Annotated in this window: 60 protein-coding genes (2 of these 60 only partly in view); 15 read left to right on the top strand and 45 right to left on the bottom strand. The window is 70.1% G+C overall.

Annotation, left to right across the window (positions count from 1 at the left end; translation table 11 throughout):
• The 4 genes from HD594_RS03480 to HD594_RS03465 all read right to left on the bottom strand — a co-directional run.
• A protein-coding gene (locus HD594_RS03480; protein WP_184749631.1) for an iron chaperone crosses the window boundary here: on the bottom strand, positions 1-316 show its 5' portion. The gene continues 119 nt to the left of window position 1, outside the view; the window shows 316 of its 435 coding nt (coding positions 1-316); its start codon is at positions 314-316; the stop codon falls past the left edge of the window.
• 5 nt (positions 317-321) lie between these two features.
• Positions 322-1,404: a HEAT repeat domain-containing protein gene (locus HD594_RS03475; RefSeq protein WP_184749630.1), complete on the bottom strand. Its 1,083-nt coding sequence runs from the start codon at positions 1,402-1,404 to the stop codon at positions 322-324.
• Between the two features lies 1 nt (position 1,405).
• Positions 1,406-2,089, bottom strand: a complete 684-nt coding sequence (locus tag HD594_RS03470; RefSeq protein WP_246413843.1) for a HEAT repeat domain-containing protein — start codon at positions 2,087-2,089, stop codon at positions 1,406-1,408.
• Between the two features lie 65 nt (positions 2,090-2,154).
• On the bottom strand, positions 2,155-3,225 hold the full coding sequence (locus tag HD594_RS03465) for a PQQ-dependent sugar dehydrogenase (RefSeq protein WP_184749629.1): 1,071 nt from the start codon (positions 3,223-3,225) through the stop codon (positions 2,155-2,157).
• A gap of 131 nt (positions 3,226-3,356) precedes the next feature.
• Between HD594_RS03465 and HD594_RS03460 the strand changes: the two genes are divergently transcribed.
• Positions 3,357-3,785, top strand: coding sequence for an SRPBCC family protein (locus tag HD594_RS03460; protein WP_184749628.1), 429 nt, complete (start codon positions 3,357-3,359; stop codon positions 3,783-3,785).
• Positions 3,778-4,125, top strand: a complete 348-nt coding sequence (locus tag HD594_RS03455; RefSeq protein WP_184749627.1) for an ArsR/SmtB family transcription factor — start codon at positions 3,778-3,780, stop codon at positions 4,123-4,125. The genes HD594_RS03460 and HD594_RS03455 overlap by 8 nt, the downstream gene beginning before the upstream one ends.
• On the opposite strand, the gene HD594_RS03450 is transcribed toward HD594_RS03455, so the two are convergent.
• The 14 genes from HD594_RS03450 to HD594_RS03385 form a co-directional block, all read right to left on the bottom strand.
• Positions 4,122-4,463, bottom strand: coding sequence for a YciI family protein (locus HD594_RS03450; protein ID WP_184749626.1), 342 nt, complete (start codon positions 4,461-4,463; stop codon positions 4,122-4,124). The genes HD594_RS03455 and HD594_RS03450 overlap by 4 nt on opposite strands.
• An 88-nt stretch (positions 4,464-4,551) precedes the next feature.
• Positions 4,552-5,007, bottom strand: a complete 456-nt coding sequence (locus HD594_RS03445) for a DUF2871 domain-containing protein (protein ID WP_184749625.1) — start codon at positions 5,005-5,007, stop codon at positions 4,552-4,554.
• 80 nt (positions 5,008-5,087) lie between these two features.
• The gene (locus HD594_RS03440) at positions 5,088-5,711 is read right to left on the bottom strand and encodes a response regulator (RefSeq protein ID WP_184749624.1); all 624 of its coding nucleotides are present in this window, start codon (positions 5,709-5,711) and stop codon (positions 5,088-5,090) included.
• Positions 5,708-6,904: a sensor histidine kinase gene (locus tag HD594_RS03435; protein WP_271171288.1), complete on the bottom strand. Its 1,197-nt coding sequence runs from the start codon at positions 6,902-6,904 to the stop codon at positions 5,708-5,710. The genes HD594_RS03440 and HD594_RS03435 overlap by 4 nt, the downstream gene beginning before the upstream one ends.
• Positions 6,905-6,955: 51 nt before the next feature.
• Positions 6,956-7,651, bottom strand: coding sequence for an aspartate/glutamate racemase family protein (locus tag HD594_RS03430; RefSeq protein ID WP_184749623.1), 696 nt, complete (start codon positions 7,649-7,651; stop codon positions 6,956-6,958).
• Between the two features lie 35 nt (positions 7,652-7,686).
• Positions 7,687-7,917, bottom strand: coding sequence for a YkvA family protein (locus tag HD594_RS03425; RefSeq protein ID WP_184749622.1), 231 nt, complete (start codon positions 7,915-7,917; stop codon positions 7,687-7,689).
• 138 nt (positions 7,918-8,055) lie between these two features.
• A complete protein-coding gene (locus HD594_RS03420; RefSeq protein ID WP_184749621.1) occupies positions 8,056-8,229 on the bottom strand; it encodes a hypothetical protein in 174 nt (57 codons plus the stop codon).
• Positions 8,230-8,321: 92 nt separating this feature from the next.
• A complete protein-coding gene (locus tag HD594_RS03415) occupies positions 8,322-9,026 on the bottom strand; it encodes a substrate-binding domain-containing protein (protein WP_271171287.1) in 705 nt (234 codons plus the stop codon).
• Entirely contained in the window at positions 9,023-9,997 is a 975-nt protein-coding gene (locus tag HD594_RS03410; protein ID WP_184749620.1) for an aldo/keto reductase, read from the bottom strand. The genes HD594_RS03415 and HD594_RS03410 overlap by 4 nt, the downstream gene beginning before the upstream one ends.
• Positions 9,994-10,950: a Gfo/Idh/MocA family oxidoreductase gene (locus HD594_RS03405; RefSeq protein ID WP_184749619.1), complete on the bottom strand. Its 957-nt coding sequence runs from the start codon at positions 10,948-10,950 to the stop codon at positions 9,994-9,996. The genes HD594_RS03410 and HD594_RS03405 overlap by 4 nt, the downstream gene beginning before the upstream one ends.
• Before the next feature lie 71 nt (positions 10,951-11,021).
• Positions 11,022-12,437 carry a protocatechuate 4,5-dioxygenase subunit alpha/beta gene (locus HD594_RS03400; RefSeq protein WP_246413840.1) on the bottom strand — a complete coding sequence of 472 codons (1,416 nt, stop codon included), beginning with the start codon at positions 12,435-12,437 and terminating at the stop codon, positions 11,022-11,024.
• A 1-nt stretch (position 12,438) separates the two neighbouring features.
• Positions 12,439-13,392 (bottom strand): amidohydrolase family protein, encoded by a 954-nt coding sequence (locus HD594_RS03395; RefSeq protein ID WP_184749618.1) that lies wholly within the window; start codon positions 13,390-13,392, stop codon positions 12,439-12,441.
• A 2-nt stretch (positions 13,393-13,394) separates the two neighbouring features.
• Positions 13,395-14,087: a 4-carboxy-4-hydroxy-2-oxoadipate aldolase/oxaloacetate decarboxylase gene (ligK, locus tag HD594_RS03390; protein WP_221446543.1), complete on the bottom strand. Its 693-nt coding sequence runs from the start codon at positions 14,085-14,087 to the stop codon at positions 13,395-13,397.
• Between the two features lie 10 nt (positions 14,088-14,097).
• Positions 14,098-15,126 carry an amidohydrolase family protein gene (locus HD594_RS03385; protein ID WP_184749617.1) on the bottom strand — a complete coding sequence of 343 codons (1,029 nt, stop codon included), beginning with the start codon at positions 15,124-15,126 and terminating at the stop codon, positions 14,098-14,100.
• Between the two features lie 112 nt (positions 15,127-15,238).
• Between HD594_RS03385 and HD594_RS03380 the strand changes: the two genes are divergently transcribed.
• Positions 15,239-16,144 carry a LysR family transcriptional regulator gene (locus HD594_RS03380; protein WP_184749616.1) on the top strand — a complete coding sequence of 302 codons (906 nt, stop codon included), beginning with the start codon at positions 15,239-15,241 and terminating at the stop codon, positions 16,142-16,144.
• 18 nt (positions 16,145-16,162) lie between these two features.
• Here the strand turns inward: HD594_RS03380 and HD594_RS03375 are convergent, their stop codons facing one another.
• The 5 genes from HD594_RS03375 to HD594_RS03355 form a co-directional block, all read right to left on the bottom strand.
• Positions 16,163-16,816 (bottom strand): hypothetical protein, encoded by a 654-nt coding sequence (locus tag HD594_RS03375; RefSeq protein ID WP_184749615.1) that lies wholly within the window; start codon positions 16,814-16,816, stop codon positions 16,163-16,165.
• 32 nt (positions 16,817-16,848) lie between these two features.
• Positions 16,849-17,592: an alpha/beta fold hydrolase gene (locus HD594_RS03370; protein WP_184749614.1), complete on the bottom strand. Its 744-nt coding sequence runs from the start codon at positions 17,590-17,592 to the stop codon at positions 16,849-16,851.
• Between the two features lie 112 nt (positions 17,593-17,704).
• On the bottom strand, positions 17,705-18,862 hold the full coding sequence (locus HD594_RS03365) for an NAD(P)-binding domain-containing protein (protein ID WP_184749613.1): 1,158 nt from the start codon (positions 18,860-18,862) through the stop codon (positions 17,705-17,707).
• Between the two features lie 89 nt (positions 18,863-18,951).
• Positions 18,952-19,923, bottom strand: a complete 972-nt coding sequence (locus HD594_RS03360; RefSeq protein WP_221446542.1) for an NAD(P)-dependent alcohol dehydrogenase — start codon at positions 19,921-19,923, stop codon at positions 18,952-18,954.
• 128 nt (positions 19,924-20,051) lie between these two features.
• The gene (locus HD594_RS03355) at positions 20,052-20,192 is read right to left on the bottom strand and encodes a hypothetical protein (protein ID WP_184749612.1); all 141 of its coding nucleotides are present in this window, start codon (positions 20,190-20,192) and stop codon (positions 20,052-20,054) included.
• Between the two features lie 63 nt (positions 20,193-20,255).
• Here HD594_RS03355 and HD594_RS03350 point away from each other — a divergent pair, with 63 nt between their 5' ends.
• The 4 genes from HD594_RS03350 to HD594_RS03335 all read left to right on the top strand — a co-directional run bounded on the left by HD594_RS03350 (position 20,256) and on the right by HD594_RS03335 (position 21,758).
• Complete coding sequence (locus HD594_RS03350; RefSeq protein WP_184749611.1) at positions 20,256-20,504, top strand: DUF4287 domain-containing protein; 249 nt, start codon at positions 20,256-20,258, stop codon at positions 20,502-20,504.
• A 42-nt stretch (positions 20,505-20,546) separates the two neighbouring features.
• Positions 20,547-21,011: a lipocalin-like domain-containing protein gene (locus HD594_RS03345; RefSeq protein WP_184749610.1), complete on the top strand. Its 465-nt coding sequence runs from the start codon at positions 20,547-20,549 to the stop codon at positions 21,009-21,011.
• A gap of 72 nt (positions 21,012-21,083) precedes the next feature.
• The gene (locus HD594_RS03340; protein ID WP_184749609.1) at positions 21,084-21,362 is read left to right on the top strand and encodes an ArsR/SmtB family transcription factor; all 279 of its coding nucleotides are present in this window, start codon (positions 21,084-21,086) and stop codon (positions 21,360-21,362) included.
• A 3-nt stretch (positions 21,363-21,365) separates the two neighbouring features.
• The gene (locus HD594_RS03335) at positions 21,366-21,758 is read left to right on the top strand and encodes a VOC family protein (protein WP_221446541.1); all 393 of its coding nucleotides are present in this window, start codon (positions 21,366-21,368) and stop codon (positions 21,756-21,758) included.
• Between the two features lie 37 nt (positions 21,759-21,795).
• On the opposite strand, the gene HD594_RS03330 is transcribed toward HD594_RS03335, so the two are convergent.
• Complete coding sequence (locus tag HD594_RS03330) at positions 21,796-23,340, bottom strand: MFS transporter (RefSeq protein ID WP_373877206.1); 1,545 nt, start codon at positions 23,338-23,340, stop codon at positions 21,796-21,798.
• Positions 23,341-23,416: 76 nt separating this feature from the next.
• On the opposite strand from HD594_RS03330, the gene HD594_RS03325 reads away from it, so the two are divergent.
• A complete protein-coding gene (locus HD594_RS03325) occupies positions 23,417-23,962 on the top strand; it encodes a TetR/AcrR family transcriptional regulator (protein WP_184749607.1) in 546 nt (181 codons plus the stop codon).
• Between the two features lie 38 nt (positions 23,963-24,000).
• The gene (locus HD594_RS03320) at positions 24,001-24,609 is read left to right on the top strand and encodes a GNAT family N-acetyltransferase (RefSeq protein WP_271171286.1); all 609 of its coding nucleotides are present in this window, start codon (positions 24,001-24,003) and stop codon (positions 24,607-24,609) included.
• Between the two features lie 62 nt (positions 24,610-24,671).
• Here HD594_RS03320 and HD594_RS03315 read toward each other — a convergent pair whose 3' ends face one another.
• The 8 genes from HD594_RS03315 to HD594_RS03280 all read right to left on the bottom strand — a co-directional run bounded on the left by HD594_RS03315 (position 24,672) and on the right by HD594_RS03280 (position 34,397).
• Complete coding sequence (locus tag HD594_RS03315; protein WP_184749606.1) at positions 24,672-26,324, bottom strand: amidohydrolase; 1,653 nt, start codon at positions 26,322-26,324, stop codon at positions 24,672-24,674.
• Between the two features lie 45 nt (positions 26,325-26,369).
• Positions 26,370-26,852 carry a DUF3237 domain-containing protein gene (locus tag HD594_RS03310; RefSeq protein WP_184749605.1) on the bottom strand — a complete coding sequence of 161 codons (483 nt, stop codon included), beginning with the start codon at positions 26,850-26,852 and terminating at the stop codon, positions 26,370-26,372.
• Positions 26,849-28,546 carry a nickel ABC transporter ATP-binding protein NikE gene (nikE, locus tag HD594_RS03305; protein WP_184749604.1) on the bottom strand — a complete coding sequence of 566 codons (1,698 nt, stop codon included), beginning with the start codon at positions 28,544-28,546 and terminating at the stop codon, positions 26,849-26,851. Before nikE ends, HD594_RS03310 begins: the two co-directional genes overlap by 4 nt.
• Positions 28,543-29,406, bottom strand: a complete 864-nt coding sequence (locus HD594_RS03300) for an ABC transporter permease (protein ID WP_184749603.1) — start codon at positions 29,404-29,406, stop codon at positions 28,543-28,545. The genes nikE and HD594_RS03300 overlap by 4 nt, the downstream gene beginning before the upstream one ends.
• A complete protein-coding gene (locus HD594_RS03295) occupies positions 29,403-30,347 on the bottom strand; it encodes an ABC transporter permease (RefSeq protein WP_184749602.1) in 945 nt (314 codons plus the stop codon). Before HD594_RS03295 ends, HD594_RS03300 begins: the two co-directional genes overlap by 4 nt.
• A 153-nt stretch (positions 30,348-30,500) precedes the next feature.
• Positions 30,501-32,153 carry an ABC transporter substrate-binding protein gene (locus HD594_RS03290; RefSeq protein WP_184749601.1) on the bottom strand — a complete coding sequence of 551 codons (1,653 nt, stop codon included), beginning with the start codon at positions 32,151-32,153 and terminating at the stop codon, positions 30,501-30,503.
• Positions 32,154-32,271: 118 nt separating this feature from the next.
• A complete protein-coding gene (locus tag HD594_RS03285; protein WP_184749600.1) occupies positions 32,272-32,733 on the bottom strand; it encodes a DUF3237 domain-containing protein in 462 nt (153 codons plus the stop codon).
• Entirely contained in the window at positions 32,730-34,397 is a 1,668-nt protein-coding gene (locus HD594_RS03280) for a CocE/NonD family hydrolase (RefSeq protein ID WP_184749599.1), read from the bottom strand. The genes HD594_RS03285 and HD594_RS03280 overlap by 4 nt, the downstream gene beginning before the upstream one ends.
• Before the next feature lie 173 nt (positions 34,398-34,570).
• Here HD594_RS03280 and HD594_RS03275 point away from each other — a divergent pair, with 173 nt between their 5' ends.
• Positions 34,571-35,143 carry a TetR/AcrR family transcriptional regulator gene (locus tag HD594_RS03275; RefSeq protein ID WP_184749598.1) on the top strand — a complete coding sequence of 191 codons (573 nt, stop codon included), beginning with the start codon at positions 34,571-34,573 and terminating at the stop codon, positions 35,141-35,143.
• An 88-nt stretch (positions 35,144-35,231) separates the two neighbouring features.
• Here HD594_RS03275 and HD594_RS03270 read toward each other — a convergent pair whose 3' ends face one another.
• Complete coding sequence (locus tag HD594_RS03270; RefSeq protein WP_271171285.1) at positions 35,232-35,942, bottom strand: lysophospholipid acyltransferase family protein; 711 nt, start codon at positions 35,940-35,942, stop codon at positions 35,232-35,234.
• Between the two features lie 192 nt (positions 35,943-36,134).
• Here HD594_RS03270 and HD594_RS03265 point away from each other — a divergent pair, with 192 nt between their 5' ends.
• The gene (locus HD594_RS03265; RefSeq protein WP_184749597.1) at positions 36,135-36,899 is read left to right on the top strand and encodes a nucleoside phosphorylase; all 765 of its coding nucleotides are present in this window, start codon (positions 36,135-36,137) and stop codon (positions 36,897-36,899) included.
• Positions 36,900-36,983: 84 nt separating this feature from the next.
• Here HD594_RS03265 and dnaB read toward each other — a convergent pair whose 3' ends face one another.
• From dnaB to rpsF, 5 genes are all read right to left on the bottom strand, one after another.
• The gene (gene dnaB / locus HD594_RS03260) at positions 36,984-38,354 is read right to left on the bottom strand and encodes a replicative DNA helicase (protein WP_184749596.1); all 1,371 of its coding nucleotides are present in this window, start codon (positions 38,352-38,354) and stop codon (positions 36,984-36,986) included.
• 408 nt (positions 38,355-38,762) lie between these two features.
• Positions 38,763-39,215, bottom strand: a complete 453-nt coding sequence (gene rplI / locus HD594_RS03255; protein WP_184749595.1) for a 50S ribosomal protein L9 — start codon at positions 39,213-39,215, stop codon at positions 38,763-38,765.
• A gap of 11 nt (positions 39,216-39,226) precedes the next feature.
• A complete protein-coding gene (gene rpsR / locus HD594_RS03250) occupies positions 39,227-39,481 on the bottom strand; it encodes a 30S ribosomal protein S18 (RefSeq protein WP_040168021.1) in 255 nt (84 codons plus the stop codon).
• Positions 39,482-39,549: 68 nt separating this feature from the next.
• Positions 39,550-40,050: a single-stranded DNA-binding protein gene (locus HD594_RS03245; RefSeq protein WP_184749594.1), complete on the bottom strand. Its 501-nt coding sequence runs from the start codon at positions 40,048-40,050 to the stop codon at positions 39,550-39,552.
• A 4-nt stretch (positions 40,051-40,054) separates the two neighbouring features.
• The gene (rpsF, locus tag HD594_RS03240) at positions 40,055-40,402 is read right to left on the bottom strand and encodes a 30S ribosomal protein S6 (protein ID WP_221446713.1); all 348 of its coding nucleotides are present in this window, start codon (positions 40,400-40,402) and stop codon (positions 40,055-40,057) included.
• 251 nt (positions 40,403-40,653) lie between these two features.
• Here rpsF and HD594_RS03235 point away from each other — a divergent pair, with 251 nt between their 5' ends.
• From HD594_RS03235 to HD594_RS03225, 3 genes are all read left to right on the top strand, one after another.
• Positions 40,654-42,795, top strand: coding sequence for a hypothetical protein (locus HD594_RS03235; protein ID WP_184749592.1), 2,142 nt, complete (start codon positions 40,654-40,656; stop codon positions 42,793-42,795).
• 120 nt (positions 42,796-42,915) lie between these two features.
• On the top strand, positions 42,916-44,574 hold the full coding sequence (locus HD594_RS03230) for an FAD-binding protein (protein WP_271171284.1): 1,659 nt from the start codon (positions 42,916-42,918) through the stop codon (positions 44,572-44,574).
• A gap of 62 nt (positions 44,575-44,636) precedes the next feature.
• Positions 44,637-45,851 (top strand): hypothetical protein, encoded by a 1,215-nt coding sequence (locus HD594_RS03225; protein WP_184749591.1) that lies wholly within the window; start codon positions 44,637-44,639, stop codon positions 45,849-45,851.
• 42 nt (positions 45,852-45,893) lie between these two features.
• Here HD594_RS03225 and HD594_RS03220 read toward each other — a convergent pair whose 3' ends face one another.
• Positions 45,894-46,982, bottom strand: coding sequence for a mechanosensitive ion channel family protein (locus tag HD594_RS03220; RefSeq protein WP_184749590.1), 1,089 nt, complete (start codon positions 46,980-46,982; stop codon positions 45,894-45,896).
• A gap of 116 nt (positions 46,983-47,098) precedes the next feature.
• Here HD594_RS03220 and HD594_RS03215 point away from each other — a divergent pair, with 116 nt between their 5' ends.
• Positions 47,099-47,497 carry a nuclear transport factor 2 family protein gene (locus HD594_RS03215; protein WP_184749589.1) on the top strand — a complete coding sequence of 133 codons (399 nt, stop codon included), beginning with the start codon at positions 47,099-47,101 and terminating at the stop codon, positions 47,495-47,497.
• A 12-nt stretch (positions 47,498-47,509) separates the two neighbouring features.
• On the opposite strand, the gene HD594_RS03210 is transcribed toward HD594_RS03215, so the two are convergent.
• From HD594_RS03210 to HD594_RS03185, 6 genes are all read right to left on the bottom strand, one after another.
• On the bottom strand, positions 47,510-47,899 hold the full coding sequence (locus tag HD594_RS03210) for a DUF779 domain-containing protein (protein ID WP_184749588.1): 390 nt from the start codon (positions 47,897-47,899) through the stop codon (positions 47,510-47,512).
• A gap of 148 nt (positions 47,900-48,047) precedes the next feature.
• The gene (exaC, locus tag HD594_RS03205) at positions 48,048-49,595 is read right to left on the bottom strand and encodes an acetaldehyde dehydrogenase ExaC (protein WP_184749587.1); all 1,548 of its coding nucleotides are present in this window, start codon (positions 49,593-49,595) and stop codon (positions 48,048-48,050) included.
• Between the two features lie 177 nt (positions 49,596-49,772).
• Positions 49,773-51,938, bottom strand: coding sequence for a 4-alpha-glucanotransferase (malQ, locus tag HD594_RS03200; RefSeq protein WP_184749586.1), 2,166 nt, complete (start codon positions 51,936-51,938; stop codon positions 49,773-49,775).
• Between the two features lie 115 nt (positions 51,939-52,053).
• Positions 52,054-52,290, bottom strand: a complete 237-nt coding sequence (locus HD594_RS03195; RefSeq protein ID WP_184749585.1) for a hypothetical protein — start codon at positions 52,288-52,290, stop codon at positions 52,054-52,056.
• A gap of 102 nt (positions 52,291-52,392) precedes the next feature.
• The gene (locus HD594_RS03190; protein ID WP_246413838.1) at positions 52,393-53,679 is read right to left on the bottom strand and encodes a GAF domain-containing protein; all 1,287 of its coding nucleotides are present in this window, start codon (positions 53,677-53,679) and stop codon (positions 52,393-52,395) included.
• Between the two features lie 144 nt (positions 53,680-53,823).
• A protein-coding gene (locus HD594_RS03185) for a lipoxygenase family protein (RefSeq protein WP_184749583.1) crosses the window boundary here: on the bottom strand, positions 53,824-54,723 show its 3' portion. 606 nt of this gene lie beyond the right edge of the window; the window shows 900 of its 1,506 coding nt (coding positions 607-1,506); its start codon lies off the right edge, out of view — the gene reads right to left on this strand; it ends in the stop codon at positions 53,824-53,826.

Below are 54,723 nucleotides of genomic sequence, written 5' to 3'. Positions count from 1 at the left end.
AGCCCACCGACGCGTAGCGGCTCTTGAACTTCGACGCGGGTTTGAAGAAGACGACGACCTTGCCCGTGCGGGCGTAGGCGGGGAAGCCGTACCAGGTCTTGGGGTCGAGGTCGGGAGCGACCTCGGTGACGAGGGCGTGCAGTCGCTCGGCGAGGTCCTTGTCGTCGGCCGGCAGCGCCGCGATCGCCTCCTCGACGGCGGCGAGCCCTGCGGCGCGATCCTTGCCGCGCTTCTCTTCCGCGCGCAGCTCGGCGGCGCGCTGCTTCATCGCGGCCTTCTCGTCGGCCGAGAAGCCTCCGCTGGATTCCTTCGCCATGGGTGTCACCTTCCTGGGTCCGGGCTCTCGCGCCCATCGGGGTCCACGCTACGGGGCGTGCCCGGCGACGGCTTCTCGAATCCTGACCGATCCGCGCGGTCGTCCCGCGAGAGGTACGAGGCGATGAGGGCGACGCGGGGGTCCTCGTCTGTCGTGAGCTCGGCGAGGATGCCGCTCACGGCGTCGGGCGGGAGCTCGGCGAGAGCCTGCGTCACGCGCACGCGCGCATCGGCGCTGGCGCCAGGGCGCTCCAGTTCCGTGCGGAGTTCGGCGGCGACGCCGTGCGCCATGTCGTGCGCTGTCGCGAGCCTCCCGAGCACGTCGGCCGCGTCCACGTCGTCGATGCCGGTCGCGATCATCCGCACGAGGACGCCTGCGGCGCTCTCGCCTCCGCGGGCGCCCACGACGAGCGCCGCCCGTGCCCGCACGATCTCGTCTGGATGCTCGAGCGCGCGAGCGAGAGCCGCTTCCGCCTCGCCGCCCTCGAGCTTCGCCAGTGCGTGGACGGCTCGGCGACGCACCTCCGCGTCGCTTGCGGCGAGGGCGTTCGCGAGCACCGGCACCGCGTCACCGGGCGAGCGTGCGAGCGCCCACTGCAGCGCCCCGGCGACGTTCGGGTCGGGCTCGGCGAGGACAGCCTCGGCGAGCGTCGAAGCCGGCACCCGCGAACGGTCGTCCGCCAGAGCCGCGCGCTGACGGACCTCGGGGGTCGCCGCCTCCAGACCTCTCAGCAGCGCGACGAGGTCGAGAACGTCGTCCCACCCCGCAGGCTCGCCGGTTCGCACGTCGGTGAGGCGCGCGAGCAGCTCGCGCTCGCGCTCGATCCGCTCCCGTGTCTTCGCGATCAGCTCGTCGACGAGCGCGGCGGGGGCGAAGGCCGGGTCGTCGAGCGCGCGGGCGACGTCCGCGAGCGGCAGCCCGAGCGACCGGAGGGACTCCACGTGGAACAGCCGGCGCAGGTCTGCGCCGGAGTACTCGCGGTACCCTCCGGTCGTCCGGCCGCTCGGCTCGACCAGGCCGATGGCGTTGTAGTGGCGAAGCATGCGGGCGCTGATGCCCGTGCGCTTGGACACCTCGCCGATCAGCACGTCAGTCCCTCGGGGTCGGCGCGTTCGCCAGGGCCACGAAGCGCTTCGCGTCCGCGATGGCGGCGTCGAAGGCGGTGTCGGGGTCCTCGCGCAGGCGCCGCGTGGCGATCGCGTGTGCGCGTATGCGCGGGTCGGCATGCACCGCCCCGGCGTCGATGGCGGCATCCGCCGGCTCGCCGAGGTCGACGAGGGCCCGGCTGAGGCTCAGCTGCAGGTCGCGGTCGCCGCGCCCGAAGTGCTCGGCGAGGTCTGCGGCGAGCGCCGACTCACCGCCCGACGGCACGAGGCGCACCGCGGCGCGCCATGCGGTCGCGGCGACGACGTCGTCGGGGTCGGCGAGGGCGCCGGCGCTGATCGCCGCCCACCCGCGCGGATCGCCGATCTTCGACAGGGTGTGCAGCGCCTGGCTGCGGGCTTGAGCGGTCTGCGAACGCGCCTCGTCGAGAAGACGGGTCACGGTCGCCTCAGCCGGATGCCGGAGCAGCGCCCACGTCAGCATGTCGCGCACGAAGAAGTCGGGCTCGACGGCGCAGCGCGCGATGAGCGCCTCGACGTAGGCCGCATCGGGTGCGGTGCCCGCTGCGAGCGCCGCCTGCAGGCGCGCCGAGGATGCGTCGTGGGCGAGTGCCGCACGGAGTCGGTCGCTCGGCGACGCGGCGTTCGGGGTCATGGTGGTCGTGGTCATCGTGGACACCTCCTGCAATCAACTCAAGACCTTGACACCGTGTCAAGGTCAAGTCCGCGGCGTCGTCACGGCTCGATGCGCAGGATCCTGTCGTCGCCGGGCGTCGGCGATCCGCGGCCGTCGGTGTTGTTGGTGAGCACCCACAGGGATCCGTCGGGGGCCACCTCGGCCGCCCGCAGCCGTCCGTACTCGCCCGAGAACCAGTCGGTGTGCGTCGTCGGATCGGCGATGGGCACCGCGCGCAGCACCCGCCCGCGCAGGTTCGCGATGTAGAGGGTGTCGCCGAGCCGCGCCATGCCGCTGGGGCTGGCGTCGTCGGGGTTCCACTGCTGAACCGGGTCGACGAATTCGTCTCGGCCGGCGGCGCCCTCGACCTCGGGCCAGCCGTAGTTGGCGCCGGGTTCGATGATGTTCAGCTCGTCCCATGTGTCCTGGCCGAACTCGGCCGCGAACAGCGTGCCGTCCTCGGTCCACGCGAGCCCCTGCGGGTTGCGGTGCCCGTAGCTGTAGACGAGCGAGCCGGTGAACGGGTTGTCGTCCGGCACGGCGCCGTCGGGGGTCATGCGCAGGATCTTGCCCGCGAGGACGTCGAGGTCCTGGGCGCTCGCGCGGTCTCCGGCGTCGCCGACGGTGACGTACAGCATGCCGTCGGGACCGAAGGCGATGCGCCCGCCGTCGTGGTTGCGTGCCGCCGGCATCCGCTCGATGATCGTCTCGGGCTCGCCCAGCGCCAGCGACCCCGGCTGTCCCGAGAGCGTGAATCGCTGGATGCGGTTGCCGTCCGACGCCGTCGAGTACGCGTACAGCCGGTCGGCGTCATCGACGGCGAGACCGAGCAGCCCCGCCTCGCCGGCGTTCTGCACGCCCGCGACGACTCCGACCTCACGCGCCGAGCCGTCGGCGGCGAGTTCGAGGATGCGCGCGGTGTCGCGCTCGCTCACGAGAGGCGTTCCGTCCGAGAGGAACGCGACCGACCACGGTGCGGCGAGGTCGGTCGTCACCGTCTCCACGACGACGTCGGACGCGCGGACCTGCGGCGCTGCCGGCTCGGCCGTGCAGCCGGCCACGGTCAGCGCGATGGCGACGGCTGTGAGGGCGGCGAACGATCGTGAGGTCGCGCGGGCGGTCCGGGTCATCACCCCATTGTCGAAGCCGAGGCGGCTCGGCGGGAGGGGCCTTCCCGATCGGAGTGCGTTCCGGGGGTTCCACCCCAAATATCTTACCATACAGTAATACTTACCAATCGGTAATGCATGTGGAGGTCACGATGCCTGAAGTCATCCGCTCCCTCGAGATCCAGGCGCCGCCGAGCGTCGTGTGGCGCTGGTTCGAGTCGCAGGACGCGCTGCGCCGGTGGTTCCGCCCCGATCTGACCATCGAGCTCACGGTCGGCGGAGCGTTCCGCACCCTCAGTGAGGACGGCGAGACGTGGATCAGCGGCACCGTGCTCGAACTCGTGCCCGAGGGCAGGATGGTGCTCTCATGGCTCGAGGAGGACGCCGGCTGGGTGCATCCGGGCCGGCTCATGATCGAACTCGCCGCGAGCGCGACCGGAACGCGCGTGACGCTCACGCACGACGGCTTCGCCGGCATCGGCAAGCCGGGCTGGGAGGGCACGTATGCCGCGTACGAGCGGGGCGCCGACCGTCACCGGCTGCTCGAGAAGCTGGCGACCGTGGTGATGTCGGGTGAATGACGCCGACGACGCATTCCGGGTCCTCGCCGACCCGACGCGACGCCGCATCCTCGATCTGCTCGCCGCGCACGGCGTTCGGACGGTGGGCCAGCTCGCCGCGGAGTTCCCCGATCTCGTGGCCTCCGGCATCTCGAAGCACCTGATGGCGCTGCGCGCGGCCGGACTCGTCACCGCGACGCGCGAGGGCCGCAACCAGCTGTACCGGATCGACCCCGCCGGGTTCGCGCACGCCTTCGCACCCTGGGTGGCGAGGTACGAGGCGTACTGGTCGCACTCGCTCGAGACGCTGCGGACCCTGGCCGAGTCGGCCGCGCGGGACGCGGACGAGCGCCAGTCCTAGCTCTCGGGGTCGTACTGGAACGCGCGCACTTCCTGCGCGCACCGGCACGCCTTCGCGAACTTCGCCGCCCACTCCAGGGCAGCCTCCCGCGACGGGACGTCGAGGACGGTGTACCCGCCCTCGATGCGCGCCGTCTGCGGGTAGGTGCCGTCGGTCACCGCGCCCTCGGCGTCGACCATGACCGGAGGCACGTCTTCGTCGATGCCGCCGCCGAAGACCCAGACACCGGCCTCCTTGGCTTCGCGGACGACGGCGTGCGCGGCATTCGCCACGTCCGGCAGGTCTTCCTCGGGGAAGACCATCGCCGCGCTGGGGAACGAGATCAGGTACTTGGTCATGGACTCGACTCCTTGGGACTCACAGCGAGGGGTGCGTCCCATCCTGGTGGGCGCCGGGGACATCCGTCGATGCCCCCGGTGCCCACGGTCAGGCGGAGAGGGCGCTGACGGTGTCGGCGGAGGTGGCCGCTGCCCGGTCGCGGGCGATCGCGCGCCCGAGCGCGAGGAACAGCAGCACCATCGCGGCGGCGAGCAGCATGTGGCCGGTGCCGGCGATGCCCGCGATCATCTTGCTCGATTCGAGCCCCAGCACGGTGAGGCTGCCGTGCCACATCAGCATCCCCGCGGTCAGAGTCACTCCGGCGTTGTAGAGCCAGAAGAACCAGCCGAACAGGCGGCTGCGCGACAGCGCGAACAGCTTGTCGAGCGCGAGCACGACGAGCAGCACGATGAACCCCAGCGTCAGCAGGTGGGTGTGCACGAGGCCGAGCTGCGTGCTCGCTCCCTCGGGGAATCCGTTGAGCTTGGTGAACTCGCGGTAGAAGAGGCCCGAGAGCACTCCGGCGATCATGTAGGCGAACGAGGCGATGAACAGGCGACGCATGCAGATCCTTTCGACGTCGACCTCCAGATTCGCCCGGACGCCGCCGCGGGGGATCAACCGAAAGGTTGAGATCCGTGGGGTCAGAGGATGCCGCGTTCCCGGGCGACCGCAATGGCCCGCGAACGGCTGTCGACGCCCAGCTTGTCGAAGACGTGCACGAGGTGGGTCTTCACGGTCGCCTCGGTGACGAACAGCTCCTTCGCGAGTTCGCGGTTCGAGGCCCCGGTCTCGAGCAGTCGCAGCACGTCGAGTTCGCGCTCGGTGAGCTTCACGCGCGGCGCGCGCATCGCCTGTCCGACGCGTTCGCTCAGCTCGGGCGACAGCACCAGCCGCCCCTCCGCCGCCTGCCGGATGGCCGCGGCGATCTGCTCGGTGGGCGCGTCCTTGAGGAGATACCCCGAGGCACCCGCCTCCACGGCCCCCAGGATCTCGGCGTCACGGTCGAACGTCGTGAGGATCACGACGGCGGGCGGCGTCTCGAGCGCGCGCAGCGCCGCGGTCGTCCGGACGCCGTCCATGCCCTCGCCCAGGCGCAGGTCGCACAGCACGACGTCCGGGTGCAGGCGCTGGGCGAGATCGACCGCCTCCTCCCCGGATGCGGCATCGGCGACGATCTCGACGCTCTGATCCCCGGTGAAGAGCGCGCGCAGCCCGGCACGGACGATCGGGTGATCGTCGACGAGCACGACCCGCACGGCGCTCATTCGGCGCTCTTCGGGGCTATGGGGACCGATGCCGACAGCGCGGCCCCGTCGCCGGGCGTGCTCTCGACGTCGAGGTCGCCGCCGAGTTCCCGGAGCCGTGCGCGCATGGCACGCAGCCCGTAGCCGCTGTCGTCGGGGCGCGGCCGTGCGGCCTGCCACCGGGTCGCATCGAACCCGATACCGTCGTCCGCGATGTCGAGTCGCACGGCGTCGCCGGCATCCGCCAGGCTCACCACGACGCGGCGAGCGCGCGCGTGGGCGCGGACGTTCGCGAGCGCCGACTGGGCGGTGCGCAGGAGCGCGACCTCCGCCGCCATCGGCAGGGCGGGCGCCGTCTCGTCGATGCGCAGCTCGGCGCGGATCCCGGTCTCGGCCTCCATGCGCGCCAGCATCCGTCGCAAGGCGTCGCCGAGTGCCGAGCCCTCCAGCTCCGCGGGCGCCAGTGCCCCCACGATCCTCCGCGTGTCGACGAGTCCTTCGTGGGACAGCTGCTCGATCTGCGACAGTGCGCGGTCCGTCTCAGCGCTGTCGCCGGCGCGTGCCGCTCGCGCAATCATGCCGATCGACGACAGGCTCTGCGCGACGGTGTCGTGGATGTCGCGTGACAGGCGCGTGCGCTCGAGGCCCGCGCCGGTGTCGCGCTGCGTGCGGGCGAGTTCGTCCTGCAGCGCGGCCGTCTCCTCCTGCGCGGCGACGAGCGAGGCGATGAGGCGTCGCCGCTCGCGGCCGTCCCGGACGAGCGCGACGTAGCCGCGCGCCATTCCCAGCGCGAATACTCCCCCGACGAGCGGCCCGATCACGCTCGCGTAGTCGGTCCTCCCGGTGTGCAGGATCGGTGCCGCGACGGCGATCGCGAGGATCACCGCGCTGAGCGCGATCGCCCACGGCAGTCGCAGGATGAACCCCGCGAGCAGCCACAGCGGAAAGGCGAGCCACACGAACTCCGCCGAGACGATGACGGACGCGGCCCAGATCAGCACGAGCCCCGTGAGCCACCATGTCGCGACGACAGGGTTGCGCGTGCGATCTCCCCAGAGCAGGCCCGCGGCGTACCATCCGCCGAACGCGAGAGCCATGGCGAGCACCGCCACGGTCGGCGTCTCGGCCGCGATCGCGCGGATGCCGGCGATCACGAGCAGCACGAGGGTGATCCCCGCTTGCCCGATCCGGATCGCCCCGCTCACTCGCTCCACGCTTCGACCCTAGGTCGTGGCAGATGGGGAACCGCGGGGAGTCGGTGCGGCTCAGTCCGCGCGCAGGGCGAAGCCGACCGCCGCCTCGACGTGCAGGGCTGTCGTCGGGAAGACCGGCACCTCGCTGTCGGCCTGCGACACCAGCAGCTCGATCTCGGTGCAGCCGAGGATGATGCCTTCAGCGCCGGCGGCCACCAGTCGCTCCATCACCTCGCGATAGCGCTCGCGCGAGGAGTCGTTCACGACACCGTGGACGAGTTCGCCGTAGATGATGTCGTGCACCGCACGGCGGTCGTCGGGGTCGGGCACGAGGGTGCGGATGCCGTGACGCGCGAGGCGGTCGCGGTAGAAGTCCTGCTCCATCGTGAACGCGGTTCCGAGCAGACCCACGGTGCCGATGCCGGCCGCCGTGATCGCGGAGGCGGTGGCGTCGGCGATGTGCAGGAACGGCACGTCGATGGCTGCCTCGATGTCGTCGGCGACGATGTGCATCGTGTTCGTGCAGAGCACGACGACGTCCGCCCCCGCGGTCTCGAGCTCGCGGGCGTGGGCCGCGAGGATGCGCCCGGTCTCCGCCCAGTCGCCGGCAGCCTGCAGCGCTTCGATCTCGGCGAAGTCGAGCGAATCGAGCAGGATGCGTGCCGAGTGGTACCCGCCGAGCCGATCGCGCACGCCCTCGTTCGCACGCCGATACCACTCGAGCGACGACTCCCAGCTCATGCCGCCGAGCACGCCGATCGTCTTCATCCCGGTGAGTCTATGCCGGGCGGATTCCGGTTGCTTCAGTTCGACTGGAGGCCGTCCTGCCAGCGCCGCTGCTCGCGCGCGAAGAGGACGGCGAAGATCGCCCACACGCCGATGTCGTCGACGAAGCCGAGCGGGCCGAGGACCAGTTCGGGGATCAGGTCGATGGGCGCGACGGTGTAGACGACCGCGGCGATCGCGACGACCCACGTCGTCGGCGCGACCCGGTGTTCGCGGTTCTTCACCGCTTTGAGGAAGCTCCACCACATGCTTCGAGTGTGCGGCACGCCCGCCCGAGGAGCTTCGATCGTGCCCGGTTGCACAGGTTACTTCCAGCCCGGCGGGCGCTCCGGCGCCCCACGAGCCACGCGCGTCACACCGCGCACCGGCCGCGGATCACGGACGCCTCAGTCGTGATGCCCGCTGTGATCGGCGACGTCCGGCTTCGCGCGCAGGCGATCCGCGATCTCCTCCTCCGGTCGCGGCGCGATGTCCTCGTCCACCTCGATCTCGGGCACGGAGGGCTCGCCCGGCTCGGGAACATGATCCGGGTGGGCGGGCCACGGATGACTGATCGGCACGATCGCTCCTTCGGGGAGTCTCACCCACACGCTACGCCTCAATTCGCCCCTGAGGTTGGTGCGTGGTGCGAGCCGCAGGCTGCCCTGCTCGGTCAGCGCGCGGGCACCTCGAAGCTGTGCCGCTCGATGATGGATGCCGCGTCGCGCGATGCCAGATGGTCGAGCACCGACTGAGCCGCTGCCGGATCCGTCGCCGCCGCGGCGACCGCGCCGCTGAACACCGTGACGATCGCGCAGTCGGGCGGAAGCGTGCCGAGGATCTCGACGCCGTCCTGCCCGACGAGCTCGCTGAGCTGCTGGAACCCGAGGTCGACCTCGCCGTCGGCGAGCAGCTTCGCGACGGGAATGCCGGGACGCGCCTGCACGAGGCGGTCGTCGACCTCGTCGGCGAGTCCCCAGTCCTCGATCATCCGGACCAGGGCGGTGCCGCTCGGGCCGGTGGAGTAGCCGATCCGCGTCGCCGCCCGAATCGCATCGCGCATGGCCCCGGCATCGGCGAAAGCCGGCGCTGCGGTGTTGGTCGCGGGCTTGCCGCCGGGTGCGGGAACGGCGGCGGCGACGCTCGAGACCACCAGCGGCGTCACGGTCGAGGCATGAACGTGCCCCTCACCCGCCAGCGCGTCCAGCGCACCGTCGGCGAGGAAGACGAGGTCGAGCTGCTCGCCGTCACGCACCCGACGGGCGGCGTCCACGCCGCCGACCGACTCGACGTCGACGGCGGGGAGTCCGGCATCCGCCGCAGCCGCGGTCAGCTCGCCGAGCACCTGCCGGGTCGCCATGGACGAGATCGCCCTCACGCGACCTCCTCGAACGTCTCGGCGAAAACCTCGAGCGACTGGGCCTCGTTGTACCGCGGGCCCGACACCGTCGCGGTGCTGATCAGCTCCCCCGCCCGCGCGAGGATCGTCGGGTCCACGACGATCTCGGCGGCGGCGAGGTCCTCGCGCAGGTGCTCGATGCGTGTGGTGCCGGGGATCGCGACGACGTGCTCGCCGCGCGACAGCACCCACGCCAGCGCGAGCTGCGCCGGGGTGCATCCCGCCTCGGCCACGAGGGCACGCCACGCGGGCAGCAGCGCCGCGTTCGCCGGCCAGTTGTCGGCCATGAACCGCGGGTGAGACCGCCGGATGTCCTTCGGCGCGAACGCATCCGGATCGGCGACGGCGTCGGCGAGGAATCCCCGGGCGACGGGCGAGAAGGCGACGAACGCGGCTCCCGCCTCGCGCGTGGCCTCCAGCATCCCGATCTCCGCGTTGCGGGTCCAGAGCGAGTACTCGTTCTGGACGGCCGCGATCGGCGCGACGGCGAGCGCCTCGTGCAGCAGCGCCACCGAGATCTCGGACAACCCGATGCCGCCGATCTTGCCGGCCGCCACGGCGTCCGCGAGCGCGCCCACGCTGTCTCCGATCGGAACGTTCGGATCCCAGCGGTGCAGGTAGTACAGGTCGATGTGGTCGACGCCGAGCCGCTGCAGCGACGCGTCGACCTGGGCGCTGAGGGTCTCGGGGCGACCGTCGATGGTCTTGACCCCGTCGACGGGGGCCATGCCGCCCTTGCTCGCGAGCACGATCTCGTCACGACGCCCCGCGATCGCCGCCCCGACCAGTTCCTCGTTGCGCCCGGCCCCGTAGAGCGTGGCGGTGTCGAGGAACGTCACGCCGGCGTCGAGCGACGCGCGCAGCATCCGCAGTCCGTCCTCGAACGAGGGCGGGACGCCGTACGCGTGGCTGAGCTCCATGCATCCGAGTCCGATGCGGGGCAGGTTCACGCGAGCTGCTCCTCCAGCTGACCGAGCACGCGGTAGCAGTCGATCACCTGACGCAGCGACGAGTTGGGCTCGCGGCCCTCGCGGATCGCGGCGACGAACTCGCGGTCCTGCAGCTCGATGCCGTTCATGCTGACGGCGACCTGCGACACGTCGATCGGCTCCTCCTTGCCGTTGACGAGGTCGTCGTAGCGGGCGATGTAGGTGCCGGTGTCGCCGATGTAGCGGAAGAACGTGCCGAACGGGCCGTCGTTGTTGAACGACAGCGACAGCGTGCAGATCGCGCCCGACTCGGCCTTCAGCTGGATCGACATGTCCATGGCGATGCCGAGCGTCGGGTGGATGGGGCCCTGGATCGCGTTCGCCTGCACGATCTTGCCCGCCTGGTACGCGAACAGGTCGACGGTGTGGGCGGCGTGGTGCCACAGCAGGTGGTCGGTCCACGACCGCGGTTCGCCCTTGGCGTTGGTGTTCGTGCGGCGGAAGAAGTACGTCTGCACATCCATCTGCTGGATGTTGAAGTCGCCGGCCGTGATCTTGTCGTGCACCCACTGGTGCGACGGGTTGAAACGCCGGGTGTGGCCGACCATCGAGACCAGATCGGATGCCTCGGCGGCGGCGAGCGTGGCCTCGGCATCCGCCAGCGAGTCGGCCAGCGGGATCTCGACCTGCACGTGCTTGCCCGCGGCGAGCGCGGCCTGCGTCTGCGCGGCGTGGAGGCCGGTCGGCGTCGCGAGGATCACCGCATCGACGTCGTCGCGCTCGAGCACGGCGTCGTAGCCGACGACCGCGTTCGGCACGCCGTACTTCTCGGCGACGGCCTGCGTGGCCTCGGGCTTCGTGCCGCTGACGACCGTCACCTCGGCGTCGTCGATGTTCGCCAGACCGTCGAGGTGCTTCATGCCGAATGCACCGGCGGCGCCGACCACCGCGATCCGGACCTTGTCACTGCTCATTCGTGTCTCCTTCGCGGGGAACTGAGCGGCTGCTGAGGCGCCCAGTTCCCGTCACTCAGCGGGGATCCTGCTCAGGCCAGGGAGCCGACCGGGTCCCAGTCGGGCTTCACCGTCTCACCTTCGGCGGGGGTGGGGCCGTCGTCGGAGGTCTGCGTCTCGTCGGCCTGCTCCGCGACACCGCCGGTGGCGGCGACGGGGTTGGAGATCACGAGGTGACCAACCGCGGTGTTGGACGCCGGCACGTGGTAGAAGCGGTGGTTCACCTCGGGGGCGCCGCCGCCGAACTGGTCGTCCATCGCGCCGCGCGCGATGAGCCAGTCGACGAGCTCGATGCCCTCGGAGCCCGCCTCGTCGACGTACTCCATGTGGGGCCACTCGGTCAGGCCCAGCGGGTCGGCGATGAGGTGGTCGAGGAACGCGTTGTCCCATTCCTTGTTGATGAGACCGGCGCGCGGGCCCTGCAGCTGGTGGCTCATGCCGCCGGTGCCCCAGATCTGGATGTTCAGCTCGGGTCCGTCCCACTTGTCGAGGGCGCGGCGCAGCGCCTTGCCGAGCTCGTAGCAGCGACGACCCGAGGGAACGGGGTACTGCACGACGTTGACGGCGAGCGGGATCACCCGGACCGGCCACTCCTCGGGCTTGCCGTAGACGAGCGACAGCGGCACGGTGAGTCCGTGGTCCACGACCATCTCGTTGACGAGGGTGAGGTCGAAGTCGTCCTGGATGACCGACTGCGCGATGTGCGCGGCGAGCTCGGGGTAGCCCTTCACGTCGGGCACCGGGCGGGGGCCGTAGCCCTCGTCGGCGACGGGGTACTCCGCGCCCGTGCCGAGCACGAACGTGGGGATGATCGACGAGTCGAACGCGGTGGCATGGTCGTTGTAGACGATGATCACGACGTCGGGGGTGTTCTCCTTGGCCCACTTGCGGGTCCACTCGTACCCGGCGAAGACCTTCTGCCAGTAGGGCTCGTGGTCCTTGCCGAGGTCCATCGCGGCGCCGATCGCCGGGACGTGGGGCGTGAACAGCGCCGAGGTGTACTTCGCCGGCGCGTTCGGGCGCAGGGTCTCGGCCTTCTCGCCCTTGGCCGGAGGCGTCCACCCGTCGAGGTCCTTCAGCCGCACGCCCTCGGGGTTCCGCCCGCCCGCGATCATCATGTCGCGGTAGGCGGCCTCGGACATGCCGGTCATCGATCCGGCCATCTGCTGGAAGCTCAGGCCGTGGGTCGCGCCCAGCTTGGCGAGGAAGTAGATGTTCCCGCCCTCGGCCATCGCGAGGTTGAGGTCGATCTCCAGCACGGCCCTGCGCTGGTTGTCGTTCAGATCCCACTCGTCGAGGTAGGCCTCCTGATCCGCGAGGAAGCGCTCGCGGTTCTCGGCCTTCATCAGCGACATGCAGAACTGATTCAGGTGGTAGCCCTTTCGGGCCTGTTCGGCATCGAAGATGATCGTGCCGGGGATGTCCTTGTAGGGCTTGTCGAGTGCCATGTCAGTCTCCTTCTGACCAGTACAGCCGCCGCGGGTTGTCGACGAGCAGCTTGTGCTGCAGCGCCGGTGTCACGGCGATCTGAGGGATGTAGTCGACCAGCAGCCCGTCGTCGGGCATGTGGTCCTTGAGGTTGGGGTGGGGCCAATCCGTTCCCCACAGCACGCGGTCGGGGAATTCCTCGACCACGCGACGGGCGAACGGCACGACGTCGGTGTACGCGTGCTGCTCGCCATCGAGGGCGCGGGGACCGGTGACGCTGAGCCGCTCGGGGCACGACACCTTGGTCCACACGTTGGGGTTCTCGCGCATGAAGCGAAGGAACAGCCCGAACTCGGGGCCGTCGGGGTCCTTCGTGACGTCGGGTCGGCCCATGTGGTCGACGACGACGTCGGTCGGAATGCTCGAGAAGAAGTCGTAGAGGTCGGGCAGATCCTCGGCCTCGAAGTAGATGACGACGTGCCATCCGAGGGGAGCGATCTTCTCGACGATCTCGCCGAGCGACTCGGTGGGCACGCGGTCGACGAGGCGCTTGACGAAGTTGAAGCGGACGCCGCGGACGCCGGCCTCGTGCAGCTCGGCGAGCTGCTCGGCGGTGACGTCGCGGCGGACGGTGGCGACGCCGCGGGCGCGGCCCTCGCTGCGGCGCAGCACATCGACGAGTGCCCGGTTGTCGGCGCCATGGCACGTTGCCTGGACGACGACGTTGCGTTCGAACCCCAGCCGGTCGCGCAGGGCGAAGAGCTGATCGGCGGAGGCGTCGCACGGCGTGTACTTGCGCTCGGGTGCGTAGGGGAACTGCTCCCCGGGGCCGAACACGTGGCAGTGCGCGTCGACCGCGCCGGCCGGCACCTGGAACGCGGGCTTCGACGGTCCGTCGTACCAGTCGAGCCAGCCGGGGGTCTTCTCGAACCCGCCGCTGGTCTCGCCGTGGGCGATCGTCAGCTCTTCGGCCATGCTCAGTCCTCCACGTACTCGAGGCCCGCTGCCGCGAGCGGCTCGCGCATGCCGTAGATGTCGAGGCCGAGAACGCCCTCGCGGAACTTCTGGCGCTTGGCCTCTTCGTTGTCCTCGCGCTTCTGGCTGGCGTCCGCCACCGCGCCGACGAGCTCGCGCGGGACGACCACGACGCCGTCCACGTCGGCGACGACGACATCGCCCGGGTTGACCAGCGCGTTGGCGACGACGACCGGGATGTTCACCGATCCGAGGGTCGCCTTGACGGTGCCCTTGGAGTTGATGGCACGTGAGAAGACCGGGAAGTCCATCTTCTCGAGGTCGGCGACGTCGCGGACGCCGCCGTCGATGACGAGGCCCTTGCAGCCGCGCGACGTGAGCGAGGTGGCGAGCAGCTCGCCGAAGAACCCGTCTTCGCTCTCGGTGGTGCAGCCGGCGACGATGACGTCGCCTTCCTGCACCTGCTCGGCGGCGACGTGGAACATCCAGTTGTCGCCGGGCTGCAGCAGCACGGTCACGACCGGACCGCACAGCTTCGCACCCGTGTAGGCGGGGCGGATGTAGGGGCGCAGCAGGCCGACGCGGCCCATGGCCTCGTGGATGGTGGCGACGCCGAACTGCGACAGCCGCTCGACGTCGGCGGGGTCGGGACGCTCGATCTTGGTGTGGACGATGCCGAGGTTGTTCAGTCGCATTTTCTCTCTCTCACAGTCCCCGGGCGGTCAGCGCGCGGTCGACGCGCGGGTAGACGCGGCGGGCGTTGCCCTCGAAGACCTGGGCGCGCTCGGCATCCGTCAGGTTGGGCGTTCCGTCGACGTAGCGCTTGGTGTCGTCGAAGTAGTGGCCGGTGCGCGGGTCGATGTCGCGGACGGCGCCGATCATCTCGCTCGCGAACAGGATGTTGTCGGTCGGGATCACCTCGGTGAGCAGGTTGATCCCGGGCTGGTGGTAGACGCACGTGTCGAAGAACACGTTGTTCAGCAGGTGCTCCTCGAGCTCGGGCTTCTTCAGCGCCATCGCGAGGCCGCGGAACCGGCCCCAGTGGTACGGCACGGCGCCGCCGCCGTGCGGGATGACGAACTTCAGGTCGGGGAAGTCGCGGAACAGGTCGCCCTTGAGCAGCTGCATGAAGGCGGTCGTGTCGGCGCCGAGGTAGTGGTCGCCCGTGGTGTGGAACTGCGGCTTGCACGAGGTCGACACGTGGATCATCGCGGGGATCTCGTACTCGACGAGCTTCTCGTAGATCGGGTACCACGAACGGTCGGTGAGCGCCGGCGCGGTCCACAGGCCGCCGGACGGGTCGGGGTTGAGGTTGATCTCGACGGCGCCGAGCTCTTCGACGGCTCGGACCAGCTCGTCCACGGCGGTCGCGGGGTCTTCGCCCGGCGACTGCGGGAGCATCGCGCCCATCATGAAGCGGTCGGGGAACAGCTCGCTGACGCGGGCGACCAGGTCGTTGCAGATGCGGGCCCACGTCTTGCTGACCGCGAGGTCGCCGATGTGGTGCGCCATGAAGGAGGCGCGCGGGCTGAAGACGGTGATGTCGCTGCCGCGGTCGTTCATGAGCCGCAGCTGGTTGGCCTCGATGGTCTCGCGGATGTCGTCATCGCTGATCGTCAGCGTCGCGGGGTCGGGCGCCTCGCCCTGACCCTCGGTGAAGGCGATCTGCAGGTCACGCCACGCGCCCAGCTGAGCGGGTGCGGTCGTGTAGTGGCCGTGGATGTCGATGATCACCGAGTGTCGTCCTTGTCACTGGATGGGTGGGGTCCGTTACGACGACTGTACGGCGGCGGTTTCTCATGGTCCAATAGATTCTGGTGGGCACTTCCATAGATGGGATCAATGGATGTCAATACCCGACCTCAACCAGCTGCGGACCTTCGTCGTGCTCTACGAGCTGCGCAGCCTCACCGCCACGGCGGACTTCCTCCACGTCACCCAGCCGACCGTGAGCTACACGCTCGCGCGCCTGCGCGAGAGGTTCGCGGACGACCTCTTCCGCCGCGAGGGCCACGTCATGGTGCCGACGACACGAGCCACGCAGCTGTTCGGCCCCCTGCACGAAGCACTCGCCCAGATCGAATCGACCGTGAGCAATGTCGCCGACTTCGACCCGAGGGGCTTCACCGGCGAGCTCTCGCTCGGATTGACGTCGATCGGCGAGCAGACGTTCCTCCCCCCGATCATGGCCGCGCTCGCCCGCGAGAACTCGAGCGCGCGGCTCGCGGTGAACCGCCTCGATGCCGACCAGGTCGAGGAGGAGCTCGTGCGCGGGACTCTCGACCTGGCCATCACGGTGTCGCTGATGGATGCCTCGCGACTGTGGCGCACACCCGTGCGCGATGTCGAGTACGTCGCGCTGTCGTCGGGCCGGCATCCGCTTCCGCCGACGTCGCCGGAGATGTTCGCCGGCCGCGGCTTCGTGCGCGTGTCGTCGCGCGGCGGCCACGTCTACCCGCTTCAGCTCCTGCTCGAGCACGGCCTCATGCCGCAGGTCGCCCTCACCGTGGAGGAGTACGGCACGCTCCCCGCCGTGCTGCAGGACACCGACCTCGTCACCTTCCTCCCCCGGCACGTCGCCGAGGTGTTCTGCGGATGGTTCCCGGTGCTGCGGATCGCGGAGCTCCCATGGCCTGGTCAGTCGACGCCCGTCGCGGTCTTCACCAGGCGCGAGTCGAGCCTGTCCCCGGCGCAGCGGTGGTTCCGCCGTCTCGTCCACGGCGCGGTCGTGGAACCCGGCAGCGAGGTCTGACCGCTGCTCGAGGACGGGTCAGGAGCGCCGCGAGCGATTCCAGCTGGCCTTCGCCGGCGCGAAGGGGCTGCGCACGTGGATCGACCAGGTCGAGTGCGGGTGGATCGAGAGGATGGCCTTCTCCCAGAACGTCCGCGCCTCGTCCGACAGCAGCGGCAGCACGATGTCCTTGTCAGCCTCGTCCTCGGGCTTGGGATGGAACGCCTTCCGGATGAGCTGCACCTCGGGAGCGCCCGTGGGGATTCCGTCGACATCGAGCACGGCTCGCTCCCACGGCAGCTGCAGGCGGGGGTCGCGGCGGTACACCCAGCGGTCGGCGGTGCCGTCCTCCATGTTGACCTGGAGCACCCAGGTCTCCTTGTCGGCGTCGTACAGGCGCACCGAGAGATACGTGGCGTCCTCGGGCAGGTCCGTCCACGCGGTCAGCTCGTCGTCCTCGGCGACCCAGGCGGTGATTCCGGACGGCAGGGCCTCGACGAGCTGACCGACCTGCGCGTACGGCATGCTCACGGTCGTCTTGTCACGCTCGCGCAGCGGTTCGCCCATCCACTGGTCGTAGGCGGATCCGCCCGACAGCCACCAGCGGACGTCTGCCTGAGAGAGCAGCTCCGCCACCGACGCAGCGTCGAGCAGCTCCCAGCGCGTCGCCGCGTTCGGCGTGGATTCACCCATGCAACGAGCCTAACGCCGGGCCGGTCGAGCGATCACTCGGGGATGCCGGCCGCGAACGCCAGCAGCTGCTCGACGAGGGCGTCGGGCTCGGTGACCATCACGAAGTGGCCGGTCGCGATCTCTGCCACCTGCCAGCCCGGCTCCGAGCGCACGCGCTGGCGGCTCGGGGCGATGGTCGGGTAGGCGGGCTGGTTGCAGTCGACGAACAGCCGCGGCAGTGACTCGAGCAGAGCGCCGTCGTAGTTCAGCGGCTGGCGGTACATGCCGAACGGATGCGGCGTGTGCCGGCGACGCAGCCACGCGGCATCCGCTTCGCTCAGCCCGAAACCCTCCTCGGGGTCGGGCGGCGGCAGGCAGTTGTCGTTCTCGGCGGCCGCCGCGAGGCGCGACGCCACGATCTCGGGCGGATGCGCGACGCCCCAGCCTTCGCCGGGCGCAGGCACCATGGCGTCGACGTAGACCATGCCGGCCAGGCGCCCCGGCTGCGACTCCTGAAGGACTGCCCCGGCGCCGGTGATGACCATGCCGCCGTAGCTGTGGCCGACCAGCACGGCGTTCTCGAGCTCCTCGGCTTCGATGAGTCCGAGCACGTCGGCGATGTGGGTGTCGAGGTCGATGTCGGGTCGCAGCAGGTGCGCCCGCTCGCCGTCGCCGGTGAGCGTGACGGCATGCACCTCGTGGCCCGCGTCGCGGAGCGGCCCGATCACGCGTCGCCAGATCCAGCCGCCGCCCCAGGCGCCGTGCACGAGGACGATCGGTGGCTTGGTGGTCGGCATGTCGGGCTCTCCTTCGAGTGGGTCGCCCGCGGCATCCGGGCAACCCGCACATTATGGCGGGTCGACGGCTTGTTCCTCCACGCGGCATCCGCTGTGTGGGATCGCTGCGCGATCAGGCGATGGCGGGGACCGCCGCTCGGCGCAGTGCCGCGACGATCTCGCCGACCGCCGCGCGACCGGCCCGGTTGGCGCCGACGGTGGACTGGGACGGCCCGTAGCCGATGAGGTGGAGCCGCGGTTCGTCGCGCACCCGCGTGCCGCTCACCGTGATGCCGCCGGCGGGGTTCCGCAGCCCGAGCGGGTCGAGGTGGGCGAGCGCCGGTCGGAAGCCGGTGGCCCAGACGATCGTGTCGACGGGGGTGAACGAGCCGTCCGCCTCGCGCACACCGTCGGGCTCGATCGCGGTGAACATCGGACGGCGCACCAGCACGCCGCGATCCTCGGCGGCGCGGGTGTAGGACGTGTGCGGCAGTCCGGTGTACGAGACGACGCTCTTCGGAGCCCGCCCCGCCTCGGCATCCGCCGTGACCCGCGCGATGACCTCGCGCCCGACCGTCTCGGGCTCGAACTCGACGTCGAGCCACCACGGCTCGCTGCGCGTGTACCAGAACGTCGTGGCGACCCGGGAGATCTCCTCGAGGTGCTGCACCGCCGAGATGCCGCCGCCGACGATCGCAACACGGTGGCCCGCGAACTGCTCCAGACCGACGTATTCGCGCGTGTGGAATTGTCGACCTCGGAAGCCCCTCGCGCCGGGGTGCTCGGGACGAACCGGGTTGTCCCAGGTGCCGGTCGCGTTGATGACGGAGCGGGCCCGCCACGCGCCGCGATCGGTCTCGATGACGAGCTCGCCATCGGGGTCGGCGTCCGCCCGCGTGACGCTCGTGACGTGCGCCGGCCGGATGATCGGGAAGTCGAATGCGCGCTCGTAGTCGGTGAAGTAGTCGGGCACCGCGGTGCGACTGGCCTCGGCGGGGTGCACCGTCGGGAGCGCCATGCCCGGCAGGTCGAAGATGCCGTTGACGGTCTCCATCGTCAGAGATTCCCACCGGTGCTGCCACGCACCTCCGGGTCGTGGGTTCGCGTCGAAGACGACGTAGGTCCGCTCACCGCCCGGATTCGCGATCGCGCTCGTGAATCCGCGGCGCTGCAGGTGGTAGGCGGCCGACAGGCCCGCTTGGCCGGCCCCGATGACGGCGACGGTGGCGCCCGCCGTGTCATCGGTGCGCTGACCGGCTGCACCAGCATCCGCGACCGCGTGACCAGGCATCCTGTCGTCGTCCATGATGCTGAGAACACCTCACCGGCGAAGTCCATTCCATTGCATGGAATGGACGCGACTCGTGCCGCCGGCGTCGGTCAGGGGACGTCGACGACCACGTTGCCGATCTTCTGCCCGCTGTCCACGTACCGGTGCGCGTCGGCGATGTCTTCCAGGGTGAACCCGCGCTCGTCGATCACCGGGAGGAACCGGCCGGCGGCGAGTTCCTCGCGCAGGCGCGCGACGGCGGCGCGGGTGTCGCCGGGCGGGGGCATCTTCACGGTGTGGCCGCGGGAGAAGAGGGTGATCAGCGCCCAGCCGAGGTTGGTGGGGAACGGGCCGAAGTCGGTGGCCAGGAACATCCCGGTCGGGCTCAGCAGATGCCGGCACGCCGGGTACGACGTCTTGCCCACCGCATCGAAGACGACGTCGAACTCGCCCTCGACGGTGGCGACGTCGGTGGTCTGGTAGTCGATGACGCGCGCCGCGCCGAGGCCGGCGACGAGGTCGACGTGCGCGGTGCCGCACACCGCGGTCACCGTCGCCCCCGCGGCCGTCATCAGCTGCACGGCCGCGGAGCCGATCGCGCCGGTCGCGCCGTAGACCAGCACCCGCGTCCCTTCTCCCACGTGCCCGGCCCTCATGCCGGCGAGCGCGTAGTGCGACCCTTCGGTGGCTGCCGCGGCGTGCGGGACGTCGATGCCCTCCGGCGTCTTCTCGACCGGAGCGTCCTCGCGCACGACGAGATGCTGCGCGTGCGCGCCGAACGGTCCCTCGACGTATCCGAACACCCGGTCACCGACGGCGAACCGCGTCACGTCCGGCGCGACGTCCTCGACCTCGCCGGCGAACTCCGTGCCGAGGATCGTCCGCTTCGGCCGCGTGAGGCCCGTGAACAGACGAACGACGAACGGGAACGCACGGCGGTACGCGACGTCCGTGCGGTTGACGGTCGTGGCGCGCACGCGCACGCGGATCTCGTGCTCACCGACCCGCGGCACAGGCACGTCGGTCACCTGCACGACCTCTGGTCCGCCGTAGCGGGTGTTCACGGCGGCGCGCATGCTCATGATCGCGGTCCCTCTCGGTGGGATCGTGCGGGATATGCGGGTTGTCTCGGCGGATCGACCTGCCGCGCGCTCCCGCACGGCCGTGCCCGTCGATCCCTCAGAGTACCGACCCGCTGCGGACCGGCCCTCTACACCGGCTCGGTGGTGCGGATCAGGCCGCAGTTCACGCACGACCAGGCCACGAGGAACCGCTCATCGTCGAGGATCTCGAACGTCAGCGGGTCGCCGCACGTCGGGCACCGTCGCGGGTCTGCGCCGGGCACCTTCATGCGTGTCAGCATATGCGCGCAGTCTCCGCCTGCGCGTCGTCGGCCCGCTCTAGCATGGGCGTCATGCCAGAACACCGGGTGACCGCCCCGACTCCGCCCGCGGACGGGAAGCTGAAGGGACCGGCGTCGTACTTCCCGAGCATCGAGAAGACCTACGCACGACCGATGCAGGAGTGGCTCGACCTCGTCGCCGACCGTCTGGACTCGCACCGGCACATGGACGTCGTCGCGTGGCTCAAGACCGAGCACCACATGGGGCACGGTCACGCCAACGCGATCGTCGCGTACGTGAAGAGCGAACTCGCCCGCTGAGGCCCCATTGCCGCCCCCGGGCCCTCGGCGTACCGTGACCGCATGACGCTCGCGGAGGACCTCATAGGCACGTGGCGCCTGCGTTCGCGGGTCGACCACCTCCCGGACGGGTCGGTGAATCCGGAGCCGAGCCTCGGGCCCGATCCGCTCGGTCTGCTCATCTACGATCGCGCAGGCAACTTCGCGGCCCAGTTCATGCGACGGGACAGGAGCTCGATCGAGCCCGCGGATGCGGCATCCGCCACCGAACGACAGCGTGGTCGGATCTCGTCCAACAACAGCACGGCGGTCGGAGGGTACGACGCGTACTTCGGGACCTACGCGGTCGACGAGTCGACGAGCGAGGTCACGCAGACCCTCGATGCCGCCCTGACGCCGAGCGATGTCGGCGGCGTGGTCACCCGCGAGATGCACATCGTCGACCAGGAGCTGGTGATCCGCATAGCGTTGACCACCGGCGAGGGCGTCGCCGTCGTCCGGACCCTTCGGTGGTCGCGCGAGGCGTGACCGACGGGCACCTCGGACCGCCCTGGCACCCGAGGCTTGACGTGCAAGTGATGACTTGCCTATTATCCCTGCGTGGGAGATGTCTATCAGGCACTCGCCGACCCGACGCGGCGGCTCATCCTCGATGAACTGACCGAGCAGGATGGGCAGAGCCTGTTCGAGCTGTGCGGCCGGCTGGCCATGCGGCACGGCATCACGTCGAGTCGCCAGGCGATCTCCCAGCACCTCGCCGTCCTCGAACAGGCCGGGCTCGTGAGCTCGCGTCGGTCAGGACGCACGAAGATCCACCATCTGCACACCGAGCCGCTCCGCGAGATCGCGGAGCGCTGGGCTCCCCCCGCGAAGGACTGACACATGGGCATCCGCATCAACGTCACGAGCGTGTTCGTCGACGACCAGGCCAAGGCGCTGGAGTTCTACACCGACAAGCTCGGCTTCGTCGCCAAGACCGACATCCCGCTCGGAGAGTTCCGCTGGCTCACCGTCGTCGGACCCGGTGAGCCCGACGGCACCGAGCTGCTGCTCGAACCCGATCAGCACCCCGCCGCGAAGGCCTACACGGCAGCCCTCGCCGCCGACGGCATCCCGACGGCATCCTTCGCGGTCGACGACGTCGCCGCCGCCTACGCGGACCTCTCCGGCAAGGGCGTGCAGTTCACGCAGAAGCCCACCGCGATGGGCCCGGTGGTGACGGCCGTCCTCGATGACACGTGCGGGAACCTCATCCAGCTCACCAGCGTCGCCTGAGCCTCGATCGTGGATCGGCCGATCGGCGGGACTGGCCTTACCGCCGCCGAGGCTTCGTGTTCGAGCTGAGCAGGAGTGCGGCGATGACGGCCGCCGTCGCGACGAGCGCGGCGCCGATCAGAGAGGTGACGGCGACGCCCTGGTCGAACGCCGTCGCAGCCGCCTCCTGAAGCTGCGCTCCGAGCTCGCCGCCGAGGGTGTCGGCCGCGTGGACGGCGCCGGCGAGCGTCTCGCGCGCGGTGTGCGCGATCTCTGCCGGGATCCCGGCCGGCAGCACCAGGTTCGCCCGGTAGAGCGCGGTCAGGATGCCGCCCAGCACGGCCGTGCCCAGCACCGCTCCGAGCTCGTATGCGGTCTCCGATACGGCGCTCGCGGCCCCGGCCTTCGACGGCGGGGCGCTGGCGAGGACGAGCTCGTTCGACACCGTCTCGGCCGCGCCGATGCCGATGCCGAGCGATACGAATGCCGCGACGAGCAGTCCGTACGAGTCGGGTCCGGTCGTGAGCACCACGGCGATGTAGCCGAGAACCGAGAACACGAGCGCCGCCGGCACGACGAACCGCGGCGGGTATCGCGTCGCGATCGGCACGACCGCGAGTCCGGCGAGGATCATCGCCGCAAGGCCCGGCACGAGCGCGAAGCCCGCCTGCATCGGGCTGAGGCCGACGACCAGCTGCAGGTGCTGGGCGACGAAGAAGAGGAACCCGACGAGCGCGACGACGCTCAGCAGGTTGACCAGCAGCGCTCCGCTGAAGGTCGGGTTGCGGAAGAGCCGCATGTCGAGCATGGGGATCTCTGCCCGCAGCTGCCGGCGGACGAACAGCCAGCCGAAGAGCAGCCCGCTCGCGATGAGAGCCGCGGCTGTGCCACCGGGGCCGTGCACCGCGATCTCCTTGATGGCGTAGACGATCGGGACCATCGTCGCCATCGACAGCGCAATGCTGACCGGGTCGATGCGGCCTGGCTTCGGGTCACGACTCTCGGGCACGAGCAGCGGCGCGAGGACGAGCAGCGGCACGAGGACCGGCACGGCGAGGAGGAACACCGAGCCCCATGCGAAGTGCTCGAGCAGGAGCCCTCCGACGATGGGGCCGAATGCCGCGCCGGCGGAGAACATCGACGCCCACACCGCGATCGCGAGGCGCCGCTGGTCACGGTCGGTGAAGATGCTGCGCAGCAGCGACAGCGTCGACGGCATCAGCATGGCGCCGAACACACCCAGCGCCGCGCGCGCGGCGATGAGGGCCGCGGCGGTCGGAGCGAACGCGGCGAGCACCGAGACGATGCCGAAGCCGGATGCGCCGATCAGCAGCATCCGCCGTCTGCCGAAGCGGTCGCCGAGGGTGCCCATGGTCACCAGCAGTCCCGCCAGCACGAGCGGGTAGGCGTCGATGATCCACAGCTGCTGGGCGCTGGTGGGCTCGAGTGCGAGGGCGATCTCGGGGATCGCGAAGCTCAGCACGGTGTTGTCGACCGACACCAGCAGCACGGGCAGCATGAGGACCACCAGCGCAGCCCAGCCGCGCCAGCCGACTCGCGTCCCGGCGCGGTCGGCGAGCTCGATCTCCTGTGTCAGTGTCATCATTTTCTATACCGTCCAGCCGGTATAGTATCAGGATCCGCCGGCCTCTGGCTAAGCGGTCGCTACGCTCGATGGCATGAGTCGACCTCCCTTGGCGCGAGAGAAGGTGCTCGACGCGTTCGAGGCACTGCTCATCGCCGAGGGCCCTCGCGCGGCGACGATGGATGCGACCGCTCGCGGCGCCGGCGTCTCGAAGGGCGGACTGCTCTACCACTTCGCATCGAAGGAAGCGCTCGAAGACGGTCTGCTCGACCGCCTCGGCATCCTCGTCGATGACGACGTCGCAGCGATGGAGTCCGCCCCCGAGGGCGCGGTGGCGTACTTCCTGCGCTCGTCGGTCATGGCCAACGACCCGCTCGACCGGGCGATCCTCGCGGCATCCCGACTCGCGCAGGGCGGGAGCGCGTCTGCCGGAGAGGTGCTCCGCAGCATCCGGGATCGCTGGGCGCACGCCCTCTCCCCGCACACGAAGAACGCGGCCGCTCTCGACCTGGTGATGCTCGTCGGCGACGGTCTCTACTTCAACAACGCCCTCGACGGCGGGTCGATCCCCGGTCCCGTCCCGCAGGGTGCGGCACTGGACGCGCTCATCGCACTGGTCGAAGCCGTCGCGCGCACCTGATCGGTCGGGTGAGTCGCGACGCACGCTACGGTTGCCGTGTGGATTCCCTCACCGCCGTCACGTGGCCGGTGCGCACCGAACGACTGCAGATCCGCCGGGCAACCCCAGCGGATGCGGCCGCCACCTGGGTCTGGCGGCGACTCCCCGAGGTCGGCGAATGGATCACGAGTGCGCCTGACGACTACGAGACGTATCGCGCACTGTTCACCGATCCCGCACGTCTGGCGATTCAGCTCGTCATCGAGCTCGACGACGAGGCCGACCCCGACCACCGCGGCCGCCTCATCGGGGACGTGATGCTGCGTGTCGAGGACGGCTGGGCGCAGACCGAAGTGCGGGAGCAAGGGGTCGCCACCCAGGCCGAGCTCGGCTGGACTCTCGATCCTGCGCACCACGGGCGGGGCTATGCTACCGAGGCGGTGCGCGCGGTGATCGACATCTGCTTCGGGCCTCTCGGACTGCGCCGCGTGCACGCCGGCTGCTTCGCCGCCAACGAGCCCTCGTGGCGGATGATGGAGCGGCTGGGCATGCGCCGCGAGGAGTACAGCCGAGCCACCGGCCTGCACCGCTCGGGCGTGTGGCTGGACGGCATGGACTACGGCCTGCTCGCCGACGAGTGGCGAGCAGGGCGCGACGCGCGACGTTGATCGCTCGAACGCGGTGAATTCCGGAGAAGGCAGTTCACGCGAAGGCAGCGTCGCGGCCGGGCTCAGGCCTCGAAGACCACCTCGCCGCCGACGATCGTTGTCGCGGTCCGCACCGAGTGGATCCGCTCGGGGGGCAGCGCGAACGGGTCGACGCTCGCGATCGCGAGATCGGCGCGCTCGCCGACCCTCACCCGTCCGGGTCTGTCGAGCACGAGTTCCGCGGACCCGCTCGTGTAGGCGGCGAGCGACTGCTCCAGCGTGAGCGACTGGTGCTCGGCGTCGAGCGTCGGCGGCTGGGCTCCGGCGGCAGCCGGCGACGCGGGTACTCCCGGAGGGAGTGGTGCCCAGCGGTTCACGGTGACGTGGATCGCCAACCACGGGTCCGCCGGGGACACCGGCCAATCGGACCCCATCGCGAGGTCTGCGCCGCTGTCGGCCATCGTGCGGAAGGGGTAGCCGTGCTGCATCCGCTCCTCTCCGATGAGGTCGACGACGAACGGATCCGGCGCGGCCCACAGGCCCTGGATGTTCGCGGTGATCCCGAGGGGTCCGAAGCGGCGGGCGTCGTCGGGCTGGACCATCGAGAGGTGCGCGATGTGGTGGCGTGAGCCCGAACCGTTCGCCGCGCGTGCGGCCTCGATCGCGCCCAGCGCGACGCGGATGCCACGATCGCCCATGATGTGCAGGTGCAGGGCGAATCCCGCCGCGTCGAGCTGGGTGACGAACGCGCGGATGGTCTCTTCGTCGAAGTGCAGCTCGCCGGCGAAGCCGTCGTCGCTGTGGTTGCAGTACGGCTCGAGCAGGGCGGCCGTCTCGCCGTGCGGAACGCCGTCGATCATCGCCTTCGCGGTCGACGTGTCGAAGCCGAGCATCCTGTTGTCCTCACGCAGCTCGATGAACCGCGTCACCAGCGCCGGCACGGCCTCGAGCGTCAGCCCGCGCGGGACCCACAGCGCGCCCGAGGTGAGGCTCTTCAGCGACCGATCGGCGATCGCGCGCAGGTAGGCAGGCGTGCAGTCGGCCTTGCCGTTGAACTCGCCGAGGATGGCCTCGTGCCATCCGGTGACCCCCAGAGACCACAGGTACTGCTGCGCGTTCAGCAGCCCGGCGTGCATCTCGTCGTCGGTGGCGGGCGGGATGACGCGGCCGACGAGCTCGGATGCGGTCTCGTTGAGGTAGCCGGTCGGGTCGCCATCGGCATCCCGGTGGATGTGCCCGTTGTGAGGCTGCGGAGTGTCTCGATCGACCCCGGCCAGTTCGAGCGCCTTCGAGTTCACCCACAGCGTGTGGTGCCCGGCATCGCTCAGCGCGACGGGCCGGTCGGGCACGATCGCGTCGAGCGTCTGGCGGGTCGGCGACGGGAACAGCTCGTGACTCCAGCCGCCGCCGGTCAGCCACTCGCTGCCGGCGCGCTGCGCGCCCGCCCGGATCAGGTCGAGGGTCTCCTCGACGGTCTGCGCCGGGGTGAGGTCGAGGCTCAGCCGCTCCACGCCGGCGAACACCGCGTGCACGTGCGCGTCGACGAAGCCGGGATGGATGAGGCCTCCGGCGGCGTCGATGACGCTCGTGCCGTCGGCGACCAGATCGCGCACGTGCTCGTCGGAGCCGATGCGGACGATGCGGTCACCGGCGACGGCGACGGCGGTGTCCTGCGTGCGCACCCGTCCGTCGAAGATGCGCCCGTTCAGGATGACGAGATCTGCCGGTTCGGTCATGAGGTGTATCGATTCTCTCGGGGTGAGGACGCAGTGCGCCCTGATTCAGATCAGGCGGAACACCCGGATGACGACGAGCCCCGGCTCGGGGCGCGCGTAGCCGACGAACACCGATTCGGTGAGCCACTGCAGGTCGGGGTGATCAGTGCGGAACTCGAACGCGGTGCGGTAGTAGAGGTCCTCTTCGGATACCTGCCCACCGGCGCTCATGCGGGCGAAGGTGGCGTCGTCGGTGCGCCAGACGCCGCGGTTGACGACCTCGATGCCGGCCGCACCGCCGGGCAGGTCGGCTTGGATGACGTAGCGGGCGTCGAGGGCGACGGTGAGCCCGCGCGCGTTCCACCAGTCGCCTCCGCTGGCGAGCACCGTTCCGCGCAGGCGGGGTCCGTCGAAGCTGCCGCCGGCCACGCGGGCGAAATGACGTCCGTCGCCGGGGGTCGTACCGCCCAGCTGAATGGGTCCGTCGACGCGGCATCTCAGCTCGAAGCAGTACTCGAACCCGGGCTGCATCAGGGTGTCGTCGGTCATGGTCGAGGCTCCGGGTGTTCGGGGATCATCGTGGTGCGGGTCACGGTCGGAAGCGCCTGCGTGCGGCCCAGTCGCCGGCGGCGGGGCTTCCACCCTTCCCGCGGGATCGAGTCCAGCAGCAGCCGGGTGTAGTCGGCCTTCGGCTCATCGAGGATCTCCGCGGCGGTGCCGCGCTCTTCGATCATGCCGTGCCGCATCACCACGACCTCGTCGCACAGGCGGCGGATGACGGTGAGGTCGTGCGTGATCATGAGCAGAGTGACCCCGGTCTCGCGCCGGATGCCGTCGAGGAGGGTGAGGATCTCGACCTGCGTCGTCACGTCGAGCGCCGAGACGGCCTCGTCGAGCACGAGCAGGGCGGGTTCGGCGGCGAGGGCCCGGGCGATCGCCACCCGCTGCCGCTGGCCGCCCGACAGGGCGCGCGGTCGTGCGTCGAGCAGCTTCTCGTCGAGGCGGACCTGCGCGATGAGCTCTGCGACGCGGGCCTCGACGGCGGGGCGGCGGTCACGGGGCCGGTGGACGCGGATCGCTTCGACGAGGCACTGCCTCACGGTCTGCCGGCGGTCGAGCGACTGGTAGGGGTCCTGGAAGACCATCTGAGCGGTCTTCGCCCGTCGCCGCCTGGCCTTTCCGGTGCGGGCCGGGACGCTCCAGTCCTGGCCCTGGACCGTGATCGTGCCCGCGTCGGGGTGCTCGAGACCGAGCAGCATCCGGGCGGTCGTCGACTTGCCCGAACCGGATTCTCCGACGATTCCGACCGATCCGCCGGCGGGCACCCGCAGCGAGACGTCGTCGACGGCGACGAGCGACTCCCGTCCCCCGTTCGCGCCCCGCACGCGGTACGTCTTGCGGAGCTTCTCGATCGTCAGGAGCGGCGTCGCATCAGCATCCGTGGTCTCGAGCGGCGGCGCCTCGTCCATCGCGGCCGACATGAGGGTGCGGGTGTACTCCTGCGTCGCGTCCTGGCGCATCGTGGCAGCACGCAGGGTCTCGACGATGCGCCCGTGCTGCATGACGCTGACCCGGTCGCAGACGGCCGCGGCGAGCGCGAGATCGTGGGTGATGAACAGCAGCGACAGGTCGCGATGCTCGCGCAGGTCGGCGATCACCGCCATAACCTCCTCCTGGGTGGTCACATCCAGCGCGGTCGTGATCTCGTCGGCGAGGAGGATCTCGGGGTCCATCGCAAGTGTCGCGGCGATCATGACCCGCTGCAGCAGACCGCCCGAGAGCTCTGCCGGATGCTGGTGCATGCGGCGTCCGGGATCGGAGATGCCGACCTCGTCGAGCAGCTCCAGCGCGCGTCCGCGTGCGGCATCCGGCTTCACGTGCGAGACGTGGATGAGCGCTTCGGTCATGAAGTCGCCGATGGTGCGCAGCGGGTTGAGGTGGGCGCGGGGGGTCTGGAAGATCATGCCGACGCGATGCGCTCGCAGGTCGGTGACCGCGCGCGCAGGCAGGGCCGAGAGATCCTGGCCGTCGATGCGGATCGCGCCGTCGGTGGTGAATCCGTCGGGGAGGAGACCGGCGATCGCCCGCACGGTCAGGGTCTTGCCGGAGCCGGATTCGCCGACCAGGCCGACGGCCTCGCCGCGCCGCACGGCGAGGCTGCTGCCGAAGACCAGCTGGCGGGGTTCGGGCTCGCCGGGCGCGAAGATGTCGAGCCTGTCGACTTCGAGGATCGGGTTCGTCATCGGTCCTTCCCTTCGGCCCACACGGTGACCCGGGCGCCGATGATGCCCACGGCGAGCACGGTGACGACGACGAGGATCGCCGGGAACAGCGACTGCTCGGGCGCCCCGGCGAGGATGCCCGCCTGCCCGTTCGCGATCATGGACCCCCAGTCGGGTGCGGGGGGCTGCTGGCCGAGGCCGAGGAACGAGATCGCCGCGAGGTCGAGCATCGCGTAGCCGAAGCCGATCGCCAGCTGAGCCGCGACCAGCGGCATCATCGCCGGCAGCAGATGCCGGAAGCAGATGGCCGTACTCGACACCCCCTGAACGCGAAGCGCCGCCACATAGGGCTTCCCCAGTTCTCGCGATGCCGCGGTCTGGGTCAGGCGCGCGACGACGGGGATGTACGCGATCGAGAGCGCGACGACCGGGGCGATGAGGCCCTTGCCGAACATCGCCACCGCGAGGACGGCGATCACCAGGCCCGGGATCGCGAAGATCACGTCGATGATGCGGGCGATGCCGCCGCTGACCCATCCCCCGAACCAGGCGGCGGTCACGGCCACGGTGAGCCCCATCGCGGTGGACAGCACGACCACGACGATCGGCGCGAAGACGCTGGCTCCGGCGCCGACGAGGGTGCGCGAGAGGATGTCGCGGCCGAGGTCGTCGGTCCCGAACGGGTGCGCGAGGGTGGGCGAACCGTTGATGGGGCCGACGTAGAGCTGGTTGGCGTCGTAGGGCGCGAGCCACGGTCCGAGGAGGGCGGCGACGATCACGATCCCGAAGACGACGAGGGCGCCCAAGAACATCCAGTCCTTCGCCGCGGCGCGGCGGGCGGCGCTGGGGACCTGCCCGCGGGCGATCTGCGCGACGCTCATGCGGTGCTCCCTCCGGCGACGCTGGACGGATCGATGAGCAGGCTGATCAGGTCGGCGATGGCGTTGAGCACGACGAAGATCGTCACGAGGATGAGCGACACGATCTGCACGACCGGCAGGTCGGCGCGCGCGGCGGCCTGCACGAGCAGCGATCCGATGCCGCCGATTCCGAAGGCCACCTCGGCGATCGCCGACGCGGCGAAGAGGCCCGCGATCGTGGTGCCGGCGATCGCGAGGATCTGGGGCGAGGCGTTGCGGAAGACGTGCGCTCCGAAGATCCGTGCGCGGGGGATGCCCCGCACCCGGGCGGTGTCGACGTGCTCGGAATGCAGCTGCGCGACGAGCGAGCTGCGCGTGACACGGCTGATGTAGGCGTTGAACAGCACGGCCAGTGACACGGCGGGGAGGATCAGGTGCCACAGACGATCCCAGAATCCTTCCCCCTCTCCGAAGACGGGGAACCACCCGAGGGTTTTTGCGAAGATCCAGATCAGCAGGATGGCGACGACGAAGGTCGGCAGCGCCATCCCGAGTGCGGTGAGGACCGTGACCGTGCGGTCGACGGCGCCGCCGCGGATTGCCGCGAGCACCCCCGAGCCGACGCCGAAGATCAGGATGATCGCGACCGTGAGCAGCACGAGCTGCAGGGTGACGGCGAACCGCGGGGCGACGAGGGTCATGACGTCGGTCTTGTAGACGAACGAGCGTCCGAAGTCGCCCTGGAGCGCCCCCGTGAGCCACTCCCAGTAGCGCGACCAGATCGGATCGTCGAGGTTGTACTCGGCGCGGATCTGGGCGATGAGCTCGGGATTCGGCTTCGCGCCGCCGGCGAGCGCCGCGATCGGATCCCCGGTGAGCAGCAGCGCCGAGAAGATGACGATGCTCGCCAGAAGCAGGGTCAGCAGCAGGCCGCCGAGCCTCCCCAGCAGTGTTCGGATCATCGCGCTCACGGCACGTTCACCCCGCTCTCGCTCGTCGAAGGTCGTGTGGGCATCATGGGCGCTCCTCCCGGCGGGGCCGCGGCGTCGTCGCGAAGGGGACTCCGCGACCCCGGTCCGGTGAGAGCGATCATGATTCCGCAGGTTTCCGCTCGGTCACTCGCCGCCGAGGTGCAGTGCCCAGGGGCTGCTGTATGCGGCGATCGAGGTCGTCACGCCCGTGAGGTCACTGTTCAGGTACGTGAGTTGGTAGGTGCCGGCCAGCGTGACCTGGAGCATGTCGGGCGCGAAGATCTCCTGCGCGGCGACGAACTCGTTCGCTGCCGTCTCGGCGTCGGTGGCCGTGCGGGCTGCCTGCATGTGCGCGGTCACCTCGGCGTTGGCGTAGCCGCTCCAGTTGAACACGCCGCCGAGCTCGGCCGGGAGGAGGAACAGCGACGGGTAGCCGAGCACACCGGGCGTCTCGAGGTAGCCCTGGGTCGCGACGAAGTCGATCCCCTCGCGGTAGCTCGGGTCGTAGAACAGTGCGCCGAAGTCGGATGCCTGCATCGCGTCGATCTCGATGTCGAGCCCGATCTGCGCGCCGGCGCTCTGGATGATCGCGGCGGTCTGCTGGAACTCCGTGGAGCCGGCGGGTACCGCGATGACCAGCGGTGTGCTCAGATCCTCGCCGCTCTCCTCGACGAGCTGCTTCGCCGTCTCGATGTCGACCTCGGGGGCTTCGAGCGCGTCGTAGCCGGCCTGGTAGATGCTCGCCCCGTCCATCGACTGGAACGAGAACTCCGGGACGATCGTCTTCTGCACGTACCCGAGGCCGTTCACCACCGTGTCCAGGTACTGCTGCCGGTCGATTGCGAGGCTCAGCGCCTGACGGATGCTCGGGTTGGCGGCGGCGCTGGTCGCCGACACCGGTCCGAAGCTGTACGAGGCCGTGGATGGGCCGACGACGAGGGTGCCGGCCCCGTCGCCTTCGAAGACGGCCCGCGATGCGGGCGACACGTTGATCGCACCGTCGATCTCGCCCTGAGTGAGGGCCGTCGCGAGCGTCGACCCGTCCGAGACGAACGTGTACGTGAGGGTGTCGACCAGGGGCGCGCCGCCCCAGTAGTCCTCGTTCGCGGTCGTCGTGATCTCGCTGCCCGGGACCCAGCCGCCGTCCTCCAGCTTGTACGGTCCGGTGCACATCAGCCCGCCGTCGGGGGTGCCGACGGCATCGCCGACCGCTTCGCCGAACGCCTTCTGCATCACGGCGGAGCCCTGGCCGGCCAGCGCGTCGCGGAACGTCGAGTCGGGGGCGACGAAGTTCACCGTGACCTCGTGGGGTCCGGTGGCGACGATGCCCGCCTCGGCGTCGGGCACGACGAGCGCGAAGGCGCCGTACCACTGCGACAGCGGGTTCATGCTCTGACGCAGGCTGAAGACCACGTCTTCCGCGGTCACCGGGGTGCCGTCCCAGAACGTGACGTCGTCGCGCAGCGTGATGACGAAGGTGACGGGGTCGACGAACTCGGCGCTGGTGGCGACGCCCGGCTCGATCGAGAAGTCCGGCTGCAGCGTCAGCAGGTTGTCGCACAGGTTGGGGATGATCAGGTTCGCCGACGACGCGGGGTTGAGCGTCGCGGGCTCCCCCTCGACGATGGCCCACGTGACCTCGTCGACGGGCTGGGTGGCGGCCGGGAGCGCGTCGACGAGCGTGACGTCCGCGAAGCCGCCGCCCTCGGTGGCAGCCTCGGTGTCGGCGGTGCAGCCGGTGAGGGCGAGCGCCGCCACGCAGGCGACGGAGCCGGCGAGGAGTCCGATTCTCTTCATGATCGTTGTTCCATTCTTCTGGTGCGGTGCGGGATGGATCGCCCTAGATCTCCCGGGCCGCGAGGGTTGCTGTTCGTGTGCTTCGTGTTGAGTTGTCGGAGCGACGTCGGCGCGTCGATCAGGTGACGAGGTAGACGCGGATGCACACCTCCCCGTCCTCGTCGCGGGCGACGCCGATGAACTGGTTCTCGGTCAGCCAGCGGTACGGGAGGGCATCGGTCTGGAAGACGGGTGCGGTGCGGAAGTAGAGCCCCGGGTCGTCGGCCGGCACGTTCTCGCCCTGCTCCATGCGGGCGAGGACGTCGGCGCTGGCGCGGAAGTAGCCGCGGTTGAGCACGTCGATCACGGCGCCGTCGGCGGTGCGGATCATGTACCGCGCCTCCAGCTGCGCGGTGCCGGATCGTTCGACCGCCCAGTCGCCGCCTCCGGCCAGGACCTCGCCGGACAGGCTGGGGCCGGCGATGCTGCCGCCGGTGACCGCGGTGAAAGAGAGCTTCTCGTCGGGGCCGCGTCCGATGTGGATCTCGGGAGCGATCGCGGCGCGGATCTCGAACACGTACTCGAGGTGGGGCGCGTTCATGGCAGGTCTCCTTCGAGGACGGCGACGGTCAGCGCGAGGCCCTCAGGCCCACCGATCGTCAGCGACTGGGTGTTGGCGCGCGTCTCGCCCCACGTCCACGGGTCGACCCCGGTGCCGGTCTGGGGGAGGAACTCCGGGTAGTCGCTGCTGCTGACGTGCACGCGCAGGCGGTGACCGGCGCGGAGCCGGTATCCGACGTGCCCGAGGTCGATCGTGAGTGCGGCCGGCTCGGTCGCGCCCCGCAGCTGCTGCTGGCCCCGGGCGATGCGCAGCGCCGTGCCGTCGGGCGCGACGTCGAGGAGGCGCACGAAGCAGTCCATGACGGGGCCGTCGGAGCCGACGCGGACCTGCGCCGAGACCGGGCCGGCCAGGTCGACGTCCGCCGCAGCAGGAGCCGTGTCGAAGCGGAGGACGTCGGAGCGTTCGCCGAGTGGAGCCTCATCGGGTTTGGAGAGAAGGAACGAGAACGCATCGGGAGCGCTCGACGGCACCAGGTCTGCGGGGTCGTGCGTCCACTGAAGCGTCGACTCGCCGACCGGCCGCGTGGGGGTGAGCGCACCGTCCGCGGTCGCCCACCGGGTGACGGCATCCGCTCCCGCCGGAGGCCACGCGTCACCGCCACGCATCTCCTCGGTGCCGGCGAGGCTCCACGTCACGCGAGGCAGGTCGGTCGCGGACCCGTTGCCGCGCACGAACACCTCGAAGAATTCGAGCGCCGGGTCGAGCGTCCGAGGCAGGAGTGCCCGGATCTGCTCGTCGCTGCGGTCCTCGAGCCGATCGTCATCCGCGTCGAGCAGCTGGAAGCCCTCGTGGTCGATCGACTCGATGCGCAGGTGGTGATGGGCGTCCCAGTTCGGATGCCGCCGGATCCGCTCGACATCGGCCCACGACAGCGGCGCGCAGTTGTCCCACCACCCGATCGTGTGCAGGGCCGGCACCGACCGCCCGGCGAACGGGTCGCCGTTCGGGAAGCGCGGCAGCAGCACCGGGTGGGGATACCACTGGTCGTACGAGATCCCGCGCGTGCCGACCTGGGCCATGAACTCCTCCGCCTGCGCGGCGAAGTCGCGTCTCTCCCAGTCGGGCTCCCACTCCAGCATGTCGTGGTCGAAGAACTGGGTCAGCGGGTACAGGTACGTCACGGCCCACTCGACGTCGCAGGTACGACCGTCCGGATCACGCCGCACCGGCTCGCCGAGGTCGGTGCCGGTCACGCGGGGCGAGATGGCCTTGAGGGCGGGGTGCCCGCTGGCCGCTGCGGCCCATTGCGTGTAGCCGTAGTAGCTGTCGCCCCACATCGCGACTCGGCCGTTCGACCAGGACTGCTGCGTGATCCACTCGATCGTGTCGTAGCCGTCATCGACCTCGTTCACGAACAGCAGTGCATCCCCCTGCGAGCGGAACTTGCCCCGCACGTCCTGCGCGACGACGCGATAGCCGTGTCGCATGAGGTACTCGGCGACGAACGGGATGAAGCAGTACTCCCCCGACTTGTCGTAGGGGAGGCGGATGAGGATCGTGTCACCGGGGGAAGCATCCGCATCCGTGGGCGCGCCGGGCAGGTAGACGTCGCCGGCGAGCAGCACCCCGTCGCGCATGCGGATCCGGACCGGGAACGCGAGCTCGCTCTCGGGTGCCGGAGGTGTGCGCTGGATGTCGGGCATGGTGCTCCTCGGTCGTGTACGGCGGATGGGGTTCGCCGTGATTGACGGTCACGCTACGGAGCAGAACGTTTATAGTCAAGTCCGACTAGACTAATATTTACTCGGCCGTTACACTCGGCCGTGATGGAGGGCTGACTCACGTCCGCCGCCTTCCCAGGAGAGGAGACGGGAGCATGGCGCGTCCATCCGTCGCGGCTGAGCGTCGAGAGCAGATCATCGAGGCGACCATGGCGACCATGGCCGAGCACGGCGTCAGCGGCACCACGCTCGATCGCATCGCGGATGCCGTGGGCATGTCGCGCGGCCATGTCCGGCACTTCGTCGGCAACCGCGATCAGCTGCTGCTGGACACGGCTATCGCGGTGTTCGCCGACGCGGGCGGGACCGTCGGCTCGATCCTGCCCGCCGGCACCGACGACCTGACGGCCGCGCTCGACTACCTGTTCGGCCCCGAATTCGGTTCGCCCGACACCGAGAACGCTGTGGTGCTCGGTCTCGTCGAACTCTCGCGCACGACGCCGGCGATCGCCGACGTGCTCACGGCCGCCTACACGGCGACCCGCCTCCAGCTCGCGGAACTCGTCGGCAAGGCGCATCCAGACGCGGCCGAAGAGGCCTGTGTCACCGCCTCGTACGGCGTTCTCACGTGCGCGCTCGGCTCCGTCTTCCTCGGCGACTTCGACCGCGATCCGACGCGTCTCGCGCATTCGCGCGCGGCAGCAGAAGCGCTTCTCTCAGCGATCTGAGCGACTTCCCGGCGATCGGTTCGCCGGGCCGTTCCCCGGACGTGCCGGGGTGCGACCGCGGGCTCGAACCGATCCGTGTCCGAGCGACTCAGTCGCGCGATGTCGCGTTCACGCTGCCGGAGCGTTCCTGTCCGCTCAGGCGTGCGATGGCGGCCATCATGCGCTCGGTGATCTCGCGGCGAGCCTTGCCGTCCGGCACGCCCTCGAGGTCGGCCAGGTCGAGGGGCTCGCCGAAACGCACCTCGAGGCGCGGCCGCCCCGGCAGCAGATGGCCCAGCGGCTTGACGGTGCCGGTGCCGATGAGCCCGACGGGCACGACCGCGGCACCCGTGTCGCGCGCCATCCACGCCGCGCCGCCGTGACCGGCGTGCAGCTTTCCGTCGCGTGAGCGGGTTCCCTCGGGGAACACCGCGAACACGCTCCCGGCCCGCAGGATGCTGGCCCCCGCATCGAGCGCAGCGCGTGCGTCACGACCGGTGGCGCGATACACCGGGACACCGCCGATCGATGTGAAGAACCAGCGCTTGAAGCGACCGAGGAACCCGGAGCCTGTGAAGTACGACGACTTGATGAGGAACTGCACCGGTCGGGCCGCGGAGGTCGGGATGATGACGGTGTCCAGCGACGCGAGATGGTTGCTCGCCAGCAGCACCGGCCCGCGCTCGGGCACGTTGTCTCGACCCACGATGCGCGGGCGGTACAGGAGCCAGAACAACGGCCGCAGGACAACCCGCCCGAGGAAGTAGATGGCACCCGGCCGCGGTACAGGGCTGGGGCTCGGGGGAACGGGCGCTGTCACGTCGCCACCCTACCTGTCGGCGTCGGGCTCGATCCCTATGCAGGCGCGCTGCATCGACGACGGCGAGCTGTGTGATCGAATCGGGCGGAAGCGTGGTGCTAGCCTGCCCGTACCGCGTGTCCTACCAACCATGGCCGACGCCAGGGCGGGGACTGCGACGTACTCATCGTCCAGAACCCGCAGGAGGTCACCATGTCCGTCGTCGACAAGTCCCAGGCCGGCGTGAACGCCCGGCAGTACCACATCGGCGTCGCCCCCGGAGAAGTGTCCAGCGTCGCGCTGCTGCCGGGGGATCCGTTCCGGGTGCCTTTCGTCGCGGAGTTCCTCACCGACGTGAAGGACGTCGCCCACAACCGTGAACACCGCACCATGACCGGCTGGTACAAGGGTCACCACATCACGGCCACCTCGACGGGGATGGGATGCCCGTCGGCCGCCATCGCCGTCGAGGAACTCGCCCGCGTCGGGGTCACGTCGTTCATCCGCGTCGGCAGCTCGGCGGGCCTTCAACCGGGCATCCAGCCGGGCGATCTGCTCGTGAGCGAGGGCAGCTTCCGCAACGACGGCACCACGGACGCCTACCTGCCCAAGGGCTTCCCTGCCGTCCCCGATCTCGCCCTGACCATGTCCCTGAGTCGTCAGGCTGAGAGGATCGCTGCACGGTCGGGTACGAGCAGCTTCACCGGCATCAGCGTCAGCGACGACGCGTTCTATGCCGAAACACCCGAGTGGATCGGCAAGCTCAACGAGATGGGGATCCTCAACGTCGAGATGGAAGCCTCGGCGATGTACATCGTCGCGCGTCTGCGGGGCCTGCGCGCTGGAATGGTCTGCGCGTGTTCGAGCAACCTCGTCGACGGCGCGTCCCTCTACGACGACAACAAGCAGCGCCTGAAGGACGGTTGGATGAACTCGATCGAGGCGGCTCTGGAGACAGCGGTCGAACTCCAGCTCTAGACCGTCTGCAGCCATGCGGACTCAGCGCCGCGCGTTCCGTCGGCAGTCGCCCTCGGGCGCTGCCCCGGACGGCTCCCGGGATCTCTATCCGAAGTCCCCCACTGCCATGTCGGTGAAGCGCGAGAAGTGGCCCTGGAAGGCGATCTCGATCGTCGCGGTGGGTCCGTTTCGGTGCTTGGCGACGATCAGGTCGGCTTCGCCGGGGCGGGTGTCCTTGTCGTAGACCGAGTCGCGGTGCAGCAGCACGACCATGTCGGCGTCCTGCTCGATCGAGCCCGACTCGCGCAGGTCGCTGACCTGGGGGCGCTTGTCGGTGCGCTGCTCGGGACCACGGTTCAGCTGCGACAGCGCGATCACCGGCACCTGGAGCTCCTTCGCGAGCAGCTTCAGCGCACGCGAGAACTCGCTGACCTCCTGCTGGCGCGACTCGACCTTCTTGCCGCTCGACATCAGCTGCAGGTAGTCGATGATCACCATCTTCAAGCCCGCGCGCTGCTTGAGGCGGCGGCACTTGGCGCGGATCTCGACGAGCGTCATGTTCGGGCTGTCGTCGATGTAGAGCGGTGCGTCGTTGATGCGGCCGCGGGTCGAGGCGATGGTCGTCCAGTCGCGAGAGTCCAATGTGCCCTTGCGCATATTCTGCAGCGGGACGGATGCCTCGGCGCTCATGAGACGCATCGCGATCTCGCTGCGCCCCATCTCGAGCGAGAAGAAGATGGTGGGCATCTTGTGCTTGATCGACGCCGCGCGGGCGAAGTCGAGCGCGAGCGTCGACTTGCCCATGGCGGGGCGAGCGGCGACCACGATCATCTGGCCCGGGTGCAGCCCGTTGGTCAGTTCGTCGAACTGCTGGAAGCCGGTCGGGATGCCGGTCATCTGGCCGTCGCGGCCGCGGGCGGCCTCGATCTCGTCGACGGCGGCGCTGACGGCGACCTCGAGCGGCACGTAGTCCTCGGCGGCCTCGGCGCCGGTGACGCCGTAGATCTCGGCCTGCGCGTTGTTCACGAGGTCGACCGCGTCGCCCTGACCCTGGTACCCGATCTGCACGATGCGGGTGCCGGCCTCGACGAGGCGCCGCAGCAGCGCGCGCTCCGAGACGATCGACGCGTAGTAGCCGGCGTTGGCCGCGGTCGGCACGATCGACGTGAGCGTGTGCAGGTAGTCGGCGCCGCCCGCTCGCTGCAGGTCGCCGGTCTTGATCAGCTCGTCTGTGACGGCGACGACGTCGGTCGGCTCGCCGTGCGAGTACAGCGTGAGGATCGCCTCGAAGATGACCTCGTGCTTGGGGATGTAGAAGTCGGTGCCCCGCAGCGACTCGATGACGTCGGCGACGGCGTCCTTCGACAGGAGCATGCCGCCCAGCGCGCTCTGCTCGGCGAGCAGATCGTGCGGGGGCGTGCGCTCGTGTTCGCGCGGCGGACCCATCCGGTCGTCTGAGATGTCAGCGATCGCCATTGATTGCAGTGCCTCCTGACATGACGCGTCGACCCTCCCCCCGAGGGCCGAGTCCAACGTATGGAGGGCCTCCGACACTCGCAACAGCGCCTGTGGATAACTCTGTGGACATCCTGCGTGAAACGCCGTGCGTCATGTGGACAGTGCCTGTGGAGAACGAACGGTCCTTGCTGTGGGCTAGCGAAGTAAAGTCCGTCTGATCTGGAGATTTGGTTTCCACATTCTGTGGATAACGATGCGGTTGAAGTAGTGCTTGAAGGTTTCCGCTTCTCCCCACACCTGTGCACAAACCTGGGCACTGTGCAAGTCCCCCAAAGGGGGGACATAACGTGCGGAAACGACGGATGCCGCAGCCCCGCCCTCCCGAAGGAGGGGGCTGCGGCATCCGTTTCGGTGTCGCGAAGCGCCTTACTTGGCGGCGACGACCTGCAGCGTGATCACGGCGGTCAGGTCGTCACGCAGACGGACCGTGGCCTCGTGCTCGCCGGTCGACTTGATCGGCGAGGTGATGTGGATCTTGCGCTTGTCGAGCTCGCCCAGGCCGGCGGCCTTGACGGCGTCGGCCACGTCGGCGGTCTTGACCGAACCGAACAGGCGTCCCTCGGAGCCGGCCTTGACGGCCAGGCGCACGGTGTTCGACTCGAGCGAGCTCTTCAGCGCCACGGCCTCTTCGTGGTCGTGGATCGCGCGGGCGTCGCGGGCGGCGCGGATCGACGCCACCTGCTTCTCGCCACCGCGGGTCCACGCCACAGCGAAGCCCTGGGGGATGAGGTAGTTGCGGGCGTACCCGTTCTTGACCTCGACCACGTCACCGGCGCTACCGAGCCCGGCGACCTCATTCGTGAGAATCAGCTTTGCCATTCCGGTACTCCTTAGCGGCCAGCGCCGGCGTAAGGCAGGAGCGCCATCTCGCGCGCGTTCTTGATCGCCTTGGCGATCAGACGCTGCTCCTGCACCGAGACACCGGTGATACGACGGGCGCGGATCTTGCCGCGCTCCGAGATGAACTTGCGAAGCGTGGCGACGTCCTTGTAGTCAATGACGCCCACGCGGATCGACTTCGCGGGAGCGGCGTTCTTCGCGCCCTTCCGCGGCTTGCGGCGGTCGCCGCTCGACTTTCCAGCCATGGTCTTCCTTCGTGTGTGATCAGGATGCGCGCGTCATGCGGCATCCGGAATATGTTTCTGAGATCTGTTTAGAACGGGGTGTCGTCGCCGTAGGAGCCCGGGGTGCTCCAGGCGTCGGCTCCACCGCCGCTGTTCGACGAACCGGGGGTCGACCACGGCTCGTCCGCGACCTGCGCCTGCTGGCGCGGGGCACCGCCGCCGCCACCGGCGGCACGGGTGACCTGGGCGGTCGCGTAGCGCAGCGACGGGCCGATCTCGTCGACCTCGAGCTCGATCGAGACGCGGTTGTTGCCCTCGCGGTCCTGGTAGGAACGCTGCTTCAGGCGACCCTGCGCCACGACCCGCATGCCCTTGGTGAGGGAGCCTGCGACGTGCTCGGCGAAGTCGCGCCAGCACGACGCGCGGAGGAACAGCGCTTCGCCGTCCTTCCACTCGTTGGCCTGGCGGTCGAACGTACGGGGGGTCGACGCGATCGTGAAGTTCGCGACGGGGAGTCCGTTCTGCGTGTAGCGCAGCTCGGGATCAGCCGTGAGGTTTCCCACGACGGTGATGATCGTCTCGCCGGCCATGGACTCAGGCCTTCGCAGCCTTGGCGGTCTTGCGGGCGGCCTTCTCCTCGGCACGCTTCGCCTCGGCGGCGACCTGTGCCTTGGCCTCTTCGGCGCGGAGGACCTTGGTGCGCATGACCTGCTCGCTCAGCTTCAGCTGGCGGTCCATCTCCTGCGTCGCGTCAGCGGTCGCGGTGAAGTTGACGACGGCGTAGATGCCCTCGTTCTTCTTCTGGATCTCGTACGCGAGGCGGCGACGGCCCCAGATGTCGACGTTGTCGATCGAGCCACCGTCGTTCGTGATGACTGCGAGGAACTTGTCGAGGTTGGCGCCGACCTGGCGCTCGTCGATCTCAGGGTTCAGGATGACCATGAGCTCGTACTCGTGCGTGTGCGTCACTAACCCACCTCCTTCGGACTAGAACGGCTCCCGGGCATTTCCCGGAAGCAGGAGGGTGTGTTGCACGTCGTCCGGCACGCTCGCGGGCGCGCGCATGCGCAGACAACCCTCCTATGGTACCGGATGCCGCTTCGCGCCGCACATCGCGGCGAACGCGCGCCCGCCCGGCGCGCGTTCGCTCGGGATCGTTGACGGTCTGGGCGAACACTGGAACTCTGGTGGGCATGCCTTCGTGGCTCGTCACCACGCTCATCGTCGTCATGGCGGTCGTGACTGCGGCCGCGCTCATCGTGGCGATCGTGACCGCGCGGCGTCCCCGCCCGATCCGCCTGTGGGTAGATCTGCTCCGCATCGCCGTGAGCGCCGGGGGTCTGATCGTCGTCGCCATGCTGCTCGCAGTCCCCACGCCGGTGCTGTGGCTCACGGTCGCCCTCGTGGCCGGCGTCGGCCTCGGACTGCTCCAGGGCTTCCTTCAGCGCATCGAGCGCCAGGGCGCACAGAGGGTCGCGCGCCCCACGGTGCTCGGGATCGCCGTGTGGGCCATCGGCCTCATCGCGATCCAGCTCGCCACACTGCTGCGCAACGCGCACGTCGCCGAGATCGGGCAAGCGGTCGGCTGGTTCAGCGTCGCGCTGATCGTCGGCGCCATCGTGGGGCGGACGATCCGCGGTGCGACCCGCCCCGCCGCCGCGACCGCGATCGTGCTCGGGGTCGTCGCCGGCGCCGCGGTGGCAGCGTGGATGCCGCTGCAGGCCGAGGCGGCGACCCAGCGAGACCTGTGCGAGGTCTTCCCCGAGGACATGGAGGTCGAGCGGATGAGCACGACGTCGCCCGACGTTCGATGGTGCAGCGGGGAGGTCACGCCGGAGCTGTACCTGTCGGTGCAGGACTACTACACGGCTGAGAATGCCGACGAGAGCTGGGGACGCGCGATCCAGGCGCCGAGCGCCGGCATCGGCGACAACAGTGCGATCGTTCTGGACGGCGACTACTGGGACCGCGATGACGTCTACCATCCGGTGATCTTCCTCGCGTTCCACCGCGGACGCTACGCCGCAGGCATATCCGCCGACAACGACCGCTACAGCGAGGAGGAGGTGCGGGCGTTCGCGCGGGCGCTCGACGCCACGTTCCAGGACTGGATCGACGAGGACGAGAGCGCTCCAGCCTCGAACCCGGGCATCGGGCAGGGTTCGGGGCTCGCCGGCCTGCTCGACGCGCTCTTCGGTCGGCAGAGCCAGCCGATGACCGACCAGCAGGCCCTCGCCGGTACGGTCGCGACGCTGATCACCGCCGTGGCGATGGGGGTGATCACCAGCGTCGAAGCGAGCACGGCGCTCCGGCTGGCGCCGACGCTCGCGCGGCAGGGATTCAGGCCGGATCTCGGGCAGCGGGCGGATCCGCCTCCACCGCCGACCCAGCCGCCCCCGACGCAGCCACCGCCGTACCGACCGCCGACCGAGCCGCGCCCGCCCGAGCCGCCGCCCCCGTACCGACCGCCGCCCGAGCAACCCGGCGCGGCGCCGCCCCCGTCCCCGGTCGCACCGCCCTCGCTGCCTCCGCCGTCGGGTCCTGCCGTACCTCTGGCGCCGCCGCGTGGCGTCGTCCAGCCCGATCCGCCGGTCGCGCCGGAGCCCGAGGCCCCGGCATCCGATCCCGCCGCGGATGATGAGCCCGCGCGGCGCCCCTCCGACGACCTGCCGCGGATCGAGCACACGGTCTGGTATGACGACTACCTCGACTGGGTGCGCGACATCGAGCGGCTCAACCCGAACGCCGGACCCGGTCAGGTCATCGCCGCGCTGCACGCCGACCAGTACGCCGTAGATCTCGGGGACAAGACGCTTCCCGCGACGGACATCTCGCTGTTCGAGAACGGGCGGCAGACCGACGGCTGGCAGGACGTCGAGTTCCCGACGTTCGGATCGACCCCCGTCCAGGTGACCGGCCCCGATGGATTCGACATCCACATCGGCCACACGCTCGCCGCGGTGCGCAGCGATCTGAACCGTGAGGGCTGGCGTCCCGAGCAGCGCGACTTCCTGCGCTGGGCGAACACCCATGGCGGAGACACGTGGCAGGTGTATCTGCAGCGCTCCGCGGAGACGCTCGGGAACTGGGTCCAGGCTGCGGGGCAGAAGCTCGATGGCGAGGAAGTCACAGCGCCGCTCACGCCCCACTGGCCCAAAGACGAGACACTCGCCGCGCCAGACCAGCGCCGCGGCAACACCGTCGGCACGTGGCTGTCGGACTTCTACCGCGACCCTGCCAACGAGGACGTTCCGCTCTCGCGCGCGCTGCGCGAGGTGTTCCGTCGCGTCGCCGTCGAACCCATCGACCGCGACGGCGGCACGGGCGGCGACTGAAGTCGTCGCTGCTCGTCCGCGCGCACTCAGGACCTTCGGCCCCTTGCCTCCGGCAGCTTCGAGGCGCACCATGGTGGCAAACCGGATAATGGCGTCCGGTTGTCAGACCCGGGAGGAATCGTGACCGAATTCGACCACACCTATGACGTCGTCGTCGTCGGCTCGGGAGCCGGCGCCTTCGCCACCGCCCTCGGCGCCGCCGACGGAGGGCTGTCGGTGCTGATGCTGGAATCCACCGACAAGTGGGGCGGCAACTCCGCGATGTCGGGCGGCGGACTGTGGCTGCCGAACAACCCGCTGATGCAGCGCGACGGCGCGAGCGACTCCCGCGACGAGGCGCTCGCGTACATGGAGGAGACGATCGGCGAGATCGGTCGCAGCACATCGCGCGAACGCAAGGAGGCGTTCGTCGACGGCGTGGCCGACCTCGTCCTCACCTCCGAGAAGCACGGCATCCGCTTCGCGCGCGCCACCGACTACCCCGACTACTACCCCGAACTGCCCGGCGGGAAGATCGGGCGCGCGGTCGAGCCCGCACCATACGACCGCCGTCGCATCGGGGAGTGGTGGTCCTCGAGCACCGCGATGATGCCGCTGCCGGCCAAGACCGACGACTTCTGGCTGCTGGGGCGCGCGTGGTCGACCTCGAGCGGCTTCGCCCGGGGCACCCAGCTGGCGATGCGCACGGCCTTCGGGCTGCTGCGCGGCAAGTTCCTCGTCGGCATGGGCGCGGCCCTCGGCACCGCGTACCTCGACGCCGTGGTGCAGCGGCTCGGCGTTCCGCTGTGGCTGAACTCGCCGGCCGAAGAACTGATCGTCGAGGACGACCGCGTCGTCGGCATCCGCGTCACCCACGATGGAGACTCGCTCGCGATCGGGGCGACCACGGGCGTCATGCTGGCCGGAGGCGGCTTCGACCGCAACCGCGAGTGGCGGCAGAAGTTCCAGGGCGTCGACGGCGCGCCGTCGGGATGCCGCGGCGCTCTCGGGCATCCGATCGCGATGGCGGGGGCCGCCGGGGCGGCGCTCGAGCTCATGGACGATGCGTGGTGGGGAGCCTCCACGGCGGCGCCCGAGGGCGGCGAGCCCTCGTTCCTCGTCAGCGAGCGGTCGGTGCCGTTCTCGATCATCGTCGACGGCAAGGGCGACCGGTTCGCGAACGAGTCCGAGTCGTACGTCGACATCGGCCACCGCATGCTCGCCCACGAAGGCGACGGCGTGTTCTGGCTCATCACCGACGCGCGTCACGCCCACCGCTACCTGCGCAGCTACGCGATGGATCCGCGCGTGACGAAGGCGATGGCCGAGCAGGGCCTGTCTCACCGGGCGGCATCCGTCGAGGAGCTCGCGACGGCCATCGGCATCGCACCGCAGCGGCTGCGCGCCACGATCGACCGTTTCAACGGGTTCGCCCGGACGGGGGTCGATGCCGACTTCGGCCGCGGCAAGTCCGCCTACGACCGCTACTACGGCGACCCCACGGTGCGGCCGAACCCGAACCTGGGGCCGCTCGAGAAGGCGCCGTTCGCGGCCGTGCACCTGGTCGCCGGCGATCTCGGCACCAAGGGCGGAGTGGTGACGGATGCCGACGCCCGCGCCCTGCGCGAGGACGGCACCGTGATCGACGGGCTCTACGCGACCGGCAACAACTCCGCCTCCGTCATGGGCCGCACCTACCCCGGCCCCGGCTCGACGATCGGCCCGGCGATGGTGTTCGGGATGCGCGCGGCGCGCGCGATGGCGCACGCGCGCGCCGAGGCGCTGAGCACCGCCCGCTGACCAGGCTCCTACCGGCGCAGCCCGCAGTCCCCCGGCGGCCCCTGCGCCGGTAGGTTTGCCGCATGGCAGCCGCGCCGTTCGACGCCCGCCCGCTGACCGAACCGGTCGATCGCGCCGCCGTGCGCGCGCACACCCGCAACCTGCGCGCGCTGGGGCAGGTCCCGACGAACCGGAATGTGTTCCTGATCGTCGTGATCGTGTTCATGGCGGTCGTCTTCGCGAACGTCTTCGGGTCGGTCATCGTCGCGGTGTTCGCGGCGGTGTTCGGCGCCCTCGGCGAGGGGCAGTGGTCGTTCGTGCCGTTCCTCGCCCTCGTGCCCGTGATCTTCGTCATCGCGGTGTTCGTCGCCGTCGGCGTGTTCGTCTTCCGCCGCATGCTGGGATCGGGCGAGAAGTGGTACCGGCTCGACCGCTTCGCGCGCGCCAACGGCATGTCGTACCGGCCGGTGCTCGCCTCGCCCCCGCTGCCGGGGATGATCTTCGGGCAGGGTCACTCGCGCCAGGCGCTGGACATGGTGCGCGGCGACCGCCCCCGCTTCGTCGAGTTCGCCAACTACCGGTACACGACCGGCTCGGGCAAGAACAGCACGACGCACGTGTGGGGCTACGTCGCCGTCAAGCTCGACGTGCCGCTGCCGCACATCGTGCTCGACGCGACGAGCAACAACACCCTCTTCGGCTCGAACCTGCCGTCGACGTTCGACCGTGCCCAGCGGCTGAGTCTCGAGGGCGACTTCGACCGGTACTTCGCGCTGTACTGCCCGCGCGGGTACGAGCGCGACGCGCTCTACCTGTTCACGCCCGACATCATGGCCCGCTTCATCGACAACGCCGCCGCCCTCGACGTCGAGATCGTCGACGACTGGCTGTTCCTCTACGCCAAGCGGGACTTCTCGACCCTCGACCCGGCGATGTGGGCGTGGCTGTTCTCGGTCGTGGGCGCGCTGCTCGACAAGCTCGAGCAGTGGGCGCGCTGGCGCGACGAACGACTGAGGGCGGATGCCGCCGCAGCGGCCCGTTCGGCGGCGGCATCCGCCCCCCTCGCCGCCGCGGGCGTCGACCCGGTGCCCGGCGGCCACGCGGCGGTGCCGTTCGAGACGCCGCTCGCGGCGCTGCGCCCGCCTCCGGGTGTCGCAGCCCCTGGCCGGCGACTGCGCAAGGGCGTGCCGTGGGTGGTGACCATCATCTTCGGCGGCATCATCGCGTTCTGGATCTTCACCCAGTTCGGCGGTTTCGCGCTGCTGTTCGGCGGCCTGTTCGGCGGGTTCTCGCCGTAGCGGCAGCCGTGCGTCCCGTTCGCCGGCACCGCCGTCGCGGGGTCACGCGGACGCGGGATCCTCCCTGCCGGAAACGAGCGGCCGCTCCGCCAGAATGCGGCGCGCCGGCAGGCCCTCGGGCGCCTCGCGGCGCACCCAGGCCGCGATCTTCTCGCGCACGAGAACGCGCAGGTCCCACAGGGCGCTGGAGTCCGCGGCGCTGACGGTGACGCGCACCTGCAGCACGCCGCCCGAGGCATCCGTCACCGCGATGCCCTTGCTCTTGCCGTCCCACAGGTCGGTGTCGTCCAGGATGCGGTCGAGCTCGGCGCGCATCTCGTCGACGTCGATGCGCCAGTCGAGGTCGAAGTACACCGTGCCCAGCAGCTCACGGCCGAGCTTCGTCCAGTTCTCGAACGGGGTGCTGGTGAAGTACGTGCACGGCAGCACGAGGGTGCGCTGATCCCACACCTGCATCACGACGTAGCTGAGCGTGATCTCGTTGATGCGGCCCCACTCGCCCTCGACGACCACGACGTCGCCGACGCGGATCGCCTCGTTGAAGGCGAGCTGCACGCCCGCGAACAGGTTGCCGAGCACCGACTGTGCGGCCAGGCCGGCGACGATGGAAGCGACGCCGGCGGATGCCAGCACGCTCGCCCCGAGGGCACGCACGCCGTCGAACGTCATGAGGATCGCGCCGACGGCGAAGACGACCAGCGTCGCGATGACGAGGCGCCGCACGATCTGCATCTGCGTCTGGATCTTGCGCGCCGATGCGTCGTCCTTCTCCATGATGTTGTACCGGCGCGCGCCGGAGTCCAGGAAGAACAGGAACAGCTGCGCGGCCAGCCACGTCACCGAGATGATGAGCAGGATCACGAAGAAGTGGATGATGCCGGTGATCCAGTCCTCGCCGATCGGCGCCACGACCGTCGAGATGATCAGCGCGAGCAGCAGCAGCGTGACGCGGAACGGCCACTTGGTGCGGGTGCTCAAAGCCTTCGGCCAGGTGTGACGGCGGCCGAGGATCGCGAGCACCACGGCGGCGACGATCGAGACGACGATCACGACGCCGACCAGGATCCCGAACACGATGCCCCATGCGCTCCACTGCTCCCACGGGTCGGCACTCGCCAGCAACTCGTCCACGGCTCTCCTTCTCGACGGCGTGGAGTCCACGGTAATGAGAAGTGTGGGGGGTGGCGCAAACCGGGGCCGCCGCGCGGCGCGAGCCGCTAGGCCGGCGCGCCGCCATAGTGGTCACTATGACGAGCGCCGAGACCACCGAAGCCCTCATCCGCCGCTACTTCGCGATCGTCGCCGACCTGGCCTCGTCCGAAGACGAGCTGCGAGCCGTGCTGCATCCGGATGCCGTGCTGCGCGAGCTGCCGAATCCCATCGCGCCGACGGGGCACGTTCGGGGTGTGGACGAGACGGTGGCGGGGTTCCTCGCCGGCAAGGAGCGCCTGACCGAACAGCGCATCGACGTTCTCGAGGTGCTGGTGGCAGGCGACCGCGCCGCCGTGCGGTCCGTGTGGCACGGCCGGCTCGGCGACACAGAGATCACCTCCCACATGGCCGGGTTCATCACGGTGCGTGACAACCGCATCGCAGCACACGACACCTACGACTGCTACGAGCCGTTCGCCCTCCCCGGCGCCTGAGCTCGGGGCCGGTCAGGCGGGCTCCTTCAGCCCGAAGTGCTCCAGCTCGACGTCGTCCAGCATCCGAGACCGGATGATGAACCGCATGCCGGTGGGGCCCTCGACGCTGAAGCCGGCGCCGCGGCCGGGGACGACGTCGATCGTGAGGTGCGTGTACTTCCAGTACTCGAACTGCGACTCCGACATGTAGACCTCGATCGGGTCGTCGAGGCCGACCTCGATCGTGCCGAGCATCACATCGCTCGGGCCGGTCATGAACATGCCGATCGGATAGCACATGGGGGCTGAGCCGTCGCAGCATCCGCCTGACTGGTGGAACATCAGCTTGCCGTGCTGGGCGGTCAGCTGCCGCAGCAGGGCTGCGGCGTCGTCCGTCACGGCGACGCGCGTGGGCGTGGGCATGGGGTCACCTTTCCAAGGGAGGGGTGTGCCGCAACGCAGGAGGAAAGGAGGTCCTGCGGCCGGATCCGCCGATCCACGGCCCGGATCTCCTGCGTTGCGGCACGGTGGCGGGCGCCTTCGCTGGGGACTGGGGCGCCCGCCGTGCTGTTTAGAAGAAGCCCATCGCGCCTTCGGCGTACGACACCAGCAGGTTCTTCGTCTGCTGGTAGTGGTCGAGCATCTTCAGGTGGTTCTCGCGGCCGATGCCGGACTGCTTGTACCCGCCGAACGCCGCGTGCGCGGGGTACTGGTGGTACGTGTTCGTCCAGACGCGGCCGGCCTCGATGGCGCGGCCGGCGCGGTAGGCGGTGTCTCCCGAGCGGCTCCAGACACCGGCGCCGAGGCCGTACAGCGTGTCGTTGGCGATGCCGATCGCGTCGTCGAAGTCGTCGAAGCTCGTGACCGAGACCACGGGCCCGAAGATCTCCTCCTGGAAGATCCGCATGTCGTTGGTGCCCTCGAACACCGTCGGGGCGACGTAGTACCCGCCCGACAGTTCGCCGCCGAGGTCGACCCGCTCGCCGCCGGCGAGCAGCTTCGCCCCGCCGTCCTTGCCGATCTGGATGTACGACAGGATCTTCTCGAGCTGGTCGTTCGACGCCTGCGCGCCGATCATCGTCTCGGGGTCGAGCGGATTGCCCTGCTTGATCTTCGCGACGCGGTCGAGGCCATCGCCGAGGAACTGGTCGTACACCGACCGCTGGATGAGCGCCCGCGACGGGCACGTGCAGACCTCGCCCTGGTTGAGCGCGAAGAACGTGAAGCCCTCGAGCGCCTTGTCGTAGTAGTCGTCGTTCGCGCGGCACACGTCCTCGAAGAACACGTTCGCGGACTTGCCCCCGAGCTCGAGCGTGACCGGGATCAGGTTCTGCGACGCGTACTGCATGATGAGGCGGCCCGTCGTGGTCTCACCCGTGAAGGCGACCTTGCGGATGCGCTTGTGCTGCGCGAGGGGCGCCCCCGCCTCGATGCCGAAGCCGTTGACGATGTTGATGACACCGGCCGGGATGAGGTCCTCGATCAGCTCCATCAGGAACAGGATCGACGCCGGCGTCTGCTCGGCGGGCTTGAGCACGACGCAGTTGCCCGCGGCGAGCGCGGGGGCGAGCTTCCACGTCGCCATGAGGATCGGGAAGTTCCACGGGATGATCTGGCCGACCACGCCGAGCGGCTCGTGGAAGTGGTACGCGATCGTGTCGCCGTCGATCTCGCTGAGCGAACCCTCCTGGGCGCGCAGCACGCCGGCGAAGTAGCGGAAGTGGTCGATCGCGAGCGGGATGTCGGCGGCGAGGGTCTCGCGCACCGGCTTGCCGTTCTCCCACGTCTCGGCGACGGCGATCTTCTCGAGGTTCTCCTCCATGCGGTCTGCGATCTTGTTGAGCATGATCGCCCGCTCGGCGGCGGTGGTGCGCTTGTAGGACTCGAACGCCTTCCACGCGACCTCGACGGCCCGGTCGATGTCCTCGACGGTGCCGCGGCCGACCTCGACGAACGGCTTGCCGGTGACGGGGGTGATGTTCTCGAAGTACTGGCCCTTGATCGGCTCGACCCACTCGCCGCCGATGAAGTGGCCGTAGCGGGAACGGTACTGGGCGACGCTGCCGCGCTCGCCCGGGGCGGCGTAGACGCTCGAGACGCCTTCTTCGACGATGGTCATTGCTGTCTCCTTCGACTGCGGCCGCGACGTCCGTCGTCGCGGGTGAGTTGCGTCGAAGCTAGGACGGGCAACGTTGCATCCGGTTGCATCTACGTTGCAGCCTGGCCGCGCTGCCCCGCCGACGTGCGGATACCGCACAGCAGCGGATGCCGCGGGCGGCGGCATCCGCGACGGCGGTCAGTACGCGGCGTCGCGGAGCGCCTGGTCCACCGACCTGGTGAGCGAGCGGTACCGCTCCATTCCCGGGATGTCCTCGAGCAGCACGGCCTCGCCGTCGGAGTCGGCGAGGGGGATCTGCCAGTTCGGGTACTCCTTGTCGGTGCCCGGCTGATTCTGCACGCGACGCTCTCCCACGGCATCGACGAGCGAGACGCCCAGCAGCTGGCTGGGGGCCGCGACGAGGAAGAGGTGCAGTGCCTCGATGATCTGCTCCTCGGTGGCGCCCTCGGCGAGCAGTCCCCGCTCGCGCAGCGCCGACAGGACGGCCTCCTGCTCGCGGACCGCCTCGGCCCGCGCCTCTTCCACGGGCTGGTCGAGCAGCCCGAGGCGCTCGCGCAGATCCACGTGCTCGCCGGCGAGGTAGCCGGCGGTCGGCGGCAGGTCGTGGGTGTTGACCGTCGCCAGGAGCGCGGTGCGGTAGTGCTCGGGCGGCTTCGGGCGGTCGCCCTCCATCTCGAACCACAGCACCGACGTGCCGAGGATGTTGCGCTCGGACAGGTAGTCGCGAACCCACGGCTCGACCAGTCCCAGGTCCTCACCGATGATGACGGCGCCGGCGCGGTGCGCCTCGAGCGCGAGCACGCCGATCATGGCCTCGTGGTCGTACCGCACGTAGGTGCCGGCCGCCGGTCCCAGGCCGTCCGGGATCCACCACAGCCGGAAGAACCCGATGATGTGGTCGATGCGCAGCGCACCGGCGTGCTTCAGCAGGCCGCGGATCATGTCGCGCAGCGGCGCGTATCCGGCGCGAGCGAGCGCGCCCGGCAGCCACGGCGGCTGGCCCCACGTCTGGCCGAGCTGGTTGTACATGTCCGGCGGTGCGCCGACCGTGATCCCCGGGGCGTACATGTCACGCAGCGACAGGGCATCCGACCCCTTCGGGTGCACCCCCACCGCCAGGTCGTGCATCACGCCGATCCGCATGCCCGCGCCGAGCGCGGCGGCCTGCGCGGCCTCGGCCTGCTCCTGGGCGATCCACTGCAGCCACGTGTGGAAGGCGACGCGATCACCGAGGTCGATGCGCAGCTGCGCGACGAGCGGAGAGCGGATGTCCCAGGATTCCTCGGGCCGCTCGTCCACCTCGGCGTAGTGCTCCTCGAGCGCGCACCACAGCGCGAAGTCGGCCAGGTGCTCGCCGTGCTCGGAGACGAACGCGTCGAACGCGGCCTGGCGGGCGGCGGTGCGGGGCGCGGTGAACACGACCTCGAGGGCCGCGCGCTTGGCCGCCCACGCGGCGTCGCGGTCGACACGCTCGGGGTCGAGGTCGGATGCCGCGACCGTCGCGTGGGCCGCCGAGATGCGGGCACGGTCGGACGGGTCGAGGTAGGCGACCTCGCGGATGTCTTCGGGACGGATGTAGAGGGGGGCCACGAACCGGCGCGTCGCGGGCAGATACGGCGACGGCTCGATGGGCGGCACGACCTCGGCGGCGTGGATGGGGTTGACCAGCAGGAAGTCGGCACCCGATTCGGCCGCCACCGACGCGAGGTCGGCGAGGTCGGCGAAGTCGCCGAGGCCCCAGGACGCCCGCGAGCGCACCGAGTACAGCTGGGCCATGAGCCCCCACGCGCGGCCGCCGTGCCCGGGCCGCGACGGCGGCGGGGCCAGGCGCGTCGGCGTCACGACGAGGGTGCACGTCGCGGTGCGGTCGGCCGAGGCGCTGCCGTGCGGGATCTGCTGGGCGTATAGCTCGTGCCAGCCGAGCGGCAGATCGCCCGGAACCGGAATGTGGAGACGCCATACGATCTCGCCGTCGACGACGCGCGCCTGCGGCTGCTGACCCGGGATCGCGACGTCGCGCCACGACCCGTCCTCGAGCTTCACCTGCAGCCGGACGTCGTGGCCGTCCTGCACGTTGACGACGACCTCGCCCGAGCCCTGCCGGACGACCAGCGACGGGGGCAGGAACTCCCACCACGCGGCATCCGCCATCTCATCGAGGACCGCCTGGGGGTCGGCGTCGGTGTCCACGCCCATCGCCGCGAGCACCGCCCGCAGGGTCGTGGCGGGAACCTGCACGTGCTGGCCGAAGAACGACCAGTACGACGTGGCGATGCCGTGGGCCTCGGCGAGCTCTGTCAGCGCCGGCGTGGGTGTGTCGTCGGTGCCGCTGTGGTCGGTCATGCGTCCTCCCCCGTCATGCCGATCCTGCCAGGAATCGCGGTGTTCCGGCGAACACGAGAGAAGGACGCCGCGGCCGAAGCCGCGACGTCCTTCCATTCCCCCCGAGTCTGTGGTGTCAGCTGCACCGGTGGGCGGCGGCGATCCCGTTCACCACGAAGTTCTTGGCTCCGCCGACCGACCCCGTGACGTGGCCCGCATCGCGGGCCGCCGACACGAGCTGGCCGTAGCTGGCGCCGCATCCGTCGTTGATCTGCTTTCCATAGCCCGCGGCCGAGGCGGCGGCCGGGGCGGCGAGTGCGGCGCCGACGACGAGAGCCCCGCCGGCGAGTGCTGCAGCGATCTTCCTGCGCATGTCATTCTCCTGTGGATTACGAAGCACCTCGATGTGCTTCGCTAGGAAAACTAGCTAATTATCACTAGTCTGTCTAGCAATTCCTATTCATGAGAATGATTTTCAGTCGGGCTGCTCCTCCTTGGCCTGGAGCTGCTCGAGCTTTGCGACGAGGGCCGCGCGCTTCGGCGACCGCGGGGGCAGCATCCCCAGGCACAGCCTCAGCAGCTCCTCGTCCTCGGCGCCCGCGTCGGTGTCGGCGTACGCCAGCAGCACGTCGACCGACGCCTCGGCCATGAGTCCCTCGCGCAGAGTCATGCGCGCGGTCTCGCGCAGCTCCTCGACCCCCGGCGCGACCGAATCCGGCAGCACATCGCCGCGGTAGGCGGCGAGGGCGACGCGGTGGGCCCCGCGGTCCAGGAGCGACATCACCTGCTGCACGTCGGTCTCCACGTCGGTGGTGAGACGGTAGGGGCGGGATGCCGGCACCAGCGCGGGCGCCGACCGCTCGAGCACCTTGCGCAGCCGCACCATCTCGGGGCGCAGCGTGTCGGCGGCATCCGCCCCGCCGTAGACGAGTTCACCGAGCCGTTCGGCGGACAGTCCCTGGCGGTGCGTGGCGAGCATGAGCAGGATCTCGGCATGGCGCGTCGACAGCTCATGGACCCGCTCTCCATCGCTGCCTGCGACGTCGAGGAGCCCCCGGTCGCGGCCGAGAACGCGCAGTGTCACCCGCGCCGTGTCGCGCGGCGGCGGGGACCGGCGCGGGCGCGGCGGGGCTTCGGCCCGCTCGCGCAGCCGCGAGACCATCAGCTCACCCTCGATCGCGCGGGCGGTCGCGTCCACGAGCAGCTGCGCCTGCGCCGACACCGCCTCGGTGCCGCCCGTGACGTCAATGACGCCCAGGATGCGGCGGGTCTCGGGGTCGTGGACCGGAGCGGCCGTGCACGACCACGGCTGCACGAGCCGGTTGAAGTGCTCGGCCCCGTGGATCTGCACGGATCGGTCCAGACGCAGCGCGGTTCCCGGGGCGGCCGTGCCGACCGCCTCTTCGGACCAGTTCGCGCCCTCGACGAAGCCCATCGCGCCGGTGAGCGAGCGGATGCTGCGGTCCCCCTCGATCCACAGCAGGCGGCCGGCGGCATCCCCCACCGCCACGACCACGCCCGAGTCGTCCTCTTCGCCGGGCAGCAGGAGTCCGCGCACCATGTCCATCACACCGGAGAGCGGGTGAGCGCGGCGGTACTCCTCGAGGTCGGCCGCGCTGAGGTCGAGCGGGGGGAGCGACTCGGCGCCGACGAGATCCGCGAGGGCGCGGGTCCAGGATTCGCGGACCAGCGGGCGCACATCCCGCAGACGCTGGTCCGCGGGATTGCCGGCGAGGATCTCCTCGTGGGCGCGCTCGATCATCAGGCGGGACGTCTCGGGTGAGACATCACGTCTCGACGACCACGGCGATGACATGCGGCTCCGATCGACTCTGGCGGGAGCGTGGATCAAGTGTAGGCCGGATCGGACCGGGCGATGCAGGAGGGGACGTCCTGCGCCGGGCGCTCACCCGTTCATGTTGGCTTCGAGCATCTCGGGGTACACCTTGTACAGCGCCTGCGGCTCGGCTTCCATCCGTGTCTGCAGCGCGAGCAGGTCGGACAGGAAGGCGCGGAAGGCCGCGCGGCCCCTCCCGTCGAGCGCGAGATACGAGAAGTCCTGCATCATCGGCGAGCGCCGGATGTTGAGCCCGAAGTCGGCGTTGACCATCCGCTGGTAGACGTCCACCGGCTCGGGGGCGCCGTCGGTCCGGACCCGGATCGGCTCCACCTGGGTCCACAGCTGGTAGTTCCACAGCAGGGTGCCGTAGGCCTCGTGCTGGTAGGCGACGAGGTGGATGAGCGAGCCGATGAGACGGGATGCGGACTCCACCGTCCTCGCGTCACCGAGAACGCCCGCCCCGCCCGGGATCAGGCGGTCGAGCTCGGCGTACCAGCGCTGCACGTCGACGTCGGCGGCGAGCGCCGCGTCGTCGGGGTAGTAGGCGCGCAGGTAGCGCTCGGCGTGCGCGCGCATGACGTCGTGGTGGGCGAGCGAGTTGTCGAGGACGGGCACGTCGAGGCCGCGTCCGACGATGCCGCGCTTCTCGGCGTCCCGCTGCGGATCGACGACGATCGCGTCGAAGTCCCGGCAGGTGTCGTTGAACAGCCGCAGCAGCGATTCGCGCGTGAAGCTGAAGATCTCCTCGAAGTCGCCGCCCGCGCTGAGCTGGCCGACGGTGGTGACCCAGTTGCTGAACTGCGTGCGGAAGACATGCGGCCACAGCAGCCGCTTGAGCGGATGCGCTGCCGGCAGCGCGCTGCGCGTGGCGATCGAGAAGGCCGCCCCCGGCACGAGGTGCACCCAGTTGTAGTGGCGCACGAGCGAGGTGTGCGTCGTCGCGGCGCACAGCGCGAGCCCCACCGA

Origin of the sequence: Microbacterium thalassium (assembly GCF_014208045.1) — a bacterium.
GTDB lineage: Bacteria > Actinomycetota > Actinomycetes > Actinomycetales > Microbacteriaceae > Microbacterium > Microbacterium thalassium.
This window is presented reverse-complemented; position numbering and strand designations above follow the sequence as displayed.

Coding starts and splice junctions, on each gene's coding strand:
- HD594_RS03330 (WP_373877206.1), bottom strand. CDS start 23,340: ATGACACTGACACAGGAGATCGAGCTCGCCGACCGCGCCGGGACGCGA.
- nikE (WP_184749604.1), bottom strand. CDS start 28,546: ATGACGAACCCGATCCTCGAAGTCGACAGGCTCGACATCTTCGCGCCC.
- HD594_RS03375 (WP_184749615.1), bottom strand. CDS start 16,816: ATGGGTGAATCCACGCCGAACGCGGCGACGCGCTGGGAGCTGCTCGAC.
- HD594_RS03190 (WP_246413838.1), bottom strand. CDS start 53,679: ATGATCGAGCGCGCCCACGAGGAGATCCTCGCCGGCAATCCCGCGGAC.
- HD594_RS03370 (WP_184749614.1), bottom strand. CDS start 17,592: ATGCCGACCACCAAGCCACCGATCGTCCTCGTGCACGGCGCCTGGGGC.
- HD594_RS03405 (WP_184749619.1), bottom strand. CDS start 10,950: ATGAGCAGTGACAAGGTCCGGATCGCGGTGGTCGGCGCCGCCGGTGCA.
- HD594_RS03335 (WP_221446541.1), top strand. CDS start 21,366: ATGGGCATCCGCATCAACGTCACGAGCGTGTTCGTCGACGACCAGGCC.
- HD594_RS03430 (WP_184749623.1), bottom strand. CDS start 7,651: ATGAAGACGATCGGCGTGCTCGGCGGCATGAGCTGGGAGTCGTCGCTC.
- HD594_RS03285 (WP_184749600.1), bottom strand. CDS start 32,733: ATGAACGCGCCCCACCTCGAGTACGTGTTCGAGATCCGCGCCGCGATC.
- HD594_RS03295 (WP_184749602.1), bottom strand. CDS start 30,347: ATGATCCGAACACTGCTGGGGAGGCTCGGCGGCCTGCTGCTGACCCTG.
- HD594_RS03315 (WP_184749606.1), bottom strand. CDS start 26,324: ATGACCGAACCGGCAGATCTCGTCATCCTGAACGGGCGCATCTTCGAC.
- HD594_RS03380 (WP_184749616.1), top strand. CDS start 15,239: ATGTCAATACCCGACCTCAACCAGCTGCGGACCTTCGTCGTGCTCTAC.
- HD594_RS03395 (WP_184749618.1), bottom strand. CDS start 13,392: ATGGCCGAAGAGCTGACGATCGCCCACGGCGAGACCAGCGGCGGGTTC.
- HD594_RS03465 (WP_184749629.1), bottom strand. CDS start 3,225: ATGACCCGGACCGCCCGCGCGACCTCACGATCGTTCGCCGCCCTCACA.
- HD594_RS03290 (WP_184749601.1), bottom strand. CDS start 32,153: ATGAAGAGAATCGGACTCCTCGCCGGCTCCGTCGCCTGCGTGGCGGCG.
- HD594_RS03215 (WP_184749589.1), top strand. CDS start 47,099: ATGACGAGCGCCGAGACCACCGAAGCCCTCATCCGCCGCTACTTCGCG.
- HD594_RS03235 (WP_184749592.1), top strand. CDS start 40,654: ATGCCTTCGTGGCTCGTCACCACGCTCATCGTCGTCATGGCGGTCGTG.
- HD594_RS03225 (WP_184749591.1), top strand. CDS start 44,637: ATGGCAGCCGCGCCGTTCGACGCCCGCCCGCTGACCGAACCGGTCGAT.
- HD594_RS03345 (WP_184749610.1), top strand. CDS start 20,547: ATGACGCTCGCGGAGGACCTCATAGGCACGTGGCGCCTGCGTTCGCGG.
- HD594_RS03365 (WP_184749613.1), bottom strand. CDS start 18,862: ATGCCTGGTCACGCGGTCGCGGATGCTGGTGCAGCCGGTCAGCGCACC.
- HD594_RS03460 (WP_184749628.1), top strand. CDS start 3,357: ATGCCTGAAGTCATCCGCTCCCTCGAGATCCAGGCGCCGCCGAGCGTC.
- HD594_RS03195 (WP_184749585.1), bottom strand. CDS start 52,290: ATGCGCAGGAAGATCGCTGCAGCACTCGCCGGCGGGGCTCTCGTCGTC.
- HD594_RS03275 (WP_184749598.1), top strand. CDS start 34,571: ATGGCGCGTCCATCCGTCGCGGCTGAGCGTCGAGAGCAGATCATCGAG.
- rpsF (WP_221446713.1), bottom strand. CDS start 40,402: ATGGTCATCCTGAACCCTGAGATCGACGAGCGCCAGGTCGGCGCCAAC.
- HD594_RS03245 (WP_184749594.1), bottom strand. CDS start 40,050: ATGGCCGGCGAGACGATCATCACCGTCGTGGGAAACCTCACGGCTGAT.
- HD594_RS03425 (WP_184749622.1), bottom strand. CDS start 7,917: ATGTGGTGGAGCTTCCTCAAAGCGGTGAAGAACCGCGAACACCGGGTC.
- HD594_RS03450 (WP_184749626.1), bottom strand. CDS start 4,463: ATGACCAAGTACCTGATCTCGTTCCCCAGCGCGGCGATGGTCTTCCCC.
- HD594_RS03280 (WP_184749599.1), bottom strand. CDS start 34,397: ATGCCCGACATCCAGCGCACACCTCCGGCACCCGAGAGCGAGCTCGCG.
- HD594_RS03265 (WP_184749597.1), top strand. CDS start 36,135: ATGTCCGTCGTCGACAAGTCCCAGGCCGGCGTGAACGCCCGGCAGTAC.
- HD594_RS03360 (WP_221446542.1), bottom strand. CDS start 19,923: ATGAGCATGCGCGCCGCCGTGAACACCCGCTACGGCGGACCAGAGGTC.
- exaC (WP_184749587.1), bottom strand. CDS start 49,595: ATGACCATCGTCGAAGAAGGCGTCTCGAGCGTCTACGCCGCCCCGGGC.
- ligK (WP_221446543.1), bottom strand. CDS start 14,087: ATGCGACTGAACAACCTCGGCATCGTCCACACCAAGATCGAGCGTCCC.
- HD594_RS03445 (WP_184749625.1), bottom strand. CDS start 5,007: ATGCGTCGCCTGTTCATCGCCTCGTTCGCCTACATGATCGCCGGAGTG.
- HD594_RS03470 (WP_246413843.1), bottom strand. CDS start 2,089: ATGACCACGACCACCATGACCCCGAACGCCGCGTCGCCGAGCGACCGA.
- rplI (WP_184749595.1), bottom strand. CDS start 39,215: ATGGCAAAGCTGATTCTCACGAATGAGGTCGCCGGGCTCGGTAGCGCC.
- HD594_RS03325 (WP_184749607.1), top strand. CDS start 23,417: ATGAGTCGACCTCCCTTGGCGCGAGAGAAGGTGCTCGACGCGTTCGAG.
- HD594_RS03400 (WP_246413840.1), bottom strand. CDS start 12,437: ATGGCACTCGACAAGCCCTACAAGGACATCCCCGGCACGATCATCTTC.
- dnaB (WP_184749596.1), bottom strand. CDS start 38,354: ATGGCGATCGCTGACATCTCAGACGACCGGATGGGTCCGCCGCGCGAA.
- HD594_RS03210 (WP_184749588.1), bottom strand. CDS start 47,899: ATGCCCACGCCCACGCGCGTCGCCGTGACGGACGACGCCGCAGCCCTG.
- malQ (WP_184749586.1), bottom strand. CDS start 51,938: ATGACCGACCACAGCGGCACCGACGACACACCCACGCCGGCGCTGACA.
- HD594_RS03355 (WP_184749612.1), bottom strand. CDS start 20,192: ATGAAGGTGCCCGGCGCAGACCCGCGACGGTGCCCGACGTGCGGCGAC.
- HD594_RS03310 (WP_184749605.1), bottom strand. CDS start 26,852: ATGACCGACGACACCCTGATGCAGCCCGGGTTCGAGTACTGCTTCGAG.
- rpsR (WP_040168021.1), bottom strand. CDS start 39,481: ATGGCTGGAAAGTCGAGCGGCGACCGCCGCAAGCCGCGGAAGGGCGCG.
- HD594_RS03300 (WP_184749603.1), bottom strand. CDS start 29,406: ATGAGCGTCGCGCAGATCGCCCGCGGGCAGGTCCCCAGCGCCGCCCGC.
- HD594_RS03350 (WP_184749611.1), top strand. CDS start 20,256: ATGCCAGAACACCGGGTGACCGCCCCGACTCCGCCCGCGGACGGGAAG.
- HD594_RS03440 (WP_184749624.1), bottom strand. CDS start 5,711: ATGAGCGCCGTGCGGGTCGTGCTCGTCGACGATCACCCGATCGTCCGT.